This is a genomic window from Acinetobacter sp. TG2027, assembly GCF_000302435.1.
Taxonomy (GTDB): Bacteria; Pseudomonadota; Gammaproteobacteria; order Pseudomonadales; family Moraxellaceae; genus Acinetobacter; species Acinetobacter pittii.
Window position 1 is genome coordinate 1 of record NZ_AMJN01000037.1, and the last position, 57671, is coordinate 57671.

Genomic DNA, 57671 nt, shown 5'->3' on the forward strand with positions numbered 1-57671 from the left:
GATCTGATCGAGCACATCCAGATACACAGAATTCACTTTAGATTTAGCGGCTTCCTCTGCATAACTTGCCATTTTTACTTGGGAAGAAACTGATCCACCTTGATAAAACTGACTGGTGGCTTCAAGCATGATGGAACTATATAAACCATCGTCTTCATTATTGTTTGGGTTTTTTCCATTAATAGCCTGACTCAAAGAGCCTTTCACTGCCAAAGTTGGATAACGTGTTAAACGGGTCTGTTCCTTTTGAGCTTTAGCCACTTCAATGCCTGCTTGTGCAGCGATCATTTTTGGAATGGTATTAAACTCAGGTTCACTATAAAGACCAGACTGTTTCACTAAATCGTCAGGAATGATCCATGATTTATTAAAAACATCTACGCCTACCAGAGTTCTTAAATGTTGTTGGTACTGACGTAGTAAAGATTGCTGTGCAATAAGTGTTGACTGCGCAGATTCTAAATAAGTTTGTGCCTGAACTGGATCAGCTTGGCTACTAATACCAGCATTTGCACGTAAATTAGCGATTTCCTGAATTCGCTGAATACCCGCAATTTGCTGCTCGGCAATTTTATTTAATTGGAGATAGCGCTGAATATTGATAATCGACTGAGCCACATCAAGTGCAATATCGTCAATACTGACCAACACATTCGCCTGCTCGACTTGGAGTTTAGCCTTCTCAACCGATACACCTGATTTGACTTTACCAAAATCAAAAAGCATTTGAGTTGCAGATAATGTGAGTAACTGCCTTCCCCGCTCACCACTACTCAAGTCACCTGTGGTAATACCACCTGAAATTTGAGGATAATAACCTGCCCTCGCAACATCAATACCAGCATTTTGGCCAGCTAAAGTTGAAATGGCTTGAGAAATATTAGGATTTCGTTGAACTGCATATTGAACAGCATCAACTAAACTGACTTGATTATTCCACATCGCAGTAGAAGTCGGTAAATAATTCCCATCATTTCCAAACCGTTGAAATTGGTTCTGATCAAAGCCTAAATTACTTAATTTTTGGAAGTCGATAGATCGATAGCTTTCATCCGGCGTGGGTTTAAAGAGCTGAGAAACCTTCTTTGTTAAGTTTTTTCCCGAGTTAGCAGACGCGGTCTCTGCTTTTGTGAGTGATATTGATAAACTTGAAGCAATACAAAAATATAAAAAAAACTTCGTACCTGATTTGATTATAAGTTGTAAATCATTGGGGGGAAGAGGCAATTTACTCATTAGAAGATCTAATCTCTTAAAATATTTTAAAACAATCCAAAACTTATTTAAAAATTATTAATCCCCACACCTTAAACAAATAATTTTCAGAATAATTTTCTTTTAAAAAAAATAAAGTGAAAAATGATTATTTTTTAAAAACATTAACTAAACAATTAATTTTTTTAAAATTTAAATTATAAAAATAGGTTTTAAACACATACATTTAAAACCTATCAAAGCTATACAATCCAGCAATTAGAGTAAAATTTTTAAATAAAAAAAACCTACCCCTTGGGGAAGTGGTAGGCTATAAACTCTAAAAAATCATATTATTAAAGATATATCATTTATTTAAAAGCAGCAATAATGATTAATTTAAATAAAATTAAAACATATGGTTAAAAACATATAAAATTAATAAACCGCATTATTACAATTAAGATTTATTAATTAAAATTTTACTTTATATAAATATTTTAGTTTTTATATCAATGTATTTCCCCAAAACCTCTCCAACACCACATCCCGTTCATTCAAACTGTTAAAGCTTAAAACTTGTAACATCAAGCCATCAATTAAGTTTAAAACCATGTTGGCATCGGGTTTGAGTTTGTTGGTTTCTAAACTAAAGACCAAATCAAAAATTTCTTTTAGTAGCCATTTTCGATATTCAACTGCCATGCGGTAAGCCCGTGGATAAAGCAGTTTTAATTCAAAAATAGCTTTAAACAAAAGATGGTAAAGGCTATTTACATCGACATGTAAACGAACAATTTCTTTAAGTTTATCGGCTGCGGTTGGGTAGCGATGTGAGTAGACAATTGCCAGAACTTCTTCTTTAAGTCGGCTTTTTTGAAAGATTAGGCACATTTCAACAAGCCGTTCTTTTGAGTGAAAGTAGTTATAAAACGTGGCTTTTTGAATTTTGGATTTTTTGATAATCAGGTCTACGCCTGCATTATGGAATCCATGCGTGGTAAAGAGTTGGATGGCAGTTTGAACAACCTGTAATTTTTTGGAAGATCTTTCTAAAGTTGGCATCGTTTTACCGTTATAAATTCTTGTTGTTTCTAAATGAGATAAAAAGCCTGTGCCCTTTCTGGGAGAAAAAAAGGCACAGCAAAGCCGTAAGACGGTGCTTGGCACATCTCAAGTTTTATTGTTGATATAAGTTTTTAGTCGTGACGAGCTAAAGCTTTAAAACGTATTTTCAATTAAACAGTTTTAAAGATGAGCTAAACGATATCGGAATAAAAGGCTTGGCAATGGTTGCCAATAAAATAGAAATGTTGCGCATGAGCGACTCCTTAGGTAAAAGAAGTCCTACCGCATTACTGTCAAATAATGGTGGCAGAACGAAAGAGGGTTGACAGACTGAACCTAAGAATCAGCACACCCGAGGGTGTCCCCCTTCCGTCCTACCGCAACAAAAAAAGGGGGACGAACGAGTCTACATTAAAAAAACAAGTTTTTTCAATGTACTTAGGTTCTGGCCTGTCAAAGCCAGCTGGCAATGTAGGCCAGCACGCAAAGCATAATCTGAGTGTTTAGAGGTGTCAATGTAGCGTTTATGACAAGTTATTAAATTTCTTATTGTTTTTCATTAGATTAACTTAATTATTATTTTATATATTATATCCAATTGTATTTATTTATTTTTTAAAAAGAGTCAGATACGGTAAGCTAAACCACTTGAATTTTACTTTTTGATTTGGAATATTTTTTAGAACTTTACGAGAACATAAATGAGAAGACTATTTTCAAAGTCCATTTTAATATTAACCACTGGGTGTTTATTGAATGGTTGTAGCCAAGGCCCTCTTCCATTAGAGGTTACACTACATCAAGAGTATGTATGTGCCTTTACCAATAACCCTAAAAAAACGAACTATCCATTTGATAAAAAATTTATTATTTTTGTGGCGAAAGCTGACTATACAAACGGCTACAAAAGCACTTATGAGAAAGAATATTCAAATTTTCCTTTGCCAATAGAAGAGAAAGATTGTGTAAAAATTCCTCTAAAGGCGTTTGAAAAGAATGTAGCTTATGACATTACTTTGGATATATACAAAACTTTCGATACACGTATTTGTGTAGTAGAACATAACAATAAGCTAGAAATCCGAGAGCCTGAACCCGGTAAAACAACTTGTAAATAGGATTGTTCCTAGGCCCTCATTTCGCTATTGCAGAAACAACTAAACGCGTGGGTTTAGACAATCTCGGTCTGCCCCACTTGGTGATAAGCACGGTTAAAATAAACCAAACTTTGGTCATGTTGGCTTTGTTTAATCGCCACAATCGGACATATAAAAATCGTATGTGTGCCGACTTGTTGAATTTGCTCAATCTCACAATCGAAACTTACCAAAGCATCGTCTAATACAGGTGAACCCGTTTCTAACTCAATCCATGCGCCATGTTTAAAGCGCTCTTCTGGTGTGAGCTTAGATGAAAATACTTTTGAAATATGTTCGTGGTGTGCGCCTAAAACGTTCACCGTTAAAATTTTATTATCTAGGAAATGTGCATGCGAACTCGCAGATTGGTTCATACACACCAATAATGTCGGTGGTGTGTCAGTCACACTACAAACAGCAGAGGCAGTAAATCCAAAACGGCCAGACATGCCTGCCGTGGTCACAACACTAACTGCACTTGTGAGTAAAGACATTGCATTTCTAAAGTCTGTTGCTTGAACCATGACATTATTCCTAAATTGAACCGTACCTTGTCCTGTGTGTTTGCTATACCGCCCAACTCCATCAGGAAGGTACTATCGACATGCGATCAGATTAGAGCGACATGTAGTAAGTAAAATGAGGGTTACTTGTTTGATTATCAACTGCCATCAAAAAGTAACCCTTTATACCACTTATTAGTAAATATTAAGCAGTAAGATCATAACCAGTCAGTTCTCGGCGAACGATTTCTGCACCTGCACTTAAAGCATTTAACTTGCCACGTGCCACTTCACGAGAAAGAGGCGCCATGCCGCAGTTTGTGCAAGGGTAAAGCTTGTCAGAGTCTACAAACTGAAGTGCCTTACGTAGTGTATTGGCTACTTCTTCTGGTGTTTCGATCTGGTTAGATGCAACATCAATTGCGCCGACCATCACTTTTTTACCACGAATGAGTTCTAGTAAATCGATAGGCACATGTGAGTTGTGACATTCTAACGAGATGATATCAATGTTAGATGTTTGAAGTTTCGGGAAAGCTTCTTCGTACTGGCGCCATTCAGAACCGAGTGTCTTTTTCCAGTCAGTGTTGGCTTTAATGCCGTAACCATAGCAAATGTGCACCGCAGTTTCACATTTTAGACCTTCAATTGCACGCTCTAAAGTCGCGATGCCCCAGTCATTTACTTCGTCAAAGAATACGTTAAATGCAGGTTCGTCAAACTGAATAATGTCTACACCAGCAGCTTCGAGCTCACGCGCTTCTTGGTTCAAGATTTTTGCAAATTCCCAAGCAAGTTTTTCACGACTCTTGTAGTGACCATCGTAAAGCGTATCAATCATAGTCATTGGGCCAGGTAATGCCCATTTAATTGGCTGATTGGTTTGCTGACGTAAAAACTTAGCATCTTCAACAAACACAGGCTTTTGACGAGACACCGCACCAACTACAGACGGTACGCTTGCATCGTAACGGTCACGAATACGTACAGTTTCGCGCTTCTCAAAATCTACCCCATTTAAGTGTTCAATAAACGTGGTCACAAAGTGTTGGCGGGTTTGTTCGCCATCGCTCACAATGTCGATGCCTGCAAGTTGTTGTTCGTGCAATGCCAAACGTAACGCGTCTTTTTTACCTTCAACTAAGCCTTCGTTTTCGAGTTTCCAAGGTGACCAAAGCTTTTCAGGTTCTGCAAGCCAAGACGGTTTAGGTAAGCTGCCAGCAGTTGAAGTTGGTAATAATTTTTTCATGATCAATGACCCGTATGTTGATTAATTAGGAGCGTAATTAGCAGACCACTGCTCAAGAATCGCTTGGTATGGTTTGATAAATTGCTCTTCAACAAACTTCCCCTGCTCAATAGCCAGACGGCTACGTTCTTCGCGGTCATACACAATTCGAGTAAGTGAATAATCTTCGTGTTTCAAGCTTGGTTGATAAGATTTTCCAGCCACTGAATTAGCGTTGTAAATTTCAGGACGGTAAATCTTTTGGAATGTTTCCATCGTACTAATGGTACTAATCAACTCAAGGTTGGTGTAATCACTCAACAAATCGCCTGTAAAATAGAACGCTAATGGCGCAACGCTATTTGGCGGCATGAAGTAGCGAACTTTTAAGCCCATTTTTTGGAAATATTCATCGGTTAATGAATAGTCTTCTTGCTTGTATTCAACACCTAAAACAGGATGTTCGTTTTCAGTACGGTGGTACTCTTTAGTCGTCGAAACGCTTAAGCAAATCACAGGCGCCTTTTTAAAGTTGGCTTTATAAGTTTCAGAGTTAATAAAGCTCTTAAACAAGTTACCGTGCAATTCACCAAACTTTTCTGGCGTGCTAAAAGTCGACTTGTTTTTGTTGTGATCTAACAACAGCACACTAAAGTCATAGTCACGTACATAAGACGAGAAGTTGTTGCCTACAATACCTTCGATGCGTTCATTGGTTTTCTTATCAACAATATTGGTTTTCAATATTTCGATGAGAGGAAGCCCGCTAGTACGGTTTTCGGCATCAATATTCATTTCAACTGAAATGATTTCAAGTTCAACGCCATAGCGGTCACCTTTAGGGTTGTCCCAATGAGCTAAGGCATTGAAACGATTGTCGATCATCTGCAATGTATTGCGCAAATTCTCTTCGCGGCTCATCCCTCTTGCCAAGTTAGCAAAGTTGGTTGTAATACGTGTATTGTCTGCTGGACGATAGTTCTCATCGAAACAAATACTCTTAATCGTAAATGTAAATTCTTTACTCATTGTGATCAGTACCCTAATTTCTGAGATAAAACCTAAATAAAAACTTTTTGCTCTTTTTAAACTTTCCAGACTTGTCAGTTTTGTGCCTTATGGTCTTATCAAAGTGAATTACTGGAGCGCTTCAGAGCATGAATAGATTTATACCGCAATCAGAACATGAATAAAAATGATTTAGTCTCATTACAAACTGAGTGAAATTCATGTTTAGAGTTTAATAAATAAGTATGAAGTTAAATATTTTTCATCTTAGGAAATTTTAGACAGCAGAAATTCAATATACAGCGCTCACACGGCACCTTAATTATTTTAAATATTCATTATTTTTTCAAATACTTATAAACAATTAATTAAGTTAAAAAGAATCAACCTAAAGTAATGTGTGCTGACTCTCATTCATCTCTGCTTTTAGCCATTCTAAAAATATGGTTTTACGTGAATCTTCCTCAAAAGCGCTATGAGAAAGTAAAAAATAGGCTGAATTATCTTGCACAACAGGTGAAATTCTTTTCAGTAAGTTCCATTCAAGCTCTTTTTCAATCATGTAAATTGAGATCACAGTTGCGCCAAGTCCTGCCAAACAACCTTCTAAACATAGATAAAAATGTTCGAGTTCAACTTTGGTGTAGCCTTTCAAATTTTGCTTTAACTCAGCAATGCGACTCATGCTTTTGAAAAAATTCGGTCTAGAGGTCGAAATGAGTAAGTCGTTTGTTTCCGATGGCTTGATTGCTTGAACTAGAGCGATATATTCATCAGCAATCTTTTCGCTATAAATATGCTCTCCCCAATCAAAGTCATTTCTGCGAATTGCGATATCAATATTATCTTTTTCAAAATCGACCACGCCACCTGCGGTAAGTAACACAACCTCAAAATCATGACCGAGCTTTTTAAATTTTGATAACCGAGGAATGAGCCATTTCATGGAAAGCGTCGGTTCACACGACAAGACCAGTTGCTTGTTGTGAGTTTTAGGCTGGCTGAGTTCTATTAAACATTCATCGAGTTGACCAAAAACTTGATGGCAACAACTCAATAAAATTTCGCCCTGCTCGGTCATCACAAGTGTTTTATTTTTACGATCGAATAAAGTCGTATTTAAAGCTTCTTCCAAATTATAAATCTGTTTACTGACCGCACTTTGCGTCACAAATAATTTCTTTGCAGCTAAAGTCACACTGCCATACTTCGCCACAAAATAGAAAAATTTTAGTGAATTCAGCGATATTCTTTCAATCATTCCAAAAACTCATAAATGTGTAGTCGTTTTTATCGATTTTTATTTTTAGATTTCTGTTCAAAATAAAAATCATCTTTATTAAACCCCATTTTAGATGATGAAAAACATATTGGATATCGATATCTATCTTCCCAAATGTAAAGCCCCTATCTTTCTCACGAAAAGAATAACAGCTTTAAGCAAAACAGCTCTCCTCTCAAATACATTCCAAAAAGTACAGATTAATCCCCTTGTTTTCAGTGAAGGGGCAAAATAATGGCAGAGTTCATTGCGGTTATTCTAATCACGATTTTGGCGGTGGTTAGCCCCGGCGCTGACTTCGCGATCGTTACGAAAAATAGTTACTTATACGGCAGAAAAATAGGTGTGTTCACTTCACTCGGCATATCGCTTGGCGTGTTGGTGCATGTGACCTATACGCTAGTCGCCGTTGCGTTTGTGATGACTTATACGCCACAAATTTTGAATATTGTTAAGTATATTGGCGCGCTTTATTTGATTTATATTGGCTATAAAACTTTTACTCAAAAACCAGTTTTAGACACTGCTGCTTTAAATTCTATAGGTACTTTGCAAGCCATAAAATACGGCTTTTTTACCAACGCCCTGAACCCTAAAACCACGCTATTTGTGATTAGCACCTATACGCAAATTGTGAGTTTAACTACACCTAAAACTATTCTTTTGGCTTATGGCTTTTTTATGTCTTTTGCCCATTTTGTATGGTTTTCACTGGTTGCTGTACTATTTTCATCCATGCTACTGAGACAGAAAATGTTAGCTAAGCAAGTACAGATTAATAAGGTGATTGGCTCTATTTTATGTGTATTAGGCGTGATTTTGCTTTTTACTAAGTTTCAGTAGAGCCGTTTAATTTTTTAATAATCTTTAGGGTGAATTTATAATTAATGGACTGAGTGCTTTGTACAGAACTCAGTCCATTTGAGCGAGATAAAAAGCTATATTTTAACTTTTTGACTCTGATAAATCATTTACGTTCCAACGATTTGCTCTTTTAAAAGTTCCGACATCGTTAAACCGTACTCCCATATCACGCATGACTTTATGGGCAACTGGTGCAGTCATTTGGCGAATGTAGAATGGTTCTTTCACCACAAAATGGTGGATGGCATGTGTTGAACCAAAGTTAAAGCAAAACAATTGGAACGGCATCATCCACCACGGCGTTAATACTTGAGTTTGTTGAATGACATTACCCAATTCGACATCACCGTAGTAATGCATATTACTAGTCACAAAGTGCAAGCAGAAGGTACGCAGCACATTCGGTGCGACCCAAACAACAGTCAAAATATTAACCACATGCATAATATTTAAAGTGGTAGCTGACCAAGCAATCGGTGCATTCGCCCAACCTGCAACAACATCAACTACATGAAAACCTAAAAAGATATACCACAGCGACCAGTGAATAATTCCTAACGGGAAATAAGCCATAAATGCACGTTTAAAAATGACTTTTTTAACCGTCCAATTGCTTGCAGAGATAATACGGAACAAGACCGCCAAGCCGTTATCACCAATCGCGATGAGTCGGCGTATGCTCCATTGCTCTCCATTGGTTAAAGCTCTTTCTTCTAAATCAACTTCGGTGCCCGAGTTTTTATGATGGTTAAAATGCAGCTCACGACGTTTCCACGGGTTAATGGTACTTGGTCGAGCTAACCAGACTAAGCTCATCATTAAATGATGTGCCCATGGTTTCTTTCTAAAATACATCCAGTGAATCAGGTCATGCTCTAACTCATGGGTGAGCGATGCAAAAAAAGCAATAATTGGAATTGCAAACCAAGCTGAAAGTTGATGATTTATATAGAGCACGGCAGTCGCTATCATGCCGACCAAAGATATAAATAGAATCATCGCCCCAATGGCATTTTGATGGTTCAAAATAGGATGGCGTTTGCGTAAAGCCACACCTTCTGCTGTTACTACTTTTTTAATATGTTCCGTTTTTTCGCTATCGGTCATTCCGGCAGGATTTTTATAAATATAAGTCATCCGTTATTCCTCAGTTTTTCATGCCCCTACTTTATTTAGATCACCCTAAGTGTGCTTAGCTCGAAACGCCAATCTATTGGCTATGGATGCCAAAATAAAAAGATTCAAAACAAACAAAAGATTTTTTAGTTTTGAATCTTTTATACTGTTCACAGGAATATGAATCACAAGTTATAGGACATAACATGCCACAGACAGCAACGGCACTGGCTAGCTGGGTGAAAGCGATTCAAAAAGCGCTCGAAAAAGCCGGTGTTGATAGTCAACCTTTATTAGAACAAGCAGGTTTAGATATTCAGGCTCTGAGTAATCCTGATGCACGATATTCATTAAAACAAACAGCAAATTTATGGAAATTAGCAGTTCAGAAAACTCAAGATTCATGTTTTGGCCTTAAAGTTGCCAGCCAAGTCAATCAAAATACTTTTCATGTGTTAGGACATTCACTGATTACCAGCACCACCCTAAAAGAGATGTTTCTAAGAATTATTCGTTATTTTCGTGTGGTTACAGATATTCCAGAACTAGAGTTTTATGGGCAAGGAAGTAACCATTATTTCGTTATTCATGTTCCCGACGAAGTTCAACCCGAATCAATAGATGCATTTATTTCGGTATTTATTCGCTCGAGTCGTGCTTTACAAGGATCTGTTTTTTCGCCCTTACGGATTGAACTAAGACGTTCAGAGCCAGAAGATCTAGAAACATTCCAGAGTATTTTAAAAGCTCCGATCGTTTTTAATGCACCCAAAGATATGATTGTGTTTGATACGGCAACCATAGAACAACCACTAGAAGGTGCAAATCCGACTCTCACCCAAGAATATGATGAAATTATTAATCGTTATCTGGCACGGCTCGATAAAGAAAATATATTGGCACGAGTGAAAGTAAAATTAATCGAAAAATTATCTACAGGTGATTTTCAACAACAAGACGTTGCAAAAAGTCTGGGCTTAAGCATACGGAGTCTGCAACGCAAACTTTCTGCCGAAAACACCTCTTATAGTGAGTTACTTGATCAGACTCGGCATGAACTCGCCTTATCGTATATTAAAAACTCAAACCATAATATTACTGAGATTGCTTATATTCTTGGCTTTACCGATGTAAGTAGTTTTACCCGTGCGTTTCGCCGCTGGACCGATTTATCGCCCATCCATTATCGAGAAAAATATCTGGCTTGCTCTTAACTTTTAAAAACTTAGATAAAAAAGATGCATGTAAGTGCATCTTTTTTTTATGAGTAACTTATTTTTTAGTAAGTAGTTCTAGCATCGAAACTGTAGTGACTTTGGCTCCTACTGGTAAAGCTTTTAAGTCAACAATGTAGTTTGGACTATGTGGAATATAAGGCACAGGTTTGCCTTGCTTGACTGCATTTGCAAACACAACTGGGTCTGCCACACCAATGAACATAAAGTTAAAAGGAATGTCTTTTTGTTCGCCTAACAAATGATGAACATCTTCTGACCCCATAACCGCAGGATATTCAGTTAGAACATGTTTATCGCCTAATAATGCTTTTAAAGGCCCATTTAAACGTGCCGAAAATTCTTTATTGTTAATTACGGGTGTGCTTGAACCTTTAAAAGTAAAGGTAGGTAATTGATCTTTACCCATCCCCTGCATTTGAGCCGCACCTTCACTCATAGACTTAATGTTATTTAACATGGTTTCACGCACTTTAGGATCAAACCAGCGCAAGTTCATTTTGACCAAGGCCGTAGAAGGAATCACGTTATTCGAATTTCCAGCCTGAATTGAGCCAATTGATAACACTGCCGCTTGCTGCGGGTCAACTGCGTTACCCATAATGGTTTGATATTGATTTACTGCATTGGCCGCCATGCTAATCGGGTTTTTGGTGAGCATTGGTAGTGAACCATGCCCACCCACACCTTTAAATAAAACATCAAGCTGATCGGTTCCCGCCATACGTGGTCCCGGTGCATTGATGACTACGCCTACAGGGGCAGGCGTGGTATGCACTGCAAAGAAATAATCAGGTTTTGGCAAGTTATATTTTGTCCATAAGCCATCGGTCACCATAGCTTTTGCACCTGTGATCGGCTCTTCGGCAGGTTGCGCGACTAAAATAATAGTTCCGCTCCATTCCTTTTTTAAAGCGACTAATGTTTTTGCCATGCTGAGCATCCATGTCACATGTGCATCATGACCGCACATATGTGCTACAGGTGTTTCAGTTCCATCATCAAGTTTTACACGCACTTTACTCGCGTATGGTAAACCAGTCGCTTCTTCAACAGTGTTGGCATCCATATCGGCACGGTACATGACTGTTGGCCCTTCACCATTTTTTAAAATGCCGACCACGCCTGTTTTGGCTATTCCCGTTTTAACGTCAAAACCCAGTGACTTAAGTTCTTTGGCAACAATTGCTGAAGTACGCGTTTCCATAAACCCAAGTTCAGGGTGTTCATGAATGTCTTTATAGACCTTATTTAACCACTCTGTTTGCCCATCAATAATGGTTAACGCTTTTTGCGAAACCGCCGGCAAAGTTGTTGGACTTGCTTCTGCATGAAGGAGAGTTCCATAACCTCCAATGAAAGTCGATAATCCTAAAAATAGGCTGTTTTTAATGATTTTATTCATGTAATTAAAACCTTATAAATGACTGATTTAATTTTAAAATTTATATCCTATTTTTAAGCCATAGCTGACTGAGTGGTTATCCTTAAACTCACCTACATAATAGTCACTACCCGCCTGTGCGCCAAGTTGAGCTTTTGCATCACCTAACCAGTAATACTTCACGCCACCAGAAATAAAGTATTGCGATGTCGGGCTATATTGAGCACCCACGCCCAAGTTGTAATATCCCTTGCTTGGGCCACCCGTTGACACTTTATCACCTGCTCCCGAGTCCCATCCAACCGACACAGAACCTAACCATTTAGGTGAAAAGCGTTGTCCAACCCCTAAATTTAAAGACCATTGGTCATCATAATAACGAACCAAATTAAAACCTTCCGGACGGCTTGGCGTTGATAGTACGCCAACAACTTTTGAGATCTCACCAAAGCGATAAGGCTGTAGAGCAAGATCACTCCAATTTACCCAGCGTAAACTACCAAACAGTAACGTTCCCTGACGAAGTCCTGTCTGGAACTCCAAATTCACTGAATCAGGAGATTTAAATTTTGTTGTACCTGTATCTTCTTGTTCAGGCAAATTGGCAATAATCTGGTTTAAGTAAGCTTTCTTTTGTGAAGTCATCTGACCAATAGAAATCATGTAGTCTAGATGCTGATTAACTAAATCACGACCTTGTTGAGTGCTTAACATCTCAATGAGTGGGGCATTTTCAGTCGCGTTTAGTTTGTGAGTAATGGCTGAACGGTAGGTTAATGAGACTTTCACAGCTTTTTCCGGAATCTGGTAGGCCAGCCCTGCTAACCATCCCAAGTCACCTACAGTTTTGGTGTGAAAGTCATAGCCGTTGTAAAGACTAAATACATTTCCCCTTAATTCAACCTGACTTTTAAAGGTTTGATAGACTGGCCCCGCATAAAGATTCCAGTTTTTTGTGGGTTGATACCCCAAAATAAAGCTTAAATTTTGTATATCAAATTCTGATTTTGCATTTCCTGTAGGAGCCTGACCAGAAGTAGCATTGGCAAGTCCTGCTGTTGTAATGCCGGGTAACATAACCGTGTCTTTTGGCGTGGCAACAAAGCCATTTAGGCCTGAATATTCTGTGTCGGCACCAAATGGTTGATCGTAAAGCAAGCCAAATGAATACTGCGGTGCTAACTGTAATTTTAACGCTGCGGTAGGTCGATAATCGGTGTTAGCGATATCTGAAATTGAATGATGTGACGGGTTTGTGCCCGACTCTACACCACTTAAATCGGCATCTGTGATTCCTAAACTTGCTTCAAAATAGTTACCCGGTTGTAAAAATGCCGCTACAGACTGCCCTGTTTTATCAAATGCAGCCGCATGTAAGGTGTTTGTGCAAATTGAAGTTATTCCTAAGATCAATATTTTTTTATTCACAACAAAACTCATGGATCCATCCTGGATATTTTTTATTTTGATTCCTCACTTTATGTAGATTTGAATGCTTCTGCTTAGCTCCAAACGCCAATGATTTGACCGTAGATGCCATATTGGAAAGTTATGGTTTGTATAGCGGTAAGCACAACAAAGTTTTTATGTTAAAAAAGGGCTTACTTTTTAGATTTAAAAAACAATTGCAGACTGTATTGATAAAAAAAGCGTGTAGTGAGAATTACGAAAATTAATCTTGAGAGTTGAAAGGAAACGACGATGGGTACTGCGAGTCCGAGAGCTTTAGCCATCAGTGACATTTCTGCGATGCCTCCGGGTGAAAGGCCTAAAATCAAGATTTGTTTTTCTGTATGACTTAAATTAACCAGTAATAAAGCAACGCTGATCGATAACACTAAAGCCAGTAAATTGAATATCAATGTGATTCCAATAAATTTTTTATTCTTTCTTAAAAAGCTAAATGGAAATTTGCTACCTAGTGCCCAGCCGATACAAACTTGACCAAAGGCAGTAAACCATTCAGGCAATTTCATCTGAAGTATTCCACAAAATGACAATAACCCGATAATGGCGAGTGGCCCTAAAATCCAAGCATTTAAAAGATTAAAAAATTGAAAAACCTGACCAACAAGCAGAGCCAGACAAAACAGTAAAATGACCTGAAAAAAGCTAAATTGATCCGACACTGGTATCTTTAAACCAGTCCATTCGACATGAAAATAAAGCTCCATAAAAATTGGAACCAGCACAACCAAAATCACAATTCTCAAACTATGAGCAGCAACGACTTTATCGACTTGAGCCTGATACCGTTCTGCAATATTCACCATTTCACTAGCGCTACCAATCGCAGAAGAAAACCATGCAGTTGCCCAATCCAAAGCATTAACTCGATATTGCAATCCAGCCAGCAACGTACCCAACACAAGTGACCATGCCAAACCTATGAGGATAAAGCCCCAATATGCTGTCACTGCCTGTACCAAAGCTGGTGAAAAGTATAGGCCTAAAGCCATACCAATAATAACCTGCCCTATGCGTCGCCACTGGGGATCACAACCAAGTGGATGACCAACACTACCGAACAATAAAGCCGTCAATAAAGGTCCAAGCAACCAAGGCAAGGGAATATGCAGATATTTGGCAATTAAAGCTCCGACCAGAGCAATTGCTAATCCTTTGAAATTTGAGCTTATTTTTTCCATAATTCAGAGCAATAATAGCCAAGCAATGCTGACTATTATTGCTGTCCTATTAAGCTTGTTGCTTTTTGATAAACAAGTATTTACGAACGATTGGCAAGATCAATAATAATCCTGACATGATCCAAAGTCCTATACTAATGTTACTGCTCCATAAGACATCAAGTTCCCCTTGAGAAATTGAAAGTGCACGGCGCAGATTCGATTCCATTAATTCGCCAAGTACAAAACCAAGAATCAGTGGAGCTAAGGGAAAATCAAATTTTCTGAGAATATATCCACATACCCCTAAGCCCATACATAACAGCAAGTCAAAGATATTGCTATGAATAGCATACACACCAACAAAACTCACACTTGCGATGATCGGGATCAGAATATAATTAGGAATATTCAACATGCGGGCAAAGAAGCCTACCAATGGCAAGTTTAATACCAACAGAATGACGTTACCCACCATTAAAGAGGCGATCAGAGACCAGACCAATACGGGCTGCTCACTAAACAACTGAGGACCTGGGGTAATGTTGTACATAAGCAAGGCACCCATCATTACCGCAGTAGTCCCCGAGCCCGGCACACCGAGTGTCAACATGGGTACAAATGAACCACAAGCCGCTGCGTTATTCGCACTTTCTGGTGCAGCAAGCCCACGTAAATCACCTTTACCAAACTTGCTACTATCACTTGCCATCTTCCGTTCAGTGGTATAGGCCATTGCACTTGCAACTGTTGCACCTGCACCTGGTAAAATTCCTGAGAAGAAACCAATCAATGCACCACGGATGATTGTAGCCAATGAACTGAGAAATTCTTTTAGGTTAAACAATGTACGTTTGCCTTGCTTTAAAGCAACCTTACCAATTGTGGTACGTTCGAGTAGTAATAAAATTTCACTTACACTAAATAAACCAATCACTAAAGTCGTAAAAGCAATTCCATCACTTAAACCGACACTGTTAAAAGTAAAGCGATATACCCCTGTAATTGCATCCATACCTACAGTTGAAAGTGCTAAGCCCATTAGTGCCATAATTAAGGTTTTAAAAGGCTGCGTACTAACCAGACCAGTTAAACAAACAATTGCAAAGACCATCAGCGCAAAATATTCAGCGGGGCCAAACGCAATTGCCCATTTCGCCAGTATAGGAGCAAACAACACAATCCCAATAAAGGCGACAGTACTCCCAACAAAGGAACTGACCGATGACAAAGACAATGCGATTCCTGCTTTTCCTTGCTGTGCCAATGGATAACCATCTAAGGTGGTCATAATGGCTCCAGCATCTCCGGGTACGTTTAACAGAATCGCTGAAATACGTCCGCCATATTCACAGCCCAAATAAACCGCTGCCAATAGAATCAAGGCACTATCTACAGGTAAACCCAAGGCATAAGCAAACGGCAATAAAATTGCCACCCCATTAATTGGACCTAAACCCGGTAATAAGCCAACAATCGTTCCAATAAATGCGCCAATCAAAGCAATTAAAAGATTCTGCGGCTGCAAGGCAACCTCAAACCCCATCATTAAAAAACTTAATACATCCATATCGGGTCATCCTTAACCAAAAAATCCAAGTGGTAATGGCACATCCAAGAAACGGTCAAACATATAGTAGGTACTCATGCTAAGTACCAAGCCTGTCACCAAAACTGGTATGGTTTTGCCATGGAAAAGTTTGCCCACTGCAATGGTCATCAACAAGGTTGCAACAATAAAGCCTAGCCATTCAAAAACTAATGCGTATAGCGTTAAAGCCACCACACACAACACTAACTTAACGATTAAACGTTTTGTCCACCCCAACTCAACTGGCTCAAACATAATGGCTGGTCGAATAGTGAGATATGCTGCACTCGCTGTAATTAAACCCATTAATAAAATAGGAAAAGCTTTAGGGCCTACCGGATCGTAGGAAATTGGGGCTTCAAAATTGCTCGCATAGATCAACAAAAATAACCCGCAAACCGTAATAATGGCGGTAAGAATCCGTTCAGATTTCATCATCTATCCTCAGAAAAAAACTGAGCTGAAAAATAGCTTCTCAACCCAGCCGATTTGTTATTGTGATAATTTATATTCTTGCGATAACTGCCGCATTTCCGCGGTCTGTTTATAAACATAAGCTTTGAGTTCTTCACCTGTCAGCTGAAATGGGAGTAGATCCTGATTTTCACGGACTGCGTCAAATTTCTGGTTAGCCATCATTTTATCGAAGGCATTTTTCCACCAACCATAGGCTTCATCGCTCACCTTTGGTCCCATATAGAAACCACGGATGACTGGCCACTCAATGTCATAGCCTTGCTCTTTTGCAGTAGGTAATTTTGAGAACTTTCCGTCTAAACGTTTGTTAGCAAAAACAGCCAAAACCCGAATATCACCAGACTCTAGGTATGAACTGACTTCACTAATATTGCCTACCCCAACTTGAATATGCTGACCCAGTAATGAAGTCAGCACTTCCCCACCACCTTCAAGTGCAACAAATCTTAAATCGGCAGGACTAATACCTGCTTTTTTTGCCAACATTGCTGTTTGCATCCAGTCTTGACCACCCACACTTCCGGCACCACCAAAGCTAAGTGCTTTTGGGTTTTCTCGGAGTGCTTTCATCAAGTCATCAAGGTTTTTCAATGGTGAATCTTTATGTACCGAAACCAAACCATAATCGACGGCGACGCCAGATAACCATTTCACATCTTTTTCAGTGAAGTGTCCGAATTTTCCTTGTGCTAAGTTCAAGAGTGAACCAGTGGAAAATGCAACCACGGCATTATTATTCGCAGGATCACTGTTTACGATCTTGTTATAGGCTACGGCACCTACCCCACCTGGCATATAGGTTACGCGTATTGGATCTTTGAGCTGGTCTGTTTGTTTAAAGCCAGATTGAATCAATTTACAGGTCATATCAAACCCGCCACCCGGCTTAGCTGGGGCTATACATTCCGGACGTTTTGGCTGACCCGCCTCTTTAGAAGCATTTCCTGAACCACACCCAGCTATTGTCACACTGACGCATGTTAATGCGAGTAAAGTTAAATTTTTCATGTTACATACATCCTTATAACGTTTTGCTCTATTCATATTTTGATTTTTACCAATCTCCATAATCGACCTCCTTGGCACGATCATGCTTATTGGTTTTTAGTTTTGGTCTTATGTTTTGAAATGCGCTTTTTCACAGCGAACTTCAGTAATGCAGCGTTACTATAAAAATTATGAATCAAGCGACTGAAAGAAATAGCTAAGGAGAGGGAAAGTTAGGACAATCACCAGATCTATAATAAGAATTAAAACCTTTGCAAAAATATCTAAAAATGCTTCGGTTAAATAATACTGATGAATAACAACAAGATAGTAAAAACGTAATCTATTGAGTTGTCTTTTGCATATCCATGCTATGGGTAACGTTAATATTTAAATAAATAAACCTATTTACCCAATCTTCCCTTCTGATCAAATGAGCTAAATACTCATATATTTTTCCAATAGTTATTTAATCAGTTACTCTTCTTCATCATTTGAAAATCCATCATATTTTTTAATGCATCATGCATTTAATGTGCTCCTTTTTTCATTTGAAAAGATTAAAGCACAGATCAAGAAAACATCGTGATACCAATAAATTAAAGGGGGCATTAGTAAAATTAAATAGGTTAAAATTCTAAGAATAAGGAATGTGAAAGACTGAAAATCTAGCGGTAAATTTATCGTAATAATAAATAAAAGTTAGAGGAGAAATTTTAATATTAAAGTTGAAAAAGATCGTTTTATTGTTTTTAGAATATCAAATTAAAGATCTTTTTTATGGATTGCTGTTAATATTAAAGCGCATGATAGATTTCCCAATCCTTCATATCTGTATAAATTAAATCAAGGATGATGAGCGAACACATTTATTATGGAAATCAAACAAATAAAGTATTTTTTGACTGTGGTTGAAGCAGGTAGTATTGGTAAAGCTGCCCAAAAACTCGATGTAGGTGCTTCTGCTATTAGCCAGCAAATTAGTAAATTAGAACAAGAGCTAAGCATTCGCCTATTACAGCGTAATGCCTTTGGTGTAACCCCTACTCCAGCAGGACTCGCCTTTTTAAAACATTCTCAACTTATTTTACGTCAAGTGAACTTCGCGGTAGATGCTGCTCATTCTGCACGACTGTCTGGACATGTCAGCCTTGGCTTTCCACCGACCATTACTGCTTTGATTGGCATCCCTTTAATGAAACTAATGTCTGAACGTTACCCAGATATTCGTTTAGAAATTGTGGAAACGCTATCGGGTAATCTAATTCAATCCATTAACTCGCGTCAGCTCGATATCGCCATTATTTTTACCAATGAAATTGATAAACAGTGGTCGATTCAACCCTTGGTACGCGAGCAAATGTATTTAATGGCACGAAAGGAAGTTCTAGAAGAATATGGTCTTGCCGATTGCATCAAAAGTGGTGTGATTCAGTCTCAACAAATTGGAGACCTTCCTTTAGTACTACCACGTCAGCGCCATAGCTTAAGAAAGTTGCTTGAGCACAAGATTGGTCAGCTTAATGTCGTCTATGAAATTGATGGCCTACACTTACTCATGGACAGTCTAATTCACCTCGACCTTGCCAGTGTCCGCCCAGGTAGCGCTTGTCTACAAGAGTACAAACATAAGCTTCAATTACTCAAGTTAGTAGACCCTGAAGTTGAACGAATCAATTACTTGGTAAGCCTTGCCGAAGAAGAATTATCACCTGCTGCACTTGCCGCAAAGTCAGCCATTAAGGCTTGCGTGAAAGATTTGATTCAAAACCAGATTTGGCCATGTTCTGAAATTATTTTATAAAGAGTCATTAATTTTATTAAATACCTAATTAATTTTGCCCTCTCACTCCCTCCTGCTTTTTGAGATTACATTTTCGTCCGAATGATAAGTGGTTTTCCGCTTGTCGAAATATAGATGTGTAGTTTGAACTGGAAACAAGGCATCACATTTTCTGCAAAGGACCTCGCTAAATCTCATTTCTAACCCATTTGCTCTTTAGATTTATTGATTGAATCAATTTAGGTCCAGCCTCGAAAATCGTGAATGTTTCCATTTTGTCAGGCCAAGGAGGTCTCCAATGGATGTCGTGAATAACCGTAGGGCTACTTTTAAAAAAATATTAAATGTAACGAGTGGCAACTTTTTAGAGCAGTACGACTTTTTTCTTTTTGGTTTCTATGCCACTTATATCGCGGCAAAATTTTTCCACTCTGAAAATGAATATGTCTCTTTAATGATGACATTTACCGTATTTGCTGCGGGCTTTCTTATGCGTCCTCTCGGCGCTATTTTCTTGGGCGCTTATGTCGACAGAGTTGGTCGGCGCAAAGGTCTCATTGTTACTTTAAGCCTTATGGCCATCGGAACCATCTTAATTACCTTTGTACCGGGTTATGAAACTATAGGTATTATTGCGCCGATTTTGGTGGTGATTGGACGTCTATTACAAGGCTTCTCGGCAGGTGTTGAATCTGGCGGTGTTTCTATTTATCTAGCAGAGATTGCAACGGATAAAAATCGTGGATTTATCACAAGCTGGCAGTCTGGCAGCCAACAAGTTGCTGTTGTGTTTGCCGCATTACTTGGCTACTGGCTCAACACCATCTTAACTACTGCTCAAGTGGGTGAATGGGGTTGGCGTATTCCGTTCTTAATCGGTTGTTTGATTATTCCTTTAATATTCTTGTTCCGTCGTACTTTAGAGGAAACTGAAGACTTTAAATCGCAAAAGACTCATCCTTCAACAAAAGAAATTTTCAGCACACTGGCAAGCAACTGGCGCATCGTCCTTGCAGGCATGATGATGAGTGCCATGACCACAACCACGTTCTATTTCATTACGGTTTACACCACAGTATATGCAAAACGTACTTTAGAAATGTCAGTAACAGATAGCCTTTTAGCAACCGTGTTTGTTGGTTTATCAAATTTCTTCTGGTTACCAATGGGTGGTTTGCTTTCAGACAAAATTGGTCGCCGTCCAGTACTAGTCGGTATTACCACACTTGCTCTCTTTACAAGTTATCCGGTTTTAAGTTGGTTAGTGAGCAACATTAGTTTCTCAAACCTTCTAATTACGCTTGCTTACTTCTCGTTCTTCTTTGGTATGTACAACGGAACCATGGTCGCAACGCTTGCAGAAGTGATGCCGAAACGTGTACGTACAGTTGGTTTCTCTTTAGCGTTCAGCCTTGCAGCCGCTATTTTTGGTGGTATGACACCAATGGCTTGTACCTTCCTTGTCGAAAACACAGGCAACCCAAGTACCCCTGCTTTCTGGCTCATGCTTGCTGCGGTCTGTAGCCTCATCTCAAGCTTGTATCTATGCCGCGGTTCTAAACAGAAAAATACTGACGCGATTGCTGAACCTGCAAAGATTAGCGCTTAAAACAACAACTACTTAATCTGAAATTTTAATGAACAGTACGGCAGATCTTAAATCTCCGTACTGTGTTCTCCTGTCATTAAAGCGAGATACTATGAAAAAGTCCCCTATCTTCATGACCATTTGCCTAGCTGGTGCTGGCTTAGGCTCAACTCTTACTAACGCAGATACAATCGAAGTGATTAGCTCAGGTGGTTTTTATTCATCTATGGAAAAACTCATTCCATTATTTGAAAAACAAACTGGTCACACGGTTCACCTCTCGTCTGGTTCATCAATGGGTGCATCACCAACTGCAATTCCAAATCGACTCGATCGTGGTGAACGTTTTGACGTGGTGGTCTTGGCTGCTCCTGAACTCAACAAGCTCGCAGAAAAGGGTTATGTAGACCCAAATTCACAAAGTGCTTTAGTGAATTCAAGCATTGGCATGGCTGTGCCTAAAGGGGCACCAAAGCCAGATATTAGTTCTGCAGAAAAATTTGAAAAAGTTTTATTAAATGCCAAGCACATCGGCTATTCAGCAAGTGCGAGCGGTACGCATCTTGAAAAAGATGTTTTCCCAAGCTTCCCGCCTGTCGAGTACAAAGTAATTTCGAGTAAGGCAGAAAAAGTGGTAGGCGACCGCGTTGCAAAACGTATCGCTGAAGGCCAGTTTGATATTGGTTTCCAGCAAATTAGTGAAATCAAACCTTTTACTGGCAAATATGGTCAAGTTGAATTAGTCGGCCCAATTCCTGCACCTTATCAAAAAGTGACGGTATTTGCGGCAGGCATTGGTAAAAACTCGGAACATGCAAAAGTCGCAAAAGAGTTAATTAAATTTGTAAAATCGCCACAAGCAACACAAATTATTGAAGAACAGGGTCTTGAGCAGGTTAAAGAATAAAAGCTCTAAAAGGCAACGTCTTGAGGTGATGTTGCCTTTTCTCTTTTAGTGGTTTACTCAAAGCAATAGAACAAAATCTATAGCGATAAACCAGTGTAGAATTAATCCATAAAGGTTAATGTAGTATTTGCCGTGGAACTCAAACAATTAAAGTATTTTATTGCAGTGATCGAGTCAGGAAGCTTGGGTAAAGCTGCAAAAAATCTCGATATTGGAACTTCTGCATTAAGTCAGCAAATCTCAAAATTAGAAAGTGAACTTTCCATTCGCCTTTTACAACGTACCGCTTTGGGTACGGTTCCCACCTCTGCGGGCTTAGCTTTTTTTCAACAAGTGCAACTGGCACTTAGACACCTAGACCATGCCGTAGACTCTGCACACTCTTCACGTTTAAGTGGTCACGTCACCGTAGGTTTTTCGCCAAGTGTTGCGGCTGTTATTGGCACGCACTTTTTAAAACTGATGAGAAACCGTTATCCCGACATTAAAGTCCGTTTAATTGAAGGGTTATCGGGTGATCTCAAAGCCTTGGTTAATGCGAGGCAGCTCGATGTCGCGATCATCTTTAGTGACGATGTCGACCCACAATGGGCCATACAGCCTTTAGTCAAAGAACAAATGTTTTTAATCTCACCTAAAGAAGTACTGAGTCAGTACCATCTTGAAAGCTGTATCGATACTCAAGCCATTAATCATTCACAGCTTAAAGAACTCCCTCTGATTTTACCGAGTCAACGACATGGGCTACGTTTGTTGCTCGAACAGAAAATTCACCAACTTAAAGTGGCCTATGAAATTGATGGGCTGCATTTGTTAATGGAAAGCATTAGCCAACTCGAAATGGCAACGATTCAACCTGCGGGTGCATCGTTAAACTCACGGCAAGACCTATGTTTACTGCGCGTTGTAGAACCTGCCATTGAACGCATTAACTATTTAATTAGCCTTTCTGAAGAAGAAATCTCGCCTGCCACCTTAGCCACGAAGGTAGTGATTCGTGCCTGTGTAGCAAACTTGATTAATGAAAAACGCTGGCCCGGTGCGGAACTCATAAATACTTAAGCTATTAGTGTTTATTTTTACTAAACACCCATTCAAGTTTAGCCTCTCACTTCATCTTTCCTTTTAAAGCTACATTAGCCCTAGCTGAGAAAGGGAGAAATCCATGCATGATGTGATTGTAATTGGTGGTGGGAATGCCGCACTGTGTGCCGCGCTCACGGCAAAAGAAAGTGGCGCTTCTGTGCTTGTGCTAGAAGCAGCGCCTAAAGAGTGGCGTGGTGGTAACTCACAACACACTCGTAACCTTCGCTGCATGCATGATGCTCCTCAAGATGTATTGGTTGATGCCTATCCTGAAGAAGAATATTGGCAAGATCTACTTAAAGTGACTGCGGGCAAAACCAATGAGCACTTAGCTCGTCTCGTCATTCGTAGCACGGCGACCTGCCGTGACTGGATGCGTAAACATGGTGTTAATTTTCAGCCGCCACTATCGGGTGCTTTACATGTTGCACGTACCAATGCATTTTTTATGGGTGGTGGTAAAGCCCTCATCAATGCGTACTACCGTAGTGCTCAAGAACTTGGTATCGAAATTTTATACAACACAAAAATTAAAGATCTAAAGTTAAACCAAGGACATTTTGAAGCTGCAATTGCTGAAGATGGCCGTGTGTTTAAAGCAAAAAGCTGTGTCTTGGCCGCAGGTGGTTTTGAGTCAAATTTAGAATGGTTAAGAGAAGCATGGGGACAAAATGAAAACGGCGAATGGCCTGCCGATAATTTTATTATTCGTGGAACCCGCTTTAATCAAGGCAACTTACTCAAATTTATGATAGATCAAGGAGCCGATATTATTGGTGACCCATCACAATCGCACTGTGTCGCCGTAGATGCACGCGCACCATTATATGACGGCGGTATTTGTACTCGTATTGACTGTGTTTCATTGGGAATTGTGGTTAATAACAAAGCCGAACGTTTTTACGATGAAGGCGAAGACTTCTGGCCAAAACGTTATGCGATTTGGGGCCGCCTTGTTGCTAAACAACCCCAGCAAATTGCTTATTCGATTATTGATTCAAAAGCCATTGGTCGTTTTATGCCACCTGTATTTGCGGGTGTAAAAGCAAATAGCATTCAAGAACTGGCCGAAAAAATCGGGCTAGATGCCAAAACCTTATGCCATACCGTAGAAGAATTTAATCAAGCCTGTGTGCAAGGCACCTTTAACCATACTGTTTTAGATAACTGCACCACCGAAAATATTGTTCCCAACAAAACTCATTGGGCCGTTCCTCTCGACCAGCCACCCTTCTATGCCTATGCGCTTAAACCCGGCATTACCTTTACCTATTTAGGTTTAAAAGTCGAAGATGATGCTGCTGTGCGTTTTAACAATAAGCCAAGCCGCAACCTGTTTGTCGCAGGTGAAATGATGGCAGGTAACGTGCTTGGTCAGGGTTATACCGCAGGCGTTGGCATGTCGATTGGCACGACCTTTGGACGGATTGCCGGAAAAAATGCCGCCCATTATGCACTTTTACAAGGAGTTGAACATGAATGCTAATAGTAAAGCCCTAATTCCAGTTGTTCAGCTCTCTGACCATGAGCAAGAAGTTCAAAGAGCCCTACAGATTTGTAATGCTTGTCGCTACTGTGAGTCATTTTGCGCAGTTTTTGCGGCCATGACCAAACGTCTTGAGTTTAACCAAGCCGATATTCACTACCTCGCAAACCTCTGCCATAACTGTGGTGCTTGTTTACACGCTTGCCAATATGCCCCACCGCATGAGTTTGGCGTAAACATTCCTAAAGCGATGGCACAGGTACGTTTAGAAACTTATCAAGAGTTTGCGACCCCTCAGCCTTTAGGTCGACTTTATAAGTCTGTAGGTATTCCTTTTGTCTCGGCTTTAACACTTATTTTCTTTTTATGCATGCTAGCTGTGGTGTGGTACAAAGGCACCGACCTGTTTGCAGGCTATCAAGGTAATTTCTATGCGATTTTCCCGCATAACTTTTTAGCGCTACTGTTTGGAGCGACCTTTACAGTTGCGATTGTTCTGCTCGGCATTGGGATTAGTAAATTTTGGCGACAGACGTCTAAAGTCATTCATGGCAAAGTTGAGAAACCAGACCTAGTTCAAGCTACCCAAAACGTATTAACCCTTAAATATTTAGATGGTGGACATGGCAAAGGCTGTAATGAGCAAGATGACCGTTACACACAAATCCGCCGTGTGTTCCATCATCTAACTTTTTACGGCTTTATGCTCTGCTTCGCAGCTACGGGTGTAGCGACTTTATATCATTATTTTCTTGACCTACATGCACCTTATCCTTACCTAAGCTTGCCTGTGATTTTAGGCACTTTAGGTGGAATTGGCTTAGTTGTCGGACCATCTGGCTTGCTCTATTTAAATCTTAAACGTCATCCGTTGCATGGTGACCATGAGCAAAAACCTGTAGATCGAGGCTTTATCTTCCTTCTGCTTATCGTTAGCGCTTCAGGGCTAGCACTCATGGCATTTCGCAATACCCCTTACATGGCACTTTTACTGATTTTCCATTTAGCTACGGTCATGACATTCTTTATTACCATGCCATTTGGAAAGTTCGCACATGGTTTTTACCGCAGCGCTTCTTTACTCAAATTTGCCATCGAAGAGCGTATTTCCAAGAAATCATAAGTTCATTCAAAAGTATTCACTATCTTGACATAGTGAATACTTTTATTATTTTTAAGCTCAAAACACTTCATACCTTCCCTACTTTTTACTATTTAAAATTCCCAAGCCATACATTGGCCACTTCGTACTCGCTTTAATATTATTAATCAGCATCGCCACCAAAACTAAAGACACTGCACCGACCAAAACAGGGAAAATTAAGAAACTCCACTCGTAATGTATGCTGCTTGCGGTGAGCAAAATAACCAAAGGATTAGCTCCAGCAGGTGGATGAACACATTTAAAAATCTGCATGAGCGCAATGGCACAGCCCACGGAAAAAGCAATTGTAAAAATGGAAACGCCGACAAATTTTAGAAAAAACAAACCTACAAAAGCCGAGATAAGATGCCCAAATATAATATTTCTGGGCTGTGCCAAAGGTGACTGCGACACGGTATAGAGCAATACACAGGTTGCACCAAACGGGGCCATGATAAAGATATTGTGTGTGAGCTTACTCAACCACAACAGTATAAAAATACTGAGCGTCCCCCCAACAAGGCTTCTTAAGACATCAACTTTAGTGGGCGACGGAGCCAGTTTTTCTTTGCCATAAAAGATCGAGAACATGGTTTTATTCCTTAAACAGACATTGCTTTTTAAAAAGCATATAGATAAAATTTCAAATAGTACAGATCTGTACTATTTTATTTTTTGGAAAAGACACATGTCAAAATCTGCCTTAAAAATATTAGATACAGCCGAGAAGTTATTTAATGAAAATAGTTTTGTCGGGGTTGGCGTTGACCTGATTCGCGATGAATCTGGCTGCTCTAAAACCACCATGTACACGTACTATAAAAATAAAAATCAACTGGTTAAGTCTGTGCTCGTTGCACGTGATGAGCGATTCAAGCAAAGCCTTTTGGGCTATGTGGGAGATGCAACAGGGTTAGAGGCCATCAATAAGATTCTGGATTGGCATACCAACTGGTTTAGACAAGATTTTTTTAAGGGCTGTTTATTTGTAAGAGCTGTCGCTGAATCTAACCAAGATGATCAAGACATTATTTCTATTTCTAAAGCCCATAAACAATGGATTAAAGTATTGATTGCACAAAACTGCAATATACCCAATGGTGAAGCTTTATCTGAGCTGATCTATACGGTGATTGAAGGGCTCATTAGCCGCTTTTTAGTCGATGGTTTCGATGAAACACTTGCGACAAACATGAAAAACTCTATTAATCAATTATTTAATATTCATCAACATTAGCATGAGAACTTAAAATGGAAGTGGACCATATTTTTATTTGTGTACAATCAGGCGCTCCCGAAGCTGAAACTTTAAAAAAATTCGGTCTAACAGAAGGTTCATCCAATAAGCATCCGGGTCAAGGTACCGAAAACAGACGATTTTTCTTTAAAAATAGCTTTATCGAATTAATCTTTTTAAATAATCCAGAAGAAGCCTCAAGCGATCTCACCAAACCCACCCTGCTCTTTGAACGACTCAGTGCTCAAGATAATATCGCATCCCCTTTTGGAATTTGCTTTAGACCTAAAAATAAAGATGATAACGGCGTAAAATTTCCTAATTGGGTTTACAAGCCAAGCTATTTACCAGCCAGCTTAGAAGTAAATGTTGCCAAAGACTCTGTTGTATCTGAACCGATGTGGTTCTTCCTTTCATTTGCTTCACGACCAGACCTTGCTGTAAAAGACAAACAACAACCACTTGTGCATAGCAAAGATTTATCAGAAATCACCGCGATTAAGGTTTCTATTCCAAACCTTGAAAAGCATCCTACTTCGTTACTGTTCAATACAGTTGATGATTTTGAAGTGACTGATGGATCGGAACACTTAATGGAAATTAGTTTTGGTCATGAACTTCAAGGAATGATTCATGATTTCAGACCAGAGCTGCCGCTTATTTTTAAATATTAAAACGCTTATTTCCTAATAATAAAACTGTGATTTATTGCAAATCACAGTTTTTATTTCAATTGAATCACATTAAAAACGACAATAGCTTAAGCAATTTTCCCATCAATAATGCCCTTCTCTTTTAATGCAGCCAGCTCCTCTGCTGTTTTAAATCTCGATAAGATTTGAGCAGTATGTTCACCAAGTTCTGGCGGCGCATGATGATATTCAACTGGAGTATCAGACAGTTTGATGGGTGAGCCAATGGTTTGGAAGTTTTCATTTAAACGATGAGGAATGTTCACCACCAAATTGCGATGTAGTATTTGTGGTTCACCCAAAGCATCTTCAATAGAGTTGATAACACCTACGGGTACTTTTAAAGCATGAATCATCTCAACCCATTCTTTAGCAGTTTTTTGCAAAAAGTGCTCGGACAATAAAGGAATCAGTTCATCTCGATATTTGACGCGGTCTTGGTTACGTATGAACTTTTCATTTTCGAGTAGCTCTGGATAACCAATCGCAATACACAAATCTTTAAACTGCTTGTCATTACCACAAGCAATAATAAATTCTTTATCTTTAGCCTTAAAAGTTTGATACGGCACAATACTTGGGTGTTGATTACCCATGCGCTGCGGGGCTTTACCTGAAGCTAAATAGTTCATTCCCTGATTTGCCAGTGCCGCGACCTGCACATCAAGCAAGGACATATCAATATACTGACCATGTCCCGTGTGCGACCGTGCAATCAAGGCCGCTTGAATGGCAATGGTTGAATACAACCCAGTTTGAATATCTACAACAGCCACACCAACCTTTTGCGCACCACCACCTGCCGCATCATCAGGCTCGCCAGTAATGCTCATTAAGCCAGACATCCCTTGAATAATAAAATCATAGCCGGGTTCTTTTGCCCGTGGGCCATCTTGCCCAAACCCAGTAATCGAGCAATAAACAATGTTCGGGTTCAATTCACTTAATGACGCGTAGTCCAAACCATATTTAGCCAAAGACCCTGTCTTATAATTTTCAATTACTACGTCGGCAGTCTTGGCAATTTCATAAATTAAGGCCTGACCTTCTGGCGTGGTAATGTCCACAGCAACTGAATATTTATTGCGGTTGGTACACTGGAAATAACCAGATTCACGGGTCATGTTTCCATCTTGATCGAGCATCCATGGTGGTCCCCACATACGGGTGTCATCACCAACTCGAGGACGTTCAATTTTAATGACTTCCGCGCCAAGGTCTGCCAAGATCTGTCCACACCAAGGCCCTGCAAGCACACGACTTAAATCTAAAACCCGAATTCCTTGTAATGCACCCATAACGATACCCTTATCTTTTAGAAGGCACTCAACGCACCTTCTTATCATTGTTTATGATTGTTTTTGCGGATCGTACTGACGATCTTTAATAAATAAGCCCGGCAATACACCTGCAACAAAATACGCAGCGCCCATCACAATAAAGGCCATGGTAAACGTACCGCCCGAAGCCAAGAATCCAATGGTGGCTGGTGCAATCGCAGCCCCGACACGACCAATGTTATAAGCACCGCCAATGGCTGTTCCGCGTACATCAGTTGAAAAACTTTCAGCCATATAAGTCGCATTCACACCGTACGGAATTCCATATAAGAAGCCAAAAGTGATCAATAAATACAAAATATTGTCAGGGGTATTGAAGAAAATAATGATTGGCAAAAACACAGCACTGGCAATTGTGCCAAACACAAAAACAGCACGGCGATTAAATTTGTCAGCAAGATACCCTGCTAAAATTTTGCCTAAAATCATTGCGGTATATGAACCCACCATATAACTGGTTAAGTTTTTAAAGTTCATATGCACTTCTGTTTCTAAATAACTTGGCATCCAGTTGTTAATGCCGTAATAACCAAACTGTAAGAAGAATGCTGTGGTCATCCACAACAAAAACATCTTACGGTGCTTAAAGTTATTAAAGATTTGTTTGTAGATACTGCCACTTTTCGGCTTTTCAGCCACGACCATTTCTTTTGGTTGTCTGTTGCCTTGTAAGCTTTCAATCTTGGTGAGCTGCCAAGATTTTGGTTCTGGCACAAATCGTTGTAGGAAAATATTAACAAAAGCAGGTACTACAGTCAGGAAGAATAAAACACGCCAGCCATGATCTGGAATAATTGCGCCAGCTAATAGCGTCGCAGCAATATAACCTACGGTTTGTCCCGTCTGTAATGTGCCCAAGACCGTTGTACGGTAAGTGGTGGGTACATATTCAGCCATTAAGGTATTACAGGCCATATACAGTGCTCCAATACCCAAAGCACCAATAAAACGTAAGGCCATAAATTGCTCGAAGCTTTGCGTAAAGCCCAATAAGCAAGTCGCCACCGAAAAGAAAGTTACCGAGTTAGCAATGGTCCGTACACGGCCAAACTTGTCACATGCCCAGCCTCCCAAAATACCCCCAATACCCATACCCGCCAAAGAAGCACTACCTAAGGCACCTGCTTGAAAGGTACTTAAACCAAACTCTGCCTTTAAACTGGTCAAGCTATAAGACAGCAGCATAATATCTATGCCATCGACCACCATCGCAAAATAAGCAAATAACAATGCCCATTTCCATGTATTTGGTCCAATCCTTTCATATGTTCCAAGGTTACTTGGAAATGTGGTTCTTAATTCTTTCGATATTACTTGAACGTCATTGTTCATCTTTAGTTCCTCATTTTCCCAAATGAGTCATCGGTAGCCTACTTATGTTTTCTGCATGACTTAATCTTCTATATTTTCATCATCTTATATTTAGTTTTAAGTACACAGAGGACATCTTTACATGAGTATCCTTACGATGAATCTTGTCATTATCCATAAATTTTTGCGTAAAAATCCCTAAAGGTGCTCTCGAAAGAACACCTCTATCTTTTAAAATGAGTGAGTTAGTTACTAAATGCCGCGATGCCTGTTTGTGCTCGACCTAAAATCAAGGCATGAACGTCATGTGTACCTTCGTAGGTATTTACAACTTCAAGGTTAACCAAATGACGTGCTACGCCAAACTCGTCACTAATACCGTTTCCACCCATCATGTCACGCGCCATACGGGCAATATCAAGCGCTTTCCCACAGTTGTTACGCTTAATTAGAGATGTACCTTCAACGGACGCAATACCTTCATCTTTCATACGGCCAAAACGTAGAGCCACTTGCAAACCTAATGCAATTTCAGTTTGCATATCTGCCAGTTTCTTTTGAATCAATTGATTTGCAGCCAACGGACGACCAAATTGTTTGCGGTCCATGGTGTATTGATGTGCAGTATGCCAACAGAACTCGGCAGCACCCATTGCGCCCCATGCAATGCCATAACGGGCGCTATTTAGACAGGTAAATGGGCCTTTTAAGCCTCGAATTTCAGGGAAAGCATTCTCTTCAGGTACAAAAACGTTGTCCATCACGATTTCACCCGTAATCGATGCACGTAAACCAACCTTGCCATGAATGGCAGGCGCAGATAGACCTTCCCAACCCTTTTCTAAAATGAAGCCGCGAATATCACCAACATTGCCTTCAGCAGAAACTTCTTTTGCCCAGACCACAAATACATCAGCAATTGGGCTGTTGGTAATCCACATTTTTGCGCCACTTAAACGATAACCACCATCAACTTTTTTAGCACGTGTAATCATACTGCCCGGATCTGAGCCATGATCAGGTTCTGTCAAACCAAAACAACCAATATATTCACCCGTAGCTAGTTTAGGTAAATACTTTTGCTTTTGCTCTTCGGTACCAAATTCATGAATAGGAACCATCACCAATGAGCTTTGCACGCTCGCCATAGAGCGATAACCCGAATCCACATATTCAATTTCACGCGCAACCAAACCATAACTCACATAGTTCAAACCCGCACCACCGTATTGCTCAGGAATGGTTGGACCAAGTAAGCCAAGCTCTCCCATTTCACGGAAAATAGATGGATCTGTTGTTTCATGACGGAATTGTTCAAGTACACGGGGTTGCAAGCGTTCTTGGCAATAGGCATGAGCAGCATCACGAATCATGCGCTCATCTTCGGTAAGCTGTTGCTCAATTAAAAATGGGTCTTGCCAGTTAAATTGAACTTTTGCTTTTTTTGTTGTCACCATGTGATTCATCGCATCCTCTGCTTGATTTGATCTTCTTTATTTAACTCGATGTTATGCGTGAAAAATGCAGTAATCAAACGATAAATGTTCATGCAGATATGCAACTTATGCATATTTAAAATAAGATGCATTAAATTTAACTATTTAATTCGTTGTATTTCATTAAAAATGGCTTATTTTTATACTAAACTCTGCTCTCTGCATTTAGGTCATATGCTGTTTTGAAATATGACGACAAATAAAAGGATTTATTTATGCGAAGAAGTATCCCATCCATTCAGGGCCTGATTTGCTTTGAAAGTGCAGCAAAACATCTAAGTTATACCTATGCTGCCCAAGAGTTATGTATTACCCAAAGTGCAGTCTCGCGCCAAATTCAGCAGTTAGAAGATTTCTTGGGCGTTGAACTCTTTATACGTACTCGGCATGGTGTTGAACTCACCATTGCAGGTCAGCAGTATTTTAAAAGCATTAAACCTTACTTGTTAGGACTAGAGAAATGTACAGCCGATGTGATTTCTCATAAAGGTTTAGGTGGCACACTAAAGTTAGGTGTAGTACCTACCTTTGCAACGCGCTGGTTGTTACCCAAGCTCCATCTTTTAAATCAAAAACACCCTGAAATTACGGTTCACTTAGAAACCAGTACCAAACCCTTTTTATTTAATGACAATATTTTTGACGCTGCTATTTTTGCAGGTACGCAGCAGCAAATTGATCACTGGCCCGGCATACAAGCACATTATTTAATGGATGAAGAAATTGTACCCGTGTGCTCGCCGAGACTCATCGAAAAGTATTTTCCAGATGCAGTCATGATCAATGAAAATACCTATGATTTAAGCTCTGAAGATTTACTGAAAATCCCCCTACTTCAACAAACCACTCGGCCTAGCATTTGGCAAGAATGGTTTCTAACCCATCAGATGCAACACCCGAAGCCTTTTGATGGACAACGCCATGAGTTATTTTCAATGCTTGCGGTTGCTGCCAGTCATAACATGGGAATGGCTCTAATTCCGCAAATGTTGATTGAGTCTGAACTACAAAAAAAGGAACTGGTGATTGTTTCCAATAAAAAATTAAAAGGTAGCCGAAAGTATTACCTTATTCATTCGAGCCAAGACATCTCACCGACTATTCAAAAATTTGTTGAGTGGATTTACCAAGAACTAGAACAACTAAAGACCAATACGCATTAGCTCAGCAGCTTTGATTTGTGCCACATATTGCGATCTATAAAAATAAAAAAAGATTGTGATTAGTGAGATCACAACCTTTTTAGTTGAGCATAAATGACTTTGAAATTAATGACTCATTAATTGAATATCTGAACCGCTACGTTTCGGGTCAATCAAGATTTTAGCATGCTGTTCAGGATCACGTAACGCTTCAAATGCATTAGTTACACCTTCTAGGCCAACAACACCCGTAATCAGTGGTGAACAGTTCACTTTCCCTTCTGCAATCATGTGTAGCGCATCTCTAAACTCAAGCGGTGTATAGCCCAACACAAACTGAATTTCTAACTCTTTATTAATCGCAAGTGCTGGTTCGATTTTGTCACTTTGCATGCAGACACCCACCCCAACAATTCGGGAAAACAAAGGTGCACCTTCAATAATTTGCTGCAAGACACCCGGTACGCCCACACACTCAAAAATAACAGGACGTTTTGGCAGAGCACCTAATTTATCAATCATGCGCCATCCATGCCACCACGGTAAGCGAGTTGCTTGCAACTTATCAAACAGCCCCATGCCCATATTAATCGCATCTGATACATTGCCAAGTAAACCAAACTCTTTCCAGTTAGCAAATGGCGATGTCTCTTTAGGGTCTACCACAATATCTGCACCGCATTGCTCGGCAAGCTTACGACGGTTTGGAGAAAAGTCACTGGCAACTACAGTTTTAACCCCAGCTGCTTTAAGCATTAATATGACACCTAGCCCAACGGGACCACAGCCAATCACAATCGCAGGTTCACTAGTTTTTACACGGCTACGGCGAACAGCATGCAATGCAACCGCCATAGGTTCAGTCATGGCAGCACTATCTGCATCTAGACCATTCGGTACTTCAAACATCAAGCTCGATTGAGCCAATACTTGCTCGGCATAGCCACCCGAAGCATTTGGAGAAAGCCCTGTAGATAAATAACCATGCTGATCTACATTTAAAAGCGGCATTGCACAGACAAGTGTATCGGCTTTAAATTTATGACGTGTTTTTGGGCCGTAGTCTAAAACCTTGCCGCAGAATTCATGTCCTAGTACAAACGGGTCTGTGGACTTCGCTAAACCATTAAACCCGACACGTACAGCCAAATCATGCATGTGGTCGCAGTGGTGCTGCATATGTAAATCTGAACCGCAGATTCCACATCGCACCACTTCCAATAAAACTTGCCCTTTTGCAGGCGTTAATTTCGGTTGGTCCACCACTTGTAGTTTTGCTTGATGACAAAGTACCGACTTCATTTGAGCGCTTCCTATTTCTTCTTTTTCATTTACTTGCCAGAAATAGATTTCTACAGATAAATTAATCGCTTTATCAGTTTGGTCTTTAGCAAGCCTTTATTCATCTTTACAAGTAAAAGGCAAAATACCAATGACCATTCTTCAGCCAATCCACTCTTGAAGAGTCAACTAAACAGGCTCAGCGAAATTAAAAACAATAAAAATCTTGGTGCTCGTATCTTACACAGACTGAGTTATCTTCTTAGGCCAGAACAATGTCATCAAAATTAAAACTTATACAAATATAGTAAGTTCAAAAAACTCAACTCAACGCTTTTCACAAAAACATAGCAAATCCAAACTTTTATCAGCAGTTCTAAACAGGCATGATGAATTAATGCAAACAGAAAAGAAGAAATCTATGATTACAAAAACGCTTCCGCTTACAGATATACACCGCCATCTTGATGGCAACATCCGCATTCAAACCATTTTAGAATTGGGGCAACAATACAATTTAGATTTACCTGCCTACGACATTGAAACGTTACGCCCGCATGTACAAGTAATGGATAACCAACCAGACTTATTAAGTTTTTTATCAAAGCTCGATTGGGGTGTAAAAGTATTAGCAAGTTTAGATGCCTGCAAACGTGTTGCATTTGAAAACATGCAAGATGCAGCACAACAAGGGCTAGACTATGTAGAGCTGCGTTTTTCACCGGGTTATATGGGAATGTCACATCAACTTCCCCTTGAAGGTGTGGTTGAAGCTGTGATTGCTGGTGTGAAAGAAGGCAGTCAGGTGTACGGAGTAAAAGCGAATTTAATTGGCATTATGAGCCGTACTTTTGGTCAAGAAGCCTGTGAAAAAGAACTAAATGCCCTACTCGCCCATAAAAATGATATTAAAGCATTGGATCTTGCTGGAGATGAGCTTGGTTTTCCAGGCAATTTATTTATTGATCACTTTAAAAAAGCGCGTAATGCAGGTTGGCACATTACGGTACATGCAGGTGAAGCTGCCGGTCCCGAAAGTATTTGGCAAGCCATTGAAGAATTAGGCGCCGAACGAATTGGACATGGTGTTAAAGCAGTTCAAGATTTAAAACTTTTAGATTATTTGGCAAAACACCAGATTGGTATTGAATCTTGCCTCACCTCAAATATTCAAACCAACACAGTACCGTCTTTAGCAGAACACCCATTAAAGACTTTTTTAGAACATGGTGTGCTTGCCACCATTAATACAGATGACCCAGCGGTAGAAGGCATTGAGATACAACATGAATATTTAACTGCCGCCCCATTAGCAGGTTTAAACCATGAGCAAATTTATACAGCTCAAGAAAATGGACTTAAAATCGCATTTTTATCAGATAAAGAAAAAGATGAGTTAAGGCAGAAATATCAATAACAGAGCTTATATAAATAAGTTCAAATATTGGAGTGTGTATGAATTAAAATTTAAATATATAAAAACAAAAAAATTCCTTCTATCTGTAAGACTAGAAGAAATTCTTTTCAATATTTGAGATATTTTCAAAGCTTGGATGCTTTTAAATATGGTCGGAGCAGTAGGATTCGAACCTACGACCCCCTGGTCCCAAACCAGGTGCACTACCAGGCTGTGCTATGCTCCGAAATTGGGGTGAATGACGGGATTCGAACCCGCGACAACTGGAATCACAATCCAGGGCTCTACCAACTGAGCTACATCCACCATCAAATAAGTTCTATGTACCAAGCTACCAAATGGCGCGCCTGACAGGATTCGAACCTGTGACCATCCGCTTAGAAGGCGGATGCTCTATCCAACTGAGCTACAGGCGCTTAACCGATGATGCTTATCATGCGATACTTCGCCGATCTTAAAATATTATTTTAAGTGGTCGGAGCAGTAGGATTCGAACCTACGACCCCCTGGTCCCAAACCAGGTGCACTACCAGGCTGTGCTATGCTCCGATCTATCTCAGCTTTTGCTGTATCGCACATCGTGCGGTACGGTGTGCATTCTAGGCGCGACGCCCTCAGACGTCAACACCTATTGTCAAAAAAAGTTAAAAATCCTTATCAAATGTATATTTAACAAGCATTTTGAGGTTTTTTAACGTTTTAACGATGCACTAAAGGCTAACATTCGATCTAAAGGCATTTTGGCACGTTCAGCAAGCGCTGGATCGACGTGTATTTCCTGATCACCTTTTTGTAAAACTTCTAAAATTCCGTCAAGTTCATTCATTGCCATCCACGGACAGTGCGCACATGAACGACAAGTTGCCCCCTCACCCGCTGTTGGCGCTTCAACTAAAATCTTATTGGGTACAGCTTGCTGCATTTTGTAGAAAATACCGCGGTCTGTTGCCACAATCAGTCTTTCGTTTGGCAAAGTCTGCGCAGCTTTAATGAGTTGAGACGTACTACCTACCGCGTCTGCAATTTCTACAACCGACTCTGGTGACTCAGGATGTACCAATACAGCAGCGTCTGGGTACAGTGCTTTCATGTTGGCAATACCACGTGCACGGAATTCTTCATGCACAATACATGCGCCATCCCAAAGCAACATATCTGCACCTGTTTTCTTTTGAATATAGCGCCCTAAGTGCTGATCTGGTGCCCAAATAATTTTTTCACCTAAGCTGTCTAGATGCTCAACAATTTCGACCGCACAGCTTGAAGTCACAACCCAATCGGCACGTGCTTTAACAGCAGCAGATGTATTAGCATAAACAACTACAGTGTGGTCAGGGTGCTGATCACAAAATGCCGTAAACTCATCAACTGGACAGCCCAAGTCGAGTGAGCAGGTTGCTTCAAGTGTCGGCATTAAAATTGTTTTTTCAGGAGACAGGATTTTTGCTGTTTCTCCCATAAACTTAACACCAGCCACAACCAGTGTAGAGGCTGCATGATCTCGTCCAAAACGGGCCATTTCTAAAGAGTCAGAAACGCATCCACCAGTTTTTTCGGCAAGTTCTTGTACTTCAGGGTCGCAATAATAATGAGCAACAAGGACAGCATCACGTTTTTTGAGCTCTGCTTCGATCTGTGCAAACTTTTGTTGTTTTGCTTCTTCACTTAAGCGATTGTCTTTTGGCTCACCTAAACGGTCTAAATGCGCTTGTACAATGTTTTTTGCATCGTTGGCAATTAAAGTCGCATCACTCATAAAACGTCTTCTCTATCCTTCATGCTGGCATACCTGCTCGCATATAACGTTACTGCTTAAATGATTTATGGATTGAATCATTTAATATCAAAAGATGGGGCTAATAAAAAAGCCTCTTTGTCGAGGCTAGATTATAACTGATATTTAAGAACGGTAATCAGCATTAATTTTGACATAGTCGTAAGATAAGTCACAGGTATATACCGTGTCTTTGGCCTGACCACGTCCTAAATCAACACGAATGGTAATTTCGGTTTGAGCCATAACACGCGCGCCCGCTTCTTCGGTATAGTCCTCAGCTGCGCCGCCATCTTTACAGATTTGCACGTCGTCTAACCACACTTGAATTTTAGAAACATCTAAGTCTTTAACGCCTGCATAGCCAATCGCAGCTAAAATACGTCCCCAGTTCGGGTCCGATGCAAAAAGTGCAGTTTTGACAAGTGGTGAATGCGCAATGCTATATGCAATGTCACAACATTCTTGAGTATTTGCGCCATCTTCTACAGCAACAGTAATAAATTTCGTCGCACCTTCACCATCACGGACAATTAACTGTGCTAAACGATTCATTACACGAGCAAGAACTTCTAACACTTTAGCGTAGCGTACATCACTGTCCGATGTAATTTCAGCGCCTCCCGCCTGACCTGTTGCTACGAAAATACAAGAGTCATTAGTCGAAGTATCGCCATCAATCGTAATACGGTTAAATGAATGCTCAACCGTGGTTTTTAGTAGCTTTTGTACTAAATCACGGCTAATAGGTGCATCTGTTGCCACGAAACTTAACATGGTTGCCATGTTCGGGCGGATCATTCCAGCGCCTTTACTAATACCTGTCATGGTATAAGTAATTCCATCAAGTTCAAATTGTTCAGATGCGCCTTTAGGCACAGTATCTGTTGTCATAATGCCAGTTGCAGCATCATTCCAAGCAGCATCTTGTACGCTATTTAATGCAGGCTGAAGACCAGCAAGTAAGCGCTCCATCGGAAGCTGCTCACCAATCACACCTGTAGAAAATGGAAGCACTTCAAAACTATTAACACCAGCAAGCTCCGCTAATTTTGCACAAGTATCCTGAGCGTTTTTCAAACCTGTAGGTCCGGTACCTGCATTGGCATTACCCGTGTTAATTACTAAATAGCGCGGATTACCTTCGGCAAGATGAGCTTTAGAGACATGAACAGGTGCTGCACAAAATGCATTTTGAGTAAATACACCAGCAACATTTGAGCCTTCTGCAAACTCAAAAATGACTAAATCTCGTCGGTTTTGGTAACGTACATATGCTTCTGTTGAGCCAATTTTTACACCTTTTACCACATACATTTGTGGCATTGTTACGTCACCGACAGCCATTTTTAGAACATCCAAAGTTTGTTGAATAAGATCAATATTTCAAAAAAAGCGATGCCATGAAGCACTTTCTTCATGAAATATCATAGTGGACAGCTTAGTAGAAAAGTCTAAAAAAATCGAGCGCAAAAATGGCTCATTGTTGCTCTAGTTTTAATAAAATATCTTTCTTATCAAGCCCACCAGCAAAACCAACTAAAGCACCGCCCGCACCAATGACACGATGACAAGGTGCAATAATGGAAATCGGGTTTTTGCCATTTGCCGCGCCAACTGCTCTCACCGCTTTTTCATTGCCAATTTGGACAGCAATATCTTTATAACTTCTTGTTTCACCATAAGGGATGGTCAATAAAGCAGACCAGACCTGCTTTTGAAATGCAGTCCCTTCGAAATCGAGTGGTAATGTAAACTCATGGCGTTTGCCTTCAAAATATTCTTTTAATTGTTGTTCTGTCTTTAATAATACTGGATGCTCAAGTTGTTCGACCAGCTCAGCCAGTCGAACACGTTTTGGATTTTCATTGTCCCAGAGTACTGCCACTAAAGCATTTTCATTCGCAACTAGCTTTAATTGCCCAACAGGCGAATTGATATACTTATAAGACAGCAACATAGTTTTATTCTCTTAAGACGGCGATGAAATTTTCATTAAAACCAAACCTGACACAATTAATACAGCGGCAATCATTCGCATAGCTCCAATAGGTTCATGAAGAAAAAATATACCTACAAGAAATGACCCAATTGCGCCAATGCCTGTCCAAACCGTATAAGCAGTGCCAAGAGGTAAAGTTTTCATTGATATTGAAAGCAGAACTACACTCAAAATCATAAAAACTACGGTAATAACACTAGGGGTTAAACGTGTAAAACCTTCGGACATTTTCATAGAATATGCCCAAATGATTTCAAATACACCTGCTAAAATTAAAATAGCCCAAGCCATAACATTCACTAATTTTTATAGCGTCAGGTCGTCCCGACATGATGTCCCATTATGGGGGAGGTCGTTCCTCCTTTATGTGAGGACTCAGTTTACTTTAAAATAAAAAATGAAGGCAAACCCTGACACAGGCTTGCCTCTATCAGAAAATATTATTCATTTTTTAACTGTAAAATTTTTCGTGCACCATTTAAAACAAACAAAACAATAATCAATCCAATCATTAAATCAGGATAACGCGAACCTGTAATGGCAACCAATATTCCCGCGACAATGACACCCAAGTTGACGATGACATCATTTGCAGAAAAGATATAACTCGCCTTCATGTGTGCCCCGCTCTCCTTATGGTCTCTCATTAAATAAAGACAACTAATGTTGGCCGCAAGAGCTAATCCGCCAATTAAAATCATGAGAATTGAAACAGGTTCACTGCCATAAATAAAACGACGCAATACATCGATTAACACAATCATGGCTAAGCCAAACTGCAACCACCCCGAAAGATGCGCAGCCTTTAATTGCGCATTTAGATTTTTACCCACCACAAATAAAGCAATGCCATAAATTGCAGCATCGGCAAACATATCGAGCGAATCGGCAATTAATCCTGTAGAGGAAGCAATGATGCCTGCCATCAACTCAATAACAAACATGACCCCATTAATCAGTAACAACCATTGTAAAACTTGTTTTTGTGCTGCATTCGTTGAAGTACTTGGTCGAACCTTTTTAGGTTTTTCAACAGGTTCATAATGTGGCTGTGTTTGTTGTAACTCGGCTCCTAATCCTAAACGCTGTAAACTTTGAGTAATCCTTTCAGCTTGAAGACTGTGATAAATCGCTAAATGGCGTGCAGGCAAATCAAAATGAAGTTCTTGAATATCGTCAGTGTAAGAGGCTAAAGCCATCCGCACCATTTGCTCTTCAGCTGCACAATCCATGCGGGGAATATGATAATAACTTACCCATTGACTCTTTTTAGACACAGGTTCACTAGGTGTGAAACACTCCTGAGACGACATGCTTGAGCATTCGCAGTTAGAGCTATTTTTACTTAAATGTATTTGATTCTCTTGTTTTTCTAAAGCCATCTTTGCACCATAACTGACACAAAAAACAATGCCATTAGTATAAACCAATGGCATATGTTTAAGCTTACTTTTTGTTCGGCAATTAGAATTTTAGTGTTAACCCAGCTCCATAATACCAACCATGTTCGGAGTCGGTTCCAGTTTGCCAAGCATTTTGTTTTAAACCTTTTTCATAGCCGTAACCAACATCAACAAATGGCATGACCTTTTTGTTGATTTCATAACGGGTTTGAAAACCAGCTTGTAAACTTGATAAACCTGTTTTACTTGCATAGCGAGATTCATCTTGCAAAACGACATCTGCTTTTAAATAAGGTTTACCAATTAACTTTTGGGTAAAGAGCAAGTCCCTTTCCGTTTCTAAACTTAACTTCCATAGCTGGTCTTCACCTGCATAAAGATATGCATCGGTTTCAAAAAAGTAAGGCGCCATGCCATGTAAGCCCACTACACCAGCCCAGCGATCTTGCTTTTCATCTTCCCGTTGCAAACGTTCGTAGTTTACACCGGCCTGTACATCCCAATAGTCAGCTACATTTCGACTATAAAGTACTGAACCGCCATAATTGGTATCTTCTGACTCTGCTTTTTCAACGTGGGCTTTAATGAACAATTTATTTTCATCTGTTCCCACCCAAGTTTCTAATTCAGAAGAAAAACTACCTTCTCCTTCTTCATTTTGAGTCCAGCCAGTATCAATTTTTGTTGCTTGATAAACCTGTCCGCCATGTTCACGTAAATGATCATGAGTTAAAGGCTCTTGAGCAAAAGTAAATACTGATATGCTCGAGAAAGCACCGCAATATAACATTTGAGAAAATAACTTAGTGATGCGCATGACTAGCTCCTTTCTCATTTTCAGATTGAACAGGTGATTGAGCTTGAGCAGGTTGTTGTCCATCATTCACTTGAGCCACAATCAACTTATTCATCATTCCAGCACTCATGTGATAAAGCAGATGGCAATGAATCGCCCATTCGCCTAAGGCATCAGCTGTCAATAACGCAGTAACGGTTTTTCCTGGTGGAACAATAAGAGTATGTTTATTTGGTAAGTTTTCAGCTTGTTGGCCATTTTCTAATTGCATGAACATGCCATGTAAATGCATTGGGTGAGCCATCATGCTGTCATTCACAAACTTCAAGCGAATACGTTCGCCATACTTAACTCGTAATGGCTCAGCTTCGCTAAATTTTTTGCCATTAATGGTCCAGATATAACGCTCCATGTTGCCACCTAAACGAATAACTAATTCACGTTCTGGTGCACGCGTGTCTGGCTGAGGTGTTAAGGATTGCAAATCACTATATTGCAGTGCTTTCATACCCACTGGTGTTGAAGCATTTGCCCAGCCATAAACGGGTTCATCCTTTTTAGGCTTATTCTCAGATTGCGCAGGCATCTCATGATTCATATTCATCATAGCGTGGTCATGCTCGCTAGCTGACATTGCCTGCATATCATGCTTCATTTGCATCATGGAATGATCATGTTCACTAGATGACATATTTTTCATGTCATGGCTCATGTTCATCATTGTATGATCATGATTAGTCTGGCTCTCTTCTTTTTTCATTTCAGGCATAGCCGATATGTCGTGTTGCATGTTCATTTGATGGCCAGCATGTTCATCACTTGCCCCATTGCCATGACTCATGCCCATATCATCCATGGTTAGCAAAGAACGTGGACGTGGTTGCGGCATTTGAACTGACCCTACAGCTTGCGTATTTTCATTGTGCAAAGTCCCGATGGCAAAACCACTGCGGTCAATAGACTCTGCTTCAATCTGATAATTTGATTGCGTAGGCTCTACAATGACATCGTAGGTTTCAGCTGTACCAATACGAAACTCGTCAATTGCAACAGGCTTAACTGGCTGCCCGTCTGCACTTACAACTGTCATTTTCAAATTTGGAATTCTGACATCAAAAAAAGACATTGCCGATGCATTAATAAATCGTAATCGAACCTTATCGCCAGTCTTAAAGTTACCTGTCCAGTTTTGCTGAGGTGTTTTGCCGTTGACTAAGAACGTATAGCCCGTCACATCAGACATATCGGTTTTTAACATCCGCATCTGATTCCACATCGAACGATCTTGCCAAGTTGCTTTTAAGCCTTGTGTTTTAACTTGCTTCAAAACATCAGATACAGTTTCACGGCGGTTTTGATAATACTCAGCAGATTTCTTCAAATTCTTCATAATGCTATCGCTAGAAGAATTATGAAAATCTGAAAGCATTACCACGTAATCACGGTCTGTTTTCTCATGAGCAGCAACAGGTATCTTGCCTTTTGGATAAATCACGAGCGGGCCATATAAACCATCTTGCTCTTGGCCTTTACTATGGGCGTGATACCAATAGGTGCCATTTTGTTTCACCTTAAAGCGGTAAACAAAATCTCCATTTGGAGCGATTCCTTTAAAACCATTGAAACCCGGTACACCATCCATTAACCCTGGCAGTAATAACCCATGCCAGTGCAAAGAAGTATCTTGATTCTTTAACTGATTATGAACATGAATAACAGCGTCATCCCCCTCCTCAAACTCAAGGAGTGGTGCTGTAAACTTGCCATTTACGGTAATTCGTTTTAAAAGTTGGCCCGTAACATTGACCTGTTGTTCATTAATATTAAGGTGATATTCCTTAATTGCTGCGAGTGACCATGGTGAAACCAATAGCCCAAATACAGCGACTAAGCTGCTAATTTTTTTATGAGACATTGCTGTGATCCTTTTTAATTAAAAAAATAAGTAAATAAGGATCAAGCTTTAGGAGGACGTAAAATCTCTTGCCAGTATCCGGCTAAATGTTGAGCCTGATAAATACTGCTAAATTGATATGAAATAGGAATAAGTGGGGATTCAACGTCAGGTACAGCTTGCTGCAGAGCTAAATTCACCATTTGGCAATGAACTGGGTTACAGTCCTGACAATGCTCACCATGCGAATGAAGAGACTGAGTCATCTTTTGATGACATACGGTCTGATCATTTGCTTGAGTATGCATATTGTTATGCGAAGATTTTTCACTATGACACGGCATAGTATGAAGATCATGTTGCATAGGCGTCTGTGCAATAGACACACCACTCCACCCAATGACGAAAGCCATTAGGAACACAAACCAAGCATACTTGCGTAAGTGTTGTAGAGCCATTGTGATTTATCGCCTAGAGCCAATGAGTGATCTTAATGCCATTAGCATAACGAAGTTTTAAAAGAGATACAATTTTCTATCTTAACTGCTTGTTATAGAGCAATTAAGCAAATGGAGGTTGATGCTGAAGGACTAAATCAATCACCTCTAATGCGCCTTCTTGTTCATTACTTACAGTGGTATAAGGCGCCACCGCTTTTAATGCTTCTACTGCATTTTCAACTGCAAACCCATAACCCACAGCTTTAATCATCTGCATATCATTGTTGTTATCACCAATCGCAACCACTTGATTAGGTTCAACCTGCCATTTTTGTAGTAATAAGTTCAAACCGTGTGCTTTATGCTGGTCGGGAAGAATCAAATCGATAAAATTAAAACCACTTGAAACAGGTACCAAAACTTTATCTGCTACAAAACTTTGTTTCTGAAAATGTTCAAAAATCGCAAAGCTTTCGTTTTCCTGAGCGGTAAAAGTAATTTTGCACACTAAGTCATCTAGTGCATAAAAGTCATCTACAACTGTCAGTTTTTCAAAATATCGGGCAACTTTGGCATAGTCTTCTGCGTTCATGCTGCTATGCACATAAGCACTCTGTTTCCCACAGATCACCATGGTTGAGATATATGAAGAGTCAATCGCTTTTAAAATCTCAATATATTGTTGCTGACTTAAATGAGCAAAAGCTATTTCTTGCCCTGCATCTACAACATGCGCGCCATTTTCTGCAATAACAGCAATTTCATGATTAATTTCTGGAAAATAGGTAATAAGCTTTGCAAGTTGATTACCACTGGCTACCACAAAATGAATATTATTTTGTTTTAGTTGTTCGTATTGTTTTAAAAAACGTGCTTTGTTGTACTGCTTTTTGGAATTAAGAAAAGTCCCATCCATATCTACCGCTAAAATTTTTACTGTCATTAATTATCGAGGTCTCTTACTAAAAACTTATTAAACCAAATTTAGCTTTATTTTTCATGACACTTTTACAGTTTTATACGTATCTATGCACAAAAAGTTTTACACAGAGCTACATCGTTTTTTGCACAGGTTATTTTTTAGCAAAGCTTAATAAAAAACCAGCTAATAAATTATTCAACACGCATAAAAAAAGAACGCCAAAACGTTCTTTTTTCATAGTTTTTGTCTATAGAATAAACGGTTGATCTAATTTTGTTTATTTTACCAACATCTTATCCATATGGTTATCAACACAGTTATCCATACAGTTATAAACAAAGTTATCCACAAGTCTATTTTAGATTAACTCTATCTTTTTAAGCATTAACACTGCCTACTTTCGCAAGCTCTGCACGCATTTGGTCAATCACAACTTTATAATCGGGTTGACCAAAAATTGCGGAACCCGCAACAAACATATCTGCACCAGCTTCTGCAATTTCACGGATATTTGCAGGGCCAACACCACCATCAACTTCTAAACGGATATCACGGCCACTTGCATCAATAATTTTACGAGCTTCACGTAATTTTTCTAAAGTCATTGGAATGAACTTTTGTCCACCAAAACCAGGGTTTACACTCATTAATAAAATTTGGTCAACTTTATCAAGTACATAATCTAGATAATGCAATGGCGTTGCTGGGTTAAAAACCAACCCTGCTTTAGCACCACCAGATTTAATCAGCTGTAATGAACGGTCAATGTGGTGAGATGCTTCTGGGTGGAAAGTAATAATATCTGCGCCTGCTTCCAAAAAGTCTCCAATAATACGATCAACTGGAGATACCATTAGATGCACATCAACAGGAGCTGTAATCCCATAGTTTTTTAAAGCCTTACATACACCTGCACCAAAAGTTAAATTTGGAACATAGTGATTATCCATAACGTCAAAATGCACTACATCTGCACCTGCGGCTAACACTTTGTCTACATCTTCGCCTAAACGAGCAAAATCGGCAGATAAAATAGAAGGAGCAATCAAATAAGGCTTGGACATAGGTGGATGACCTGGCTAGAAGTTTAAGGAGAGGCTAAAAATTATAACAAAAAAGAACCTAATTGGCCCGCCCTTCCTTGCTTAAATGACAACATTTCAAACTTGAAACGTAACGTTGCAACAATAGAATGCTAACGGCGAAACGAATTTGTTAAGGTACATTAAACCAATGTGAGGATTGATAATGAAAAGCACAACTCATCTATTAACAAACGATGGAAAACGCATTGCAAAACGTCTGGTTAATCATTGGAAACACAAATTTGAAGTACAAGAAAATGAACAAGATTTTAAAATCTTAATGCCTACGGCAACAATTACGCTTGCACCAGAAGCAGAGCAATTAAACGTTACTATTGATAGTCAGTTAGATGACCACGACCACTTAGAAAAAGTGGTGCTTGATCATCTAAACCGTATGGCTCAACGAGAATTTCAGGTTGAATGGCAACACTAATTAGCCAGCGACCTTTTCTAATTGGATTGCATGGAACTGTAAATGCTCATCCATAAAGGTTTGAATAAAGTAATAACCATGATCATAGCCAGCATGTTGTCTTAAAGTTAAAGGCTGTCCTGCTTTTAAACATGCTTGCTTAAATTTTTCAGGGTGAAGTTGTTCATAAAATTGGTCATCTAACCCCTGATCAACCAAAATTTCATCAAATACTGCACCATTTTTTGAGACTAAAGCGGTGGCATCATGAGCTAACCAGCTTTCGCGGTCTGCACCCAAATAATGGCTAAAGGCTTTGTCTCCCCATGCACACTCTGTTGGTGCACAGATCGGAGCAAAAGCAGATACCGACTTAAACTTTTCAGGATATTTAAACGCTAAAGTTAATGCACCGTGGCCCCCCATTGAGTGCCCAAAGATACCGACTTGTTGAGCGTTTACAGGAAAGCTTTTTAAAGTGAGTGGATATAACTCATCAATTAAATAGCTCTCCATTTGATAATGCTCAGACCAAGGTGCTTCTGTGGCATTAATATAAAAGCCTGCGCCTTGACCTATATCCCAATGATCCCCTGCCGCAACCTGTTCTCCACGAGGAGAAGTATCTGGCGTAATCAGTATAAGACTAAGTTGTGCTGCCATATGCTGAGCATGGGCTTTAATGGCAAAAGTTTCTTCAGTGCACGTTAAACCCGCTAAGTAAAACAGAGTTGAGCAAGCTTTACCCTCTAAAGCTGCCGGTGGTAAATAAACACCAAACTTAGCAGGCCCTTTTAAATAAGAAGATTCAAATTGATATATGCGCTGCTCACCCTCAAAGCAGCGGTTTTTTTGCAGGAGTTGCATCGTTTTTAGCCTCTGTTTTTGTTTGAGCAATATCTACACTACCCGTATTTTGCTGAGGAAATAGATACTTTTCCAATTGAGGTAGCATAAGTTCCATATTTTTACCGATCATCCACTGAGGTTCTGAAGGTTCAACACCTTGAGCCACTTCCCATTTGGTTACCGTTTGCTTAGCTGTGTTAAACGAATCTTTCATCGACGATTGCTCTCGCATAGCCAAATCAAAGAAAGCTCGACCAAAATAGGTATAGTCAGCTTCGTTATTACACCCAAAAGAAGTTTTATCAGCAGCCGATGCGGTAATAATTAAGGTATCAGGAGACTGTAAAGCAGGAATAAAGCTTCCTGAATAACAGGCTGAGATCACAATTACACGCCAGCGAATACCGGATTTGTCCAGTGTTTCTCGCAACCATTTCGGGTCCACTTGCCCTAAATCTAATGGCGCATTTTCAATTTCGAAGTGATTTTGTTCACCGTGTGAAGTCATATATAAAAATAGTACATCACTATCACGGTTCATTTGCTGCCCTATACGGCGTAGGGCTAACTCGATACTGGTTTTAGAAGCAATTGGAATCTCTGTACGGGTATCTGGATTATTGACCAGCATCATTGAGCGACCAATCGTTCCGAAACGTGTATCAAACTGTTCTTTAATACGGACCACTTCCGATTTAAAAACATCTTGATAACTATCGCCAGCAACACCTAGAAAATACCAATGGCTTTTGGCGAGCTCACCATATTGAACTTGCTCTAAAGAATCATTTAACAGTTTACTTTGCGCATAAAAAGCATCTTCAGCAAACGTTGGAGCCGAATCTTCGACCTTCCAAATCGGTTGATCTTTTACAGAAAGTTGCCAAACCACCATCGTTGCAATGGTCGCAACCATAACCAGTGCACGTTCCCACCATGGCCACTTAAGCTCACGTGAGAAAACCCAAATTACGGCTAAACTTTGCCACACGAATAACGCTACAAATAAACTCGGTAAAATTCCGTTATAAATAGCATCGGGAATAAAGTTGAGATAACCGTTAGACCCCAAATACTGAATTAAACATTGAATTAATAAGATATTCGTATCTAGAACCAACCACAATAAAGCAGGTACTAGCATTAAACGAGGTTGGTTAGTTCGCTGAGATAAAAAAATACCAACAATTAAGGCAATGAATGGCCAAAGTGCATAACCAATTAAACCTTGTGAATTAAAATCACCGATTTGACCAGCTACAAGCCAGCTGTAAAGAGAGTTAGTACACCCCCCTAAAATTCCCCAAACAATAAGTTGAAGAATAGATGGATGTACAATCTGTAAAGAACGTCTTGACCCCAAAAACAGCCACATTCCGGCAATTTGGTTGCTTTTAAAATCATGCCAAAAGTTAATGGAGGGTTTAAGATCAATCATAAAAGGTTTTCAAAAATTTCGTTTTTGACAGGCATCTTAAGTGTATGCCTGCTAAGAATTTTAGCAATCATGCTTTTGAACTATATCACATATATTTGTGCATTATTCAAGCAATAAAACCTAACCTTACATAAGCCTACTGAAAATACGCATCAAAACGACAAGCATCCCCTTGCCATTGATGAGCTGGCTCTTGATTTGCCAAGAAAATAGCATGGCGTGGTCGCTTAACGACTACACGTTTAGCAACTCTCTGTGCCAAAACTAGCAAATTATCCCCCAAATCCATCTCACCATCTTCAGGTAAAAGAAGATGTAAAAGCTGCATTTGTTTTTTGACTTGAGCTTGTTTTTTAATTGCTTGTTGATTCTGGTCGCGCTGTGGGAACATCGGGTCAAGGTAGACTACATCAACCGTTTTTGCTTCTTGATGTAATTGCTGTAAATAGCTTCCAGAGTCAGCAAAGATCAGTTGAATACGATCCATAAATTGACTTAAAAATGGATCACGTTCCGCCTGAGCTTTTGAATCTTCAAGTAAAGTAAATAAAATCGGATGGCGCTCAACAAGCTGGATTTGGGCACCTAGATAAGCCATAAGTAAGCTGTCATGGCCTAAACCCGCTGTTGCATCAACCAGTACTGGCTTTTCACCTAACTGACAAGCACGGGCAATCATTTCCGATTTAAGACTTGCACGTTTTAAACGTGGAATTTCAGCTTTCCAGTCGGGTTGCATTTTCATGCCATTAGCAGATAACCAAAGTCCGTTTTCATCTACACAAAGGGCAATTTCAGGATTGAAGCGTAAAAACCGTGCATTCAGCCTTTCAATTGGCTGTAAATCGACAGTCACACCTCTAGAACAAAGCACAGCTTGGTAGTGCTGTGCTTGTTCTTGAAAATCTTGTTCAAAATATATATGCATGAGTACTGCCTTTATTTTGCTTTACCCTGATCCGCTATCTTTTTCCATGCATCATCACGTAAATAAACTGGCAAAGCATGTTCGGCATCAACCCACTGCTTTTGCACTGCATAAACACGTGCAATAGAAGCAATATCTTGTGCAGTTGCGGTGATTGTTTGATGCTCTGCATCAGCTTGAAGTAGCTTGGCTCCCGAACCAATTAAGCAATGTTTTGCATAAGCTGCTGCTGGCTCATAGCTCATTAATTTTTCTTCATCAATACACTGCATAATTCCTTGTTCATCTAGAACAAAACTTGCAATGTAAACTTCATTCATACGTGCATCGAGTACCGCAGTCACCTGCTCCAAACCTTCAAGTCGGTATGCCGCTTGTGCTAAAGCTTGCAATGTAGAAACTGGAACCACAGGTAAATCTTGTGACCAAGCTAAAGCTTGGGCAACAGCAGCATTAATTCGAACACCACTAAAAGAACCCGGCCCACGACTAAAGGCAATCGCATCCAAACCAGCAACTTCAAGACCTGTTTGTTGTAGCCCTTGCTCAATCATAGGCAAAATGGTCTGGGTTTGTGCTTTCGCCCGCGTATCGAGTTGAAAAAACAGTTCTTGGGTTTCATCGACTAATGAAATAGAACACTGCTCATTTGCAGTTTCCAACGCCAGCAATTTCATGCACAACCTTAGTATTAAATCAGATTAAAAACGAGGGTTATGATACCCCACTCGGCTCTGATAGGCGAGTTGTTCTATCTCTAAATAAAAATGCCAAGCTTGTGCTTGGCATAGAAAATAACTTATTAAAAGATTTTAAAAGTGAAACTCTTTTAAATCTGCATAGCTCTTAAAGTGTTCAGCATAATGTAATGCGCTCAAACGTATTTTTTCAGCGCCATCTTCATCCAAAGTTTTGACAATTTTGCCTGGTGAACCCATCACCACTGAATTATCTGGAATTACTTTTCCTTCAGGTATTAAAGCATTCGCACCAATAATACAATTTTTACCGATCACAGCCCGATTTAAAATTACGGCGTTCATACCAATCAAACTATTATCACCAATCGTACAACCATGTAGCATGACTTTATGACCGACTGTGACATATTCACCAATATTTAACTCAAGTCCAGCATCGGTATGTAAGACAGAATTTTCTTGAATATTAGAAAAATCACCAATTCGAACTATACAGTTATCAGCACGAACTACTGCACCAAACCAAATACTGACCTGACGGCCTAGTTCTACTTGCCCAATAAGCGTTGCAGTTGGAGCAACCCAGCCATCCCATGGCTCATGTAATGCTTTTGGGTGCTGTCCTTGATAGCTATACATCATAATTTATCAATCCTGATCTTTATTTTTTATGAGAAAACTTTGGCATTCCAAAGGTTGGTGAGTTGAGTAAAAATGGCCAATCTTTTTGATAACCCAATCCATATTTAAACAGAGCAACTAACATACGAGCAGTTAAGCCCCAAATAATTTCATTATCAATCTGTAAGCTTGGGAAATATAAAGACTGATGAGCATATCGAACTTCATAGGGTGTCGGACGCGTCTCGATCAGTTGCTGTAACGGAACAAAGAAAATTCGATCAATTTCGGTAGGCTGAGGTATTAAAGTCACCTCTGGAGGAATAAGTCCAACGATCGGTTTTACAGACAAACCGCTTCTTGCACGCTGCATCGGCAAATCACCTAACAACTGTACATCAAACGGATTTAAAGCTGTCTCTTCTTGAGCTTCTCTCAACGCTACAACAATATTACTGGTATCACTAGGATCACGCTTTCCCCCAGGAAAAGAGACTTCCCCCGCATGGTTGTTCATATGTATTGAACGGCGTGTAAGCAGTACCTTAGGATCATTCTCATTCGTAATGGCAATGAGTACTGCAGCTTGTGCTTCTTGTATGCGGGTGGAAAAGCGCAATCTTTGCTGTAACTTTTGTGTTAGCAAGTGCTCTTCCATACCATTCACCTATTATTTTGTCTCTCTTTGCATCATATCTGAAAATCAAAGTTAGGGAATAGAGTTGATGCGTAAGTCTAAAAATTCAGTTATGCTGAGGCATCTCTATACTCGATGATAATTATGAGTTTCTGTGTAGCGTGTGGGCATAAAACCGAACAAAAAATTCCTTTAGGTGATCATAAAGTACGCCGTGTTTGTACTCATTGTGGAAATATTCATTATGAAAACCCCAAAGTAATCTGCGGTGCCTTAGCGTTATGGGAAGACAAAGTATTACTTTGTCGTCGTGCGATTGAACCTCGTTATGGTCTGTGGACATTACCTGCTGGTTATATGGAATTGTTCGAAACCATGGAACAAGGCGCAGCACGCGAAACTCGTGAAGAAGCAGAAGCCGAGATAGAAATAGAACAACTTTATTGTATGTACAATATTCCGCGTATTGGCCAAATTTATGTACTTTTTAAAGCACAGCTGAAAGATGGAATTTTTGGTGCAGGTGAAGAAAGCATTGAGAGTCGCCTGTTTGAAGAACATGAAATTCCATGGGGTGAACTTGCGTTCCCTAGTGTTGAACATACACTAAGACATTATTTTGAAGACCGTAAAAAACAAGTGTTCCCAACACATCTTGAAACTTTAGGGACTCGCTTAGACCATACTGGTTAATTAATTAAACAAATAAAAAAGACCGCTTAGCGGTCTTTTTTATTTGTTTAATAGGTTAAGACTTAGTTTTAATTGCATTACAAGCTGGAATAGACTGATTGGCTAGTTTAATAGAAACCGTGCCAGACAAGCGTTGAGCCAAAGCTTTTTCAGCATCTGTTGGTGCTGGGCTAATATCCTTAATATTATTATAAACAGCTTGATAGAAAGCATAAAGGTTAATCCAACGTGCAGTCTTGTTTTCATAATCACTTAAATTAATACTATTACTGCTGTTTTGACCTGCTAATAAGTTATAGAGGTTAATCTTAGCTCCATTTACCGAAATTGAATCATTTACATTATCATCAGGATTAGTATCCTGTCTCACCACAGAGTTAAGTCCCATCAAAATCCCATTAAGGTTACCTAGCTGAGGATTCGATAAAATCATACGAACCGTAATAGAGCTATCATTATCCGATGACTCTGTTCCACCAGTAGTACCAAGTCTGTATTGTTGCACACCATTAGTATCAATTAAGCTATTGTCTGTTACTGTTGCACATTGACCAGACATATCAGTTACAGTTGCATTTGGTTTAATATCCGTACGAATATTTCCTTTTTCATCAATGACAATACCTAAATCGATAGGAGCTATCCCAGTAGTATCAAATCGGAATGTCAAAGTCGCATATAATGGGAAGACATAGCGTTGACCAGAACTCACGTTAGCTGCTGTTTTAAAAATTTCTTTCCCAAGATAACTAATAGGATTGGCTTTAATAATATCAAGTGAACCCTTATAGTTTTCTGTGCCTACTGTTTGACGCCATAAACCATAATGCTGAATATTTCCTGTTGTCGAGCGTGTTAGCTGTTTATAAAAACCTTCGCTTCCCGCAACAGCATAATCGTTCATAAACTTACCTTGATAGATTTGCAAATCATTATTTGCATTGCTATCAACGCTTAAACGTAAGGGTTGAGTCGATTGAATATCTTTTGAAATTGGGTTAAGCCAACCATTTTGTTGAGGAGCAACAAGCATTTGCATTGGTTTTGCTTTGGTCCACAATAAAACTGGTGGAGCAACACCAGTCACGTTTCCTTTATCATCTTTATATAAAGTAGCATCACCGCGCCATTGCAGACCATAACCCATTGCATAACCTTCACGGTCAGTCAACATGAACATGTTAGCCATCAGATGACGTAAATTAGTGGTAGATTTATTAAAGCAATCTGCTAATGCTTGATTACAGCCATAAAAACCCTTTTCATGGCAAGAGCGTTATAAGACATACCAACCGAAGCACCGATCGACAAATGGTCATTTACTTGATAACCAAAAGATGGAGACAAATAAGTAATCCGCTCAACAGCAACTTGCTGGCCCATAAAGTTTCCTGCGTTACCATTTTCAGCGCCAAAACCTGCAATTAAAGGTGCATAAATTGCAGTAGCATAAGTCAGCTTTGAGCCTGGTGGTTTATAGGCAATCCCTGCGGTAGGAGCAGCGAGTGGATAACCCTCCCCTAAATCAACCATTTTTTTTAGAATTGGAATATATAAGCTAGCGTATTCAACATCACCACGCACAGGGCCTTTAAAATCAGTACAAATATTAGCTGTAACTTCTGGACCATCATTACAAACAAGAGGGTCATCTGAGTAGCCAAAAACGTTATAACCAGGGGGTGCCGAGAATTCACGCTGAATATCAAAGTTCGCTAAAATTCCTTGCACATCTGTCTGTAACCCATCAATTTTTGCTAACGCCGCAGGGTTAAAGTGAATTGCACTAATACCAGGCGGATCTGCAGTTACAGCATTCCCCATCGATAGTGAACGAATATCAACAGCTAGGTTTTGTCCCAATTGAGCGTTGGCAAAGCTAGAAAAACCGGAGATCACAATTGCCGCCGTTAAAGGACATAATTTAGGATATTTCACCTGCCTATCTCCTTATTTTGTTTTTTTGCCAAAGCCTATAAAATCTAGCGGGAAAGATAGACCAAGCGAAACATCTGGTGCATCTTCGGTTAAACCAATACCCACTGTGCCATTAACAATCGTTTCAGGTGAAACACGTACACCTAAAGCAAAGGACAACATCGCGCTACTTTGGTCTGGCGACTGATATGACTCGCCATCCTTAAACTGGAACTCAGCATCCATGTTAAAGCTTTGTTGATATGACATGGTTAATGAAACGTCATAATTAAATGAGTAAGCAAAACCGAAAGAGAAACCACCACTAATACCAGGGTCAAAACTCTCTAGATAACGAGGACCATTCGCCCCACCACCACGTGCCTGATTTAAACCTGTTTCTTTAAATCCATAATTTGCAGAAGCAGAGGCAAATAAAACCACTGGATCAATATATTTACGGGTACTTGCTCCTACCCCAACAGAGTAATATCCTTTACCTGTTGAAAGCTCATCTAAACCAATTTCGTAAGGGCTATCCCCAGTTTTTGTTGATAGGTTACCAAATAATACCAATGGCAAACGGCCTTGCTTTAACGGGAAAGGTTCCCAGCGCGCCCCTAAAGAAATATCACCTAAACCCGCTGCAGTTGTATCTCTAACAATTTCAGATTTTGCAACGAAAGGAACTGTTGCAGATAATGTTAAGTTGTCCAATATCCCATATTGAACAGTAAAACTATTCGTTAAAGTATGGTTCGCATCTTCTTCAACACGTAAACGGTTAAGTTGAGATGAGTCATCAGCTAAAGCTAAATCAATTCGAGTATCGCGATAATAGGTATAATCGAGATCGTAATAGGCTGAAAATACGCCTCTTTTAATCAATGAATATTGGCGCTCATTTGAAGTAAATACTTCTTGCAAATTTGTCTCTTGAGTCGCATCACCTTCTTTTTTCTGTAAAGCAGTAGCAGCTTGATTAGCTCCAGTATTTGCTGCCTCAACAGGAGCAGGTTCAGTAGTTACAACGTCTGTAGCTGGAGTTGTACTCGCTTCTTGAACTGAATCTGTTGATGTTACTACTGATTCTGTACTCGCGTCAGAAACAACTGTGGTGTTTTGAACTTCAGCTTCAGTTTGTGCGACTTGGTCATTTGCATAAAGTGTGCCCGTAATAGCACTCATACTTAATGCCAACACACTCATCTTCATCCATCGATTATTCATGTTTCTTCCCACCTAATGTATTTATTTTACTCAATTCATATTTGATTATTTACGCTTATAGTAAAGACGCATATATGTTTCAATTGGCTGATTATAGGTTGCAGAATTTGGGTCTTTATCCAGTACCCTACGCATAGTTGATGCTTTATTTGCTAAACGGTCATAATTGAATGTTGGATATTGCACATCCACAAAGGCATAACGGTTAACAGTTGCATCTTCCACATGACGCATATCTGAGTCTTTTAAGGCCAGTAGGTCTTTACGTTGAGATTCAGGAACAGAAACAACGAATAATGTATTATTATCCCAAACCTCTTTAAAACGATTTTCATCAAAGCTGATATTCCCTAATGCAGGATCAGCAACATAGACTCGTCCATCTTTATAAGCTTTATATACGACAAAATGTTTAAAACCAGCATAAGAAATTGGAACGATTGCAGGTTGTCCAAGATTGACTAAATCAGAAAACTCCCCTCGATAACCACCACTATCCAAACCAATAGCAGTTACAAAGCGCTTCATATCAAGTAATGAGAAGCTTCGGCGTTCAATAATACGTTGATATTCACCATACTGTAGTAAACCACTCATAGTCTGCTGTTCAGTCAAACTTGTTCCCACATAACCATTTAAAAGTGTAGTAAGAGCAGCTGAACCGCAACTATAGTCATAAGCTTGTCGAACAATACCTCGGAACTGATCTTCTACAGCTGGTTTAATCTGAACTGGTTCAATATGATTACGGCGAAAAGATAAATTACGTGAATCGGCAGTCTCTGTATAATAAACAGTTCCCGGTGGCTTTTTTTCTATTTCGAAGGCTTCTGTCGCAAAGTAATATATCAATGCTGAGCCTAAAGCAATCTCTAACATAAGCACTTGTTCTAAATGGTGGCCTACTGGCCTTATTCATTTTATTCTTAGAGCAATAGCTCTACATCCCTGTGTGTTGAAGATACCTTTTTTTTTGAAAAAAACAGCCTTTTTTTACTTTTTTTTGATGAACGTTTAGTTTTATAAAAATAGAGAGACTTGTGTGATTAATTTAAATAGATTTTTAATTTAACAGCTTATTTTTATCAATAAAAAATATATTTTTATATAGTTAAATTAGACAATTAATAAAAAAGCGCGTAATAAACGCGCTTTTTTTATTAAAACTCAGATTAGTGACCTGAAATTGTAATTGTAGAAGTTCCTACATTTAAACCTTGAATTTCAACATCACCAATAGATGCATTAGCAGCAGCGCCTAAATGTACACCCTGTACATAAACGTTCATGCCTTGTGCACTATTATTTTGAATTTTCAAGCCAGTTGGTACAACAGAAATATTAGCATCAACATCTAAATTACCAGTTGTGTTACCAGCACCACGAACCATCACTTTGTCTAGGAAGATCTCACCACCACCTGCAGCATCTTTGATACCGAAGTTAGATAGTGTTAAACCGCCCTGTAAAGCAGAGTTCACTTTAATCATTGCACCTTGTGGAGTAGATCCTAATTGTACATTCGCTGAAATTGCACCTAGAGACAAATCTAAACCAGAGATAATTTCAGTTGGAGCAGTTTCAGTGATACCACGTACAGCAGTAGTTGTATTTAAAGTACCAGAAGTACCCACACCAATAGAACCCACACTTACATTAACAGCACCCACGTTTGCAGCAACGTTTAAAAACGCGCCATTTGTACCCGAAGCACCAACGCTGTCAATTTTAAGGTCTAACAAATTAGTAGTTTGATCAACCTGTGTAACCTCCACTCCACTTACTACAATCGCACCCGCAGTTGCTGCAGCACCAGTAATACCTGTAGTAGGGTTTAAACCATCATTATCATGAATAAATACTTTATCGATAGAAATACCGCCAGCACCTAAAGCGATACCGATATTAATACCATCTTGACCTGTAGCAGCACTAAGTGCAGCATCATCCATTGACTGCATTGCCATTGCATTTGCGCTGATAGCTAAAGAAGAAACTAAAGCAAGTTTAGTAAACATTTTCATTGAGCACTCTCCCAAGAGCATTTATTTTTTGACTTAACCACTCTCATTGTCTCAAATTGCATTTTTCTTTATATGGCAACCGAAACTTCCAATCCTTGAGTAGTTTTGCTTAGCAATTACTAAATTACATCTACGTTAATTTTTGTTCAACTAGTGTTGTGCATTTTTTGCCAACTACCCGATAAACGGTACACTCAAGTTTTTCTACACAAACCTTGCTAAAAACAATAAATTCTAAGTCGAAAATTTCGTTCATTTTATCAGCAAAAAGTTTAGTACTTAAAAGACT

Annotated in this window: 52 protein-coding genes, 4 tRNA genes and 2 pseudogenes; 15 read left to right on the forward strand and 43 right to left on the reverse strand. The window is 39.6% G+C overall.

The annotated features are described in order from the left end of the window. Together B806_RS0109260 and B806_RS0109265 are read right to left on the reverse strand one after the other, a co-directional pair. Positions 1-1236 (reverse strand): TolC family protein (locus B806_RS0109260; RefSeq protein ID WP_017402928.1); only part of this gene is annotated, 1236 nt, incomplete at its 3' end. A 465-nt stretch (positions 1237-1701) separates the two neighbouring features. Continuing rightward, on the reverse strand, positions 1702-2259 hold the full coding sequence (locus B806_RS0109265) for a TetR/AcrR family transcriptional regulator (RefSeq protein WP_017402929.1): 558 nt from the start codon (positions 2257-2259) through the stop codon (positions 1702-1704). Positions 2260-2963: 704 nt separating this feature from the next. Between B806_RS0109265 and B806_RS20220 the strand changes: the two genes are divergently transcribed. Next, positions 2964-3380: an NF045616 family extracytoplasmic (lipo)protein gene (locus tag B806_RS20220; RefSeq protein WP_017402930.1), complete on the forward strand. Its 417-nt coding sequence runs from the start codon at positions 2964-2966 to the stop codon at positions 3378-3380. Between the two features lie 53 nt (positions 3381-3433). Here the strand turns inward: B806_RS20220 and B806_RS0109275 are convergent, their stop codons facing one another. From B806_RS0109275 to B806_RS0109290, 4 genes are all read right to left on the reverse strand, one after another. After that, positions 3434-3925 carry a flavin reductase gene (locus B806_RS0109275; RefSeq protein WP_017402931.1) on the reverse strand — a complete coding sequence of 164 codons (492 nt, stop codon included), beginning with the start codon at positions 3923-3925 and terminating at the stop codon, positions 3434-3436. A 184-nt stretch (positions 3926-4109) separates the two neighbouring features. Next, the gene (locus B806_RS0109280) at positions 4110-5153 is read right to left on the reverse strand and encodes a methionine synthase (RefSeq protein WP_000735359.1); all 1044 of its coding nucleotides are present in this window, start codon (positions 5151-5153) and stop codon (positions 4110-4112) included. A 21-nt stretch (positions 5154-5174) separates the two neighbouring features. After that, positions 5175-6161, reverse strand: coding sequence for a DUF1852 domain-containing protein (locus B806_RS0109285; protein WP_000031350.1), 987 nt, complete (start codon positions 6159-6161; stop codon positions 5175-5177). A gap of 367 nt (positions 6162-6528) precedes the next feature. Continuing rightward, positions 6529-7401, reverse strand: a complete 873-nt coding sequence (locus B806_RS0109290; protein ID WP_017402932.1) for a LysR family transcriptional regulator — start codon at positions 7399-7401, stop codon at positions 6529-6531. A 255-nt stretch (positions 7402-7656) separates the two neighbouring features. Between B806_RS0109290 and B806_RS0109295 the strand changes: the two genes are divergently transcribed. Continuing rightward, complete coding sequence (locus B806_RS0109295; protein ID WP_017402933.1) at positions 7657-8265, forward strand: LysE family translocator; 609 nt, start codon at positions 7657-7659, stop codon at positions 8263-8265. Positions 8266-8367: 102 nt separating this feature from the next. On the opposite strand, the gene B806_RS0109300 is transcribed toward B806_RS0109295, so the two are convergent. Beyond that, the gene (locus B806_RS0109300; protein ID WP_079381061.1) at positions 8368-9393 is read right to left on the reverse strand and encodes a fatty acid desaturase; all 1026 of its coding nucleotides are present in this window, start codon (positions 9391-9393) and stop codon (positions 8368-8370) included. Between the two features lie 215 nt (positions 9394-9608). Here B806_RS0109300 and B806_RS0109305 point away from each other — a divergent pair, with 215 nt between their 5' ends. Further along, positions 9609-10616, forward strand: a complete 1008-nt coding sequence (locus B806_RS0109305; protein WP_017402935.1) for an AraC family transcriptional regulator — start codon at positions 9609-9611, stop codon at positions 10614-10616. Between the two features lie 58 nt (positions 10617-10674). Here the strand turns inward: B806_RS0109305 and B806_RS0109310 are convergent, their stop codons facing one another. The 6 genes from B806_RS0109310 to B806_RS0109335 all read right to left on the reverse strand — a co-directional run bounded on the left by B806_RS0109310 (position 10675) and on the right by B806_RS0109335 (position 17784). After that, complete coding sequence (locus B806_RS0109310; RefSeq protein WP_017387507.1) at positions 10675-12042, reverse strand: amidohydrolase; 1368 nt, start codon at positions 12040-12042, stop codon at positions 10675-10677. A 33-nt stretch (positions 12043-12075) separates the two neighbouring features. After that, positions 12076-13461, reverse strand: a complete 1386-nt coding sequence (locus tag B806_RS0109315) for an outer membrane protein transport protein (protein ID WP_017387506.1) — start codon at positions 13459-13461, stop codon at positions 12076-12078. A gap of 161 nt (positions 13462-13622) precedes the next feature. Further along, on the reverse strand, positions 13623-14669 hold the full coding sequence (locus B806_RS0109320) for an AbrB family transcriptional regulator (protein ID WP_017387505.1): 1047 nt from the start codon (positions 14667-14669) through the stop codon (positions 13623-13625). Positions 14670-14718: 49 nt separating this feature from the next. Then, a complete protein-coding gene (locus tag B806_RS0109325; RefSeq protein WP_017387504.1) occupies positions 14719-16218 on the reverse strand; it encodes a tripartite tricarboxylate transporter permease in 1500 nt (499 codons plus the stop codon). Between the two features lie 12 nt (positions 16219-16230). Then, the gene (locus B806_RS0109330; RefSeq protein WP_079381055.1) at positions 16231-16677 is read right to left on the reverse strand and encodes a tripartite tricarboxylate transporter TctB family protein; all 447 of its coding nucleotides are present in this window, start codon (positions 16675-16677) and stop codon (positions 16231-16233) included. Between the two features lie 54 nt (positions 16678-16731). Next, complete coding sequence (locus tag B806_RS0109335) at positions 16732-17784, reverse strand: tripartite tricarboxylate transporter substrate binding protein (RefSeq protein WP_017387502.1); 1053 nt, start codon at positions 17782-17784, stop codon at positions 16732-16734. A gap of 793 nt (positions 17785-18577) precedes the next feature. Between B806_RS0109335 and B806_RS0109340 the strand changes: the two genes are divergently transcribed. The 6 genes from B806_RS0109340 to tcuB all read left to right on the forward strand — a co-directional run bounded on the left by B806_RS0109340 (position 18578) and on the right by tcuB (position 25676). Next, positions 18578-19507: a LysR family transcriptional regulator gene (locus tag B806_RS0109340; protein WP_005071169.1), complete on the forward strand. Its 930-nt coding sequence runs from the start codon at positions 18578-18580 to the stop codon at positions 19505-19507. Positions 19508-19784: 277 nt separating this feature from the next. Next, positions 19785-21095 carry an MFS transporter gene (locus B806_RS0109345; RefSeq protein WP_017387501.1) on the forward strand — a complete coding sequence of 437 codons (1311 nt, stop codon included), beginning with the start codon at positions 19785-19787 and terminating at the stop codon, positions 21093-21095. A 91-nt stretch (positions 21096-21186) separates the two neighbouring features. After that, positions 21187-21981, forward strand: coding sequence for a substrate-binding domain-containing protein (locus B806_RS0109350; protein WP_017402936.1), 795 nt, complete (start codon positions 21187-21189; stop codon positions 21979-21981). Positions 21982-22113: 132 nt separating this feature from the next. Then, entirely contained in the window at positions 22114-23043 is a 930-nt protein-coding gene (locus tag B806_RS0109355) for a LysR family transcriptional regulator (protein ID WP_017387499.1), read from the forward strand. Between the two features lie 103 nt (positions 23044-23146). After that, positions 23147-24553, forward strand: a complete 1407-nt coding sequence (gene tcuA, locus B806_RS0109360) for an FAD-dependent tricarballylate dehydrogenase TcuA (RefSeq protein ID WP_017387498.1) — start codon at positions 23147-23149, stop codon at positions 24551-24553. Continuing rightward, complete coding sequence (gene tcuB / locus B806_RS0109365; RefSeq protein ID WP_017402937.1) at positions 24543-25676, forward strand: tricarballylate utilization 4Fe-4S protein TcuB; 1134 nt, start codon at positions 24543-24545, stop codon at positions 25674-25676. The genes tcuA and tcuB overlap by 11 nt, the downstream gene beginning before the upstream one ends. 78 nt (positions 25677-25754) lie before the next feature. On the opposite strand, the gene B806_RS0109370 is transcribed toward tcuB, so the two are convergent. Continuing rightward, positions 25755-26288 carry an HPP family protein gene (locus tag B806_RS0109370; RefSeq protein WP_017387496.1) on the reverse strand — a complete coding sequence of 178 codons (534 nt, stop codon included), beginning with the start codon at positions 26286-26288 and terminating at the stop codon, positions 25755-25757. 97 nt (positions 26289-26385) lie between these two features. On the opposite strand from B806_RS0109370, the gene B806_RS0109375 reads away from it, so the two are divergent. Then, positions 26386-26934: a TetR/AcrR family transcriptional regulator gene (locus tag B806_RS0109375; protein ID WP_025466070.1), complete on the forward strand. Its 549-nt coding sequence runs from the start codon at positions 26386-26388 to the stop codon at positions 26932-26934. A 14-nt stretch (positions 26935-26948) separates the two neighbouring features. After that, on the forward strand, positions 26949-27608 hold the full coding sequence (locus B806_RS0109380) for a VOC family protein (protein ID WP_017387494.1): 660 nt from the start codon (positions 26949-26951) through the stop codon (positions 27606-27608). An 86-nt stretch (positions 27609-27694) separates the two neighbouring features. Here the strand turns inward: B806_RS0109380 and B806_RS0109385 are convergent, their stop codons facing one another. From B806_RS0109385 to B806_RS0109395, 3 genes are all read right to left on the reverse strand, one after another. Beyond that, complete coding sequence (locus B806_RS0109385; RefSeq protein WP_017387493.1) at positions 27695-28924, reverse strand: CaiB/BaiF CoA-transferase family protein; 1230 nt, start codon at positions 28922-28924, stop codon at positions 27695-27697. Positions 28925-28975: 51 nt separating this feature from the next. Further along, positions 28976-30298, reverse strand: a complete 1323-nt coding sequence (locus tag B806_RS0109390) for an MFS transporter (RefSeq protein WP_017387492.1) — start codon at positions 30296-30298, stop codon at positions 28976-28978. Between the two features lie 224 nt (positions 30299-30522). After that, the gene (locus B806_RS0109395; protein ID WP_005071193.1) at positions 30523-31743 is read right to left on the reverse strand and encodes an acyl-CoA dehydrogenase; all 1221 of its coding nucleotides are present in this window, start codon (positions 31741-31743) and stop codon (positions 30523-30525) included. Between the two features lie 245 nt (positions 31744-31988). Between B806_RS0109395 and B806_RS0109400 the strand changes: the two genes are divergently transcribed. Beyond that, the gene (locus tag B806_RS0109400) at positions 31989-32936 is read left to right on the forward strand and encodes a LysR substrate-binding domain-containing protein (RefSeq protein ID WP_017387490.1); all 948 of its coding nucleotides are present in this window, start codon (positions 31989-31991) and stop codon (positions 32934-32936) included. Positions 32937-33041: 105 nt separating this feature from the next. On the opposite strand, the gene B806_RS0109405 is transcribed toward B806_RS0109400, so the two are convergent. Beyond that, positions 33042-34217: a zinc-binding dehydrogenase gene (locus tag B806_RS0109405; protein WP_017387489.1), complete on the reverse strand. Its 1176-nt coding sequence runs from the start codon at positions 34215-34217 to the stop codon at positions 33042-33044. Between the two features lie 400 nt (positions 34218-34617). Here B806_RS0109405 and add point away from each other — a divergent pair, with 400 nt between their 5' ends. Next, a complete protein-coding gene (gene add, locus B806_RS0109410) occupies positions 34618-35613 on the forward strand; it encodes an adenosine deaminase (RefSeq protein ID WP_017387488.1) in 996 nt (331 codons plus the stop codon). Between the two features lie 149 nt (positions 35614-35762). Here add and B806_RS0109415 read toward each other — a convergent pair. The 14 genes from B806_RS0109415 to rpe form a co-directional block, all read right to left on the reverse strand. Beyond that, positions 35763-35839 (reverse strand) — tRNA-Pro (locus B806_RS0109415). 4 nt (positions 35840-35843) lie between these two features. Continuing rightward, positions 35844-35919: transfer RNA gene (locus tag B806_RS0109420), tRNA-His, on the reverse strand. Between the two features lie 33 nt (positions 35920-35952). Continuing rightward, positions 35953-36029, reverse strand: a tRNA-Arg gene (locus B806_RS0109425). 56 nt (positions 36030-36085) lie between these two features. After that, positions 36086-36162, reverse strand: a tRNA-Pro gene (locus B806_RS0109430). A gap of 142 nt (positions 36163-36304) precedes the next feature. Further along, positions 36305-37369 carry a quinolinate synthase NadA gene (gene nadA / locus B806_RS0109435; protein ID WP_002115913.1) on the reverse strand — a complete coding sequence of 355 codons (1065 nt, stop codon included), beginning with the start codon at positions 37367-37369 and terminating at the stop codon, positions 36305-36307. A 144-nt stretch (positions 37370-37513) separates the two neighbouring features. Then, complete coding sequence (gene argJ, locus B806_RS0109440; protein WP_017387487.1) at positions 37514-38734, reverse strand: bifunctional glutamate N-acetyltransferase/amino-acid acetyltransferase ArgJ; 1221 nt, start codon at positions 38732-38734, stop codon at positions 37514-37516. Positions 38735-38867: 133 nt separating this feature from the next. Beyond that, positions 38868-39347 carry a methylated-DNA--[protein]-cysteine S-methyltransferase gene (locus tag B806_RS0109445; protein WP_000927478.1) on the reverse strand — a complete coding sequence of 160 codons (480 nt, stop codon included), beginning with the start codon at positions 39345-39347 and terminating at the stop codon, positions 38868-38870. 12 nt (positions 39348-39359) lie between these two features. Next, a complete protein-coding gene (locus B806_RS0109450; protein ID WP_002115842.1) occupies positions 39360-39680 on the reverse strand; it encodes a multidrug efflux SMR transporter in 321 nt (106 codons plus the stop codon). A 149-nt stretch (positions 39681-39829) separates the two neighbouring features. Beyond that, entirely contained in the window at positions 39830-40825 is a 996-nt protein-coding gene (locus tag B806_RS0109455; protein WP_017387486.1) for a cation transporter, read from the reverse strand. A gap of 28 nt (positions 40826-40853) precedes the next feature. After that, complete coding sequence (locus tag B806_RS0109460) at positions 40854-41609, reverse strand: copper resistance protein B (protein ID WP_017387485.1); 756 nt, start codon at positions 41607-41609, stop codon at positions 40854-40856. Beyond that, entirely contained in the window at positions 41596-43503 is a 1908-nt protein-coding gene (locus B806_RS0109465) for a copper resistance system multicopper oxidase (protein WP_017387484.1), read from the reverse strand. Before B806_RS0109465 ends, B806_RS0109460 begins: the two co-directional genes overlap by 14 nt. Before the next feature lie 41 nt (positions 43504-43544). Then, the gene (locus B806_RS0109470) at positions 43545-43940 is read right to left on the reverse strand and encodes a hypothetical protein (protein WP_002115904.1); all 396 of its coding nucleotides are present in this window, start codon (positions 43938-43940) and stop codon (positions 43545-43547) included. A 103-nt stretch (positions 43941-44043) separates the two neighbouring features. Next, a complete protein-coding gene (locus tag B806_RS0109475) occupies positions 44044-44865 on the reverse strand; it encodes a Cof-type HAD-IIB family hydrolase (protein WP_017402938.1) in 822 nt (273 codons plus the stop codon). Positions 44866-45221: 356 nt separating this feature from the next. Next, positions 45222-45908: a ribulose-phosphate 3-epimerase gene (rpe, locus tag B806_RS0109485; protein WP_017387482.1), complete on the reverse strand. Its 687-nt coding sequence runs from the start codon at positions 45906-45908 to the stop codon at positions 45222-45224. Between the two features lie 184 nt (positions 45909-46092). Here rpe and B806_RS0109490 point away from each other — a divergent pair, with 184 nt between their 5' ends. Next, complete coding sequence (locus tag B806_RS0109490; protein WP_017387481.1) at positions 46093-46365, forward strand: DUF2218 domain-containing protein; 273 nt, start codon at positions 46093-46095, stop codon at positions 46363-46365. On the opposite strand, the gene fghA is transcribed toward B806_RS0109490, so the two are convergent. The 6 genes from fghA to B806_RS0109520 all read right to left on the reverse strand — a co-directional run bounded on the left by fghA (position 46366) and on the right by B806_RS0109520 (position 51548). After that, positions 46366-47211, reverse strand: a complete 846-nt coding sequence (gene fghA / locus B806_RS0109495; protein WP_017387480.1) for an S-formylglutathione hydrolase — start codon at positions 47209-47211, stop codon at positions 46366-46368. Further along, positions 47180-48631, reverse strand: a complete 1452-nt coding sequence (locus B806_RS0109500; protein ID WP_017387479.1) for a C13 family peptidase — start codon at positions 48629-48631, stop codon at positions 47180-47182. The genes fghA and B806_RS0109500 overlap by 32 nt, the downstream gene beginning before the upstream one ends. A 136-nt stretch (positions 48632-48767) precedes the next feature. Then, on the reverse strand, positions 48768-49559 hold the full coding sequence (locus B806_RS0109505) for a class I SAM-dependent methyltransferase (RefSeq protein WP_017387478.1): 792 nt from the start codon (positions 49557-49559) through the stop codon (positions 48768-48770). An 11-nt stretch (positions 49560-49570) separates the two neighbouring features. Next, positions 49571-50236, reverse strand: coding sequence for a tRNA (adenosine(37)-N6)-threonylcarbamoyltransferase complex dimerization subunit type 1 TsaB (tsaB, locus tag B806_RS0109510; RefSeq protein WP_017387477.1), 666 nt, complete (start codon positions 50234-50236; stop codon positions 49571-49573). A 135-nt stretch (positions 50237-50371) separates the two neighbouring features. Continuing rightward, a complete protein-coding gene (locus tag B806_RS0109515; RefSeq protein WP_079381057.1) occupies positions 50372-50899 on the reverse strand; it encodes a gamma carbonic anhydrase family protein in 528 nt (175 codons plus the stop codon). Positions 50900-50921: 22 nt separating this feature from the next. After that, the gene (locus B806_RS0109520) at positions 50922-51548 is read right to left on the reverse strand and encodes a CoA pyrophosphatase (RefSeq protein ID WP_014208431.1); all 627 of its coding nucleotides are present in this window, start codon (positions 51546-51548) and stop codon (positions 50922-50924) included. A 114-nt stretch (positions 51549-51662) separates the two neighbouring features. On the opposite strand from B806_RS0109520, the gene B806_RS0109525 reads away from it, so the two are divergent. After that, positions 51663-52211, forward strand: a complete 549-nt coding sequence (locus B806_RS0109525) for an NUDIX hydrolase (protein WP_002115876.1) — start codon at positions 51663-51665, stop codon at positions 52209-52211. A 55-nt stretch (positions 52212-52266) separates the two neighbouring features. Here the strand turns inward: B806_RS0109525 and B806_RS0109530 are convergent. The 5 genes and pseudogenes from B806_RS0109530 to B806_RS0109550 form a co-directional block, all read right to left on the reverse strand. Then, positions 52267-53469, reverse strand: a pseudogene (locus B806_RS0109530) (protein FilF); the annotation flags it as partial. Positions 53470-53471: 2 nt separating this feature from the next. Continuing rightward, positions 53472-54149, reverse strand: a pseudogene (locus tag B806_RS0109535) (outer membrane protein transport protein); the annotation flags it as partial. A 12-nt stretch (positions 54150-54161) separates the two neighbouring features. After that, a complete protein-coding gene (locus tag B806_RS0109540; protein WP_047473541.1) occupies positions 54162-55358 on the reverse strand; it encodes a hypothetical protein in 1197 nt (398 codons plus the stop codon). A gap of 45 nt (positions 55359-55403) precedes the next feature. Beyond that, entirely contained in the window at positions 55404-56237 is an 834-nt protein-coding gene (locus B806_RS0109545; RefSeq protein WP_014208424.1) for a C39 family peptidase, read from the reverse strand. Between the two features lie 293 nt (positions 56238-56530). Continuing rightward, positions 56531-57382: a DUF6160 family protein gene (locus B806_RS0109550; protein WP_017385831.1), complete on the reverse strand. Its 852-nt coding sequence runs from the start codon at positions 57380-57382 to the stop codon at positions 56531-56533. Positions 57383-57671 lie beyond the last annotated feature (289 nt).

Excerpts from the sequence above, each read along its gene's own strand:
- B806_RS0109265 (WP_017402929.1), bottom strand. The coding sequence starts at position 2,259 with ATGCCAACTTTAGAAAGATCTTCCAAAAAATTACAGGTTGTTCAAACT.
- B806_RS20220 (WP_017402930.1), top strand. The coding sequence starts at position 2,964 with ATGAGAAGACTATTTTCAAAGTCCATTTTAATATTAACCACTGGGTGT.
- B806_RS0109275 (WP_017402931.1), bottom strand. The coding sequence starts at position 3,925 with ATGGTTCAAGCAACAGACTTTAGAAATGCAATGTCTTTACTCACAAGT.
- B806_RS0109280 (WP_000735359.1), bottom strand. The coding sequence starts at position 5,153 with ATGAAAAAATTATTACCAACTTCAACTGCTGGCAGCTTACCTAAACCG.
- B806_RS0109285 (WP_000031350.1), bottom strand. The coding sequence starts at position 6,161 with ATGAGTAAAGAATTTACATTTACGATTAAGAGTATTTGTTTCGATGAG.
- B806_RS0109290 (WP_017402932.1), bottom strand. The coding sequence starts at position 7,401 with ATGATTGAAAGAATATCGCTGAATTCACTAAAATTTTTCTATTTTGTG.
- B806_RS0109295 (WP_017402933.1), top strand. The coding sequence starts at position 7,657 with ATGGCAGAGTTCATTGCGGTTATTCTAATCACGATTTTGGCGGTGGTT.
- B806_RS0109300 (WP_079381061.1), bottom strand. The coding sequence starts at position 9,393 with ATGACCGATAGCGAAAAAACGGAACATATTAAAAAAGTAGTAACAGCA.
- B806_RS0109305 (WP_017402935.1), top strand. The coding sequence starts at position 9,609 with ATGCCACAGACAGCAACGGCACTGGCTAGCTGGGTGAAAGCGATTCAA.
- B806_RS0109310 (WP_017387507.1), bottom strand. The coding sequence starts at position 12,042 with ATGAATAAAATCATTAAAAACAGCCTATTTTTAGGATTATCGACTTTC.
- B806_RS0109315 (WP_017387506.1), bottom strand. The coding sequence starts at position 13,461 with ATGAGTTTTGTTGTGAATAAAAAAATATTGATCTTAGGAATAACTTCA.
- B806_RS0109320 (WP_017387505.1), bottom strand. The coding sequence starts at position 14,669 with ATGGAAAAAATAAGCTCAAATTTCAAAGGATTAGCAATTGCTCTGGTC.
- B806_RS0109325 (WP_017387504.1), bottom strand. The coding sequence starts at position 16,218 with ATGGATGTATTAAGTTTTTTAATGATGGGGTTTGAGGTTGCCTTGCAG.
- B806_RS0109330 (WP_079381055.1), bottom strand. The coding sequence starts at position 16,677 with ATGATGAAATCTGAACGGATTCTTACCGCCATTATTACGGTTTGCGGG.
- B806_RS0109335 (WP_017387502.1), bottom strand. The coding sequence starts at position 17,784 with ATGGAGATTGGTAAAAATCAAAATATGAATAGAGCAAAACGTTATAAG.
- B806_RS0109340 (WP_005071169.1), top strand. The coding sequence starts at position 18,578 with ATGGAAATCAAACAAATAAAGTATTTTTTGACTGTGGTTGAAGCAGGT.
- B806_RS0109345 (WP_017387501.1), top strand. The coding sequence starts at position 19,785 with ATGGATGTCGTGAATAACCGTAGGGCTACTTTTAAAAAAATATTAAAT.
- B806_RS0109350 (WP_017402936.1), top strand. The coding sequence starts at position 21,187 with ATGAAAAAGTCCCCTATCTTCATGACCATTTGCCTAGCTGGTGCTGGC.
- tcuA (WP_017387498.1), top strand. The coding sequence starts at position 23,147 with ATGCATGATGTGATTGTAATTGGTGGTGGGAATGCCGCACTGTGTGCC.
- tcuB (WP_017402937.1), top strand. The coding sequence starts at position 24,543 with ATGAATGCTAATAGTAAAGCCCTAATTCCAGTTGTTCAGCTCTCTGAC.
- B806_RS0109370 (WP_017387496.1), bottom strand. The coding sequence starts at position 26,288 with ATGTTCTCGATCTTTTATGGCAAAGAAAAACTGGCTCCGTCGCCCACT.
- B806_RS0109375 (WP_025466070.1), top strand. The coding sequence starts at position 26,386 with ATGTCAAAATCTGCCTTAAAAATATTAGATACAGCCGAGAAGTTATTT.
- B806_RS0109380 (WP_017387494.1), top strand. The coding sequence starts at position 26,949 with ATGGAAGTGGACCATATTTTTATTTGTGTACAATCAGGCGCTCCCGAA.
- B806_RS0109385 (WP_017387493.1), bottom strand. The coding sequence starts at position 28,924 with ATGGGTGCATTACAAGGAATTCGGGTTTTAGATTTAAGTCGTGTGCTT.
- B806_RS0109390 (WP_017387492.1), bottom strand. The coding sequence starts at position 30,298 with ATGAACAATGACGTTCAAGTAATATCGAAAGAATTAAGAACCACATTT.
- B806_RS0109395 (WP_005071193.1), bottom strand. The coding sequence starts at position 31,743 with ATGAATCACATGGTGACAACAAAAAAAGCAAAAGTTCAATTTAACTGG.
- B806_RS0109400 (WP_017387490.1), top strand. The coding sequence starts at position 31,989 with ATGCGAAGAAGTATCCCATCCATTCAGGGCCTGATTTGCTTTGAAAGT.
- B806_RS0109405 (WP_017387489.1), bottom strand. The coding sequence starts at position 34,217 with ATGAAGTCGGTACTTTGTCATCAAGCAAAACTACAAGTGGTGGACCAA.
- add (WP_017387488.1), top strand. The coding sequence starts at position 34,618 with ATGATTACAAAAACGCTTCCGCTTACAGATATACACCGCCATCTTGAT.
- nadA (WP_002115913.1), bottom strand. The coding sequence starts at position 37,369 with ATGAGTGATGCGACTTTAATTGCCAACGATGCAAAAAACATTGTACAA.
- argJ (WP_017387487.1), bottom strand. The coding sequence starts at position 38,734 with ATGGCTGTCGGTGACGTAACAATGCCACAAATGTATGTGGTAAAAGGT.
- B806_RS0109445 (WP_000927478.1), bottom strand. The coding sequence starts at position 39,347 with ATGTTGCTGTCTTATAAGTATATCAATTCGCCTGTTGGGCAATTAAAG.
- B806_RS0109450 (WP_002115842.1), bottom strand. The coding sequence starts at position 39,680 with ATGGCTTGGGCTATTTTAATTTTAGCAGGTGTATTTGAAATCATTTGG.
- B806_RS0109455 (WP_017387486.1), bottom strand. The coding sequence starts at position 40,825 with ATGCCATTGGTTTATACTAATGGCATTGTTTTTTGTGTCAGTTATGGT.
- B806_RS0109460 (WP_017387485.1), bottom strand. The coding sequence starts at position 41,609 with ATGCGCATCACTAAGTTATTTTCTCAAATGTTATATTGCGGTGCTTTC.
- B806_RS0109465 (WP_017387484.1), bottom strand. The coding sequence starts at position 43,503 with ATGTCTCATAAAAAAATTAGCAGCTTAGTCGCTGTATTTGGGCTATTG.
- B806_RS0109470 (WP_002115904.1), bottom strand. The coding sequence starts at position 43,940 with ATGGCTCTACAACACTTACGCAAGTATGCTTGGTTTGTGTTCCTAATG.
- B806_RS0109475 (WP_017402938.1), bottom strand. The coding sequence starts at position 44,865 with ATGACAGTAAAAATTTTAGCGGTAGATATGGATGGGACTTTTCTTAAT.
- rpe (WP_017387482.1), bottom strand. The coding sequence starts at position 45,908 with ATGTCCAAGCCTTATTTGATTGCTCCTTCTATTTTATCTGCCGATTTT.
- B806_RS0109490 (WP_017387481.1), top strand. The coding sequence starts at position 46,093 with ATGAAAAGCACAACTCATCTATTAACAAACGATGGAAAACGCATTGCA.
- fghA (WP_017387480.1), bottom strand. The coding sequence starts at position 47,211 with ATGCAACTCCTGCAAAAAAACCGCTGCTTTGAGGGTGAGCAGCGCATA.
- B806_RS0109500 (WP_017387479.1), bottom strand. The coding sequence starts at position 48,631 with ATGATTGATCTTAAACCCTCCATTAACTTTTGGCATGATTTTAAAAGC.
- B806_RS0109505 (WP_017387478.1), bottom strand. The coding sequence starts at position 49,559 with ATGCATATATATTTTGAACAAGATTTTCAAGAACAAGCACAGCACTAC.
- tsaB (WP_017387477.1), bottom strand. The coding sequence starts at position 50,236 with ATGAAATTGCTGGCGTTGGAAACTGCAAATGAGCAGTGTTCTATTTCA.
- B806_RS0109515 (WP_079381057.1), bottom strand. The coding sequence starts at position 50,899 with ATGTATAGCTATCAAGGACAGCACCCAAAAGCATTACATGAGCCATGG.
- B806_RS0109525 (WP_002115876.1), top strand. The coding sequence starts at position 51,663 with ATGAGTTTCTGTGTAGCGTGTGGGCATAAAACCGAACAAAAAATTCCT.
- B806_RS0109540 (WP_047473541.1), bottom strand. The coding sequence starts at position 55,358 with ATGAATAATCGATGGATGAAGATGAGTGTGTTGGCATTAAGTATGAGT.
- B806_RS0109545 (WP_014208424.1), bottom strand. The coding sequence starts at position 56,237 with ATGTTAGAGATTGCTTTAGGCTCAGCATTGATATATTACTTTGCGACA.
- B806_RS0109550 (WP_017385831.1), bottom strand. The coding sequence starts at position 57,382 with ATGAAAATGTTTACTAAACTTGCTTTAGTTTCTTCTTTAGCTATCAGC.